This window comes from Lutibacter sp., from assembly GCF_016342705.1.
Lineage (GTDB): Bacteria > Bacteroidota > Bacteroidia > Flavobacteriales > Flavobacteriaceae > Lutibacter.
In genome coordinates this window covers 1-57,671 of record NZ_JAEINV010000002.1, presented here as the reverse complement: position 1 = coordinate 57,671, position 57,671 = coordinate 1, and the positions used below count along the sequence as shown (strand labels likewise).

Below are 57,671 nucleotides of genomic sequence, written 5' to 3'. Positions count from 1 at the left end.
ACTATTAAAGCTGAAAATGTTTCAGATGAAAATATTTATATACAATCGGCGAAGCTTAATGGGAAAGATTTTAATAGAACTACTATTACACATAAAGAATTAATGCAAGGTGGAACACTTCAGTTTGTTATGGGAAAGCAACCAAACAAAAAATGGGGAATTATTAATGATGAAAATTAACAAATGGATATAATTGATGTTTCAATAATTGCAGCTTATATTTTATTAACATTATTTGTCGGAATTTGGGTTTCAAAGAAAGCTTCAAGTAGCTTAGAATCTTATTTTTTAGGAGGAAATAACATTAAATGGTACTTCTTAGGATTAAGTAATGGCTCTGGAATGTTTGATGTTTCTGGAACAGCTTGGATGGTTGGAATCCTTTTTTTATATGGTGTAAAAAGCTTTATGTTTATGTGGCTTTGGCCAATATGGAATCAAATTTTTGTGATGATGTTTTTGGCTGTTTGGATACGAAGATCTAATATTATGACTGGTTCTGAATGGATTTTAACTCGATTTGGTGATAATAAAGCAGGTAGAGCTTCGCATATAATTGTGGCAGTTTTTGCAATTGTGGCTGCCATTGGGTTTATAGCATACTTTTTTGAAGGTGTTGGGAAATTTATGACCATAATACTTCCATGGGATTTAACGTTGCAATTGGGCAATACATTGTTGTTTACTTCAGAGCAATCCTATGCGTTGATAATAATATTTTTAACCACAATATATACTGTTAAAGGAGGAATGTTTTCAGTAGTTGCCACAGAAGTTTTGCAATACGGTATCATGGTAATTGCAGGTATTTTAGTTGCAGGCTATGCTTTTTTTACATTTAGTGATGTTGAAATTAATGCAGTAATTTCTAATGAATGGAGAAATGTATTTTTTGGATGGGAACTTGAACCTCATTGGAGTGAAAAATACGTTGCATTTAATAACTTAATTGATTCTGAAGGTTATAAAATGTTTGGAGCATTAATTGGAATGACTTTATTTAAAGGTTTTTTTGCAAGTATTGCAGGTCCTACTCCAAGCTACGATTTACAGCGTATTCTTTCCACAAAATCAGTAAAAGAGGCTGCTTATATGAGTGGATTTACTAATTTAATTTTATTTATTCCTAGATATTTATTAATTGCAGGGATAGTAGTTATTGCTTTAGTTACTTTAACTCCTGAAATGAGTGTAAATCCATTGTTAAATGGTGGTGATTTAGAGGTTTTATTACCAAAGGTGATTAATTTTCATGTACCTGTAGGAATAAAAGGGTTGTTATTGGCAGGTTTGTTAGCTGCATTCATGAGTACTTTTTCTGCTTTTGTAAATGCAGGTCCAGCATATATGGTGAATGATATTTATAAAAAATACTTTAAACCAAATGAAACAAATAAACATTATATAAAAGCAAGTCAAGTGGCGTCATTTATTGTTGTAGGAATGGGTGTTTTTATGGGTTTTTTTGCTGACTCTATCAATTCACTAACATTATGGATAACAAGTGCACTTTTTGGAGGGTATGTTGCTGCAAATTTTTTAAAATGGATTTGGTGGCGATTTAATGGTTGGGGATATTTTTGGGGAATGCTAGCTGGTTTAATTGTGGCTTCGTTACAATTTGTATTAGACCAAAATAAAGGTAATTTTTTAGAAGATTCTTTATTTTATGAATTATCTCATGTACATGCCATTTATTTGTTTCCAATTATATTTATTGTTTCGGTATTGGGTTCGTTTTTAGGAACATATTTTACTCAGCCAACAAATATGGAGGTGTTAAAATCTTTTTATAAAGATGTGCGTCCTTGGGGTTGGTGGAAACCTGTTTTAAATGAATTGAAAAAAGAGGATAGTACCATTGAAAAGAATTCTGAATTTTGGACGGATATGTTTAATTGTTTCATTGGAATTTTATGGCAATCAAGTATGATTGTTTTGCCAATATTTTTAATGATTAGAGACTATCCAAAAACATTAATTGCGTTGTTAGTATTTTTAATAACATCCATTATTCTTAAATTTACGTGGCTAGATAAGGTTAGAAAATTACCTAATTAAAAATATTTCAAAAAAAGAATTTTAAGTAATTAAATATAAAATATAGTGAATACAATTCCTTGGCAAGATAAACCAGCAGATGGTAATGAAGTAATTTGGAGATATTCTGAAAATCCAATTATAAAGCGAGATCAAATACCTAGTTCAAACAGTATTTTTAATAGTGCAGTTGTACCTTTTAAAGATGGGTTTGCAGGTGTTTTTAGATGTGATAACAAAGCTGTACAAATGAATATTTTTGCTGGATTTAGTAAAAATGGTATAGATTGGGATATCAATTATGAGCCCATTGAAATGAAAGCTGGAAATACCGAAATGATAGATTCTGATTATAAATATGACCCTCGTGTTGTTTTTATTGAAGATAGATATTGGATAACGTGGTGTAACGGATATAACGGGCCAACAATAGGTATTGGGTATACATTTGATTTTAAGGTATTTTTTCAATGTGAAAATGCCTTTTTGCCGTTTAATAGAAATGGTGTGTTATTTCCACAAAAAATAAATGGAAAATACGCCATGTTAAGTCGCCCAAGTGATAACGGACATACACCTTTTGGCGATATTTATATCAGTTACAGTCCAGACATGAAATATTGGGGAGAACATCGTTGCATAATGAAAGCTACACCTTTTGAAGACAGTGCTTGGCAGTGTACAAAAATTGGTGCAGGGCCAATTCCAATTTTAACAGATGAAGGTTGGTTAATGTTATATCATGGTGTTATAAATACTTGCAACGGATTTAGATATGCAATGGGAGCAGCTATTTTAGACGAAAATGAACCTGATAAAGTAAAATACAGAACTCAACCATATTTATTAGGTCCACAAGTTAATTATGAACAGGTTGGTGACGTGCCAAATGTAGTTTTTCCTTGTGCTGCTTTGCACGATATTAAAGAGGATAAATTAGCAGTATATTATGGAGCGGCTGATACCGTTGTTGCTTTGGCATTTGGAAAATTAAGTGAAGTAATTAAATACACAAAAGAAAATAGTTTATAAAAAACAACAGTAATGAAAATAGTTAATTTAATTATTGCCCTTTGTTTATTTTCAGCAGTAAGCTGCGCGCAATCAAATTCTGAAATACCCAAAAGTTATATAGCGTTTAAAACTTCTGAAACTATTACTATTGATGGAGAAGCAACAGAAATCTCTTGGAGTAAAACAGCATGGTCAGATAATTTTATTGATATTGAAGGTGTAAAAAAGCCCGTATACAATACGCAAATTAAAATGATGTGGGATGAAACCTACTTTTATATTTTAGCAAAATTAGAAGAGCCACATGTTTGGGCAGACATTAAAGAACACGATGCCATTGTTTTTTACAATAATGATTTTGAGGTTTTTATAGATCCAGATGGAGATACATTTAACTATTACGAATTAGAAATAAATGCATTAAATACGGTTTGGGATTTATTTATGACAAAACCTTACCGAGAAAAAAATGTGGTTTTAAATGATTGGAATTTAACAGGTTTAAAATCTGCAGTAAAAGTGGATGGGACTTTAAATAATTCAACAGATAAAGATAAAGGTTGGACTCTTGAATTAGCAATTCCTTGGAAAGCATTTAAAAAATCTTATTTCGAAAAAAATATTCCTGAGAATAAACATTGGAGAGTAAATTTTTCAAGAGTGAATTGGAATTTTCAATTAGAGGATGGAATGTACCAAAGAAAAAAAGATGTTAAAGGAGATTTCTTGCCTGAATATAATTGGGTTTGGTCGCCACAAGGTGTTATAAATATGCATGTTCCTGAAAAATGGGGATACGTGTACTTTTCTTCTAAAGAAATCGGTTCAAAAGATACCTTTACAATTCCACAAGATGATAACATAAAAGAACAATTGTACAATTTATACAAAGCACAAAATAATTACCACTTAAAGTATAAAAAATGGGCAACTTCAATAGATAGTTTAACTTCAAAAGCTATGATTATTAATCACAAAACGTTGCAGCCAGTAATTGAAAATCACACAACAGGTTATAATATTTCAGTTAAAAGTCCATTTACAAATACAATATTAATTATTAAAGAAAACGGTGAAATTATTTCAAATTAAATTTATTATGAAACTACACAAACTACTATTTTTCGCATTATTATTAAGTTTTTTTTCTTGTGAAACAACCGATAAAAATAAAGTTGAAAATTCAAATTCGGAAGAAGTTAAATCAGAAAAAACTTTTGAATTTGGCGTTTGGATTACAGCTAACAAAGAAAGAGCCAATGAAGATTATGCCAAAGAATTTGAAAAATACAAATCAGCTGGTATTGATGAGGTGTTAATAAATACAGGAACCGATCCAGAATTATTAAAAAGAATAACTCCAATCGCTACTGAGAAAGGTTTAAAAGTACACGCATGGATAATGGCTATGAATAGACCAGGAGATACTATTGCGCTAAAACACCCTGAATGGTACGCTGTTAGTAGAGAAGGAAAATCGAGTTTTGATACACGACCATATGTTGATTATTACCAATGGTTGTGCCCAACAAGAAAGGAATCTCGTAACCATATTTTAGGATTAGTTGAAGAGTTAGCTAAAGTAGATGGAATTGAAAGTGTGCATTTAGATTATATTCGTTTTTCGGACATTTTCTTGCCAATTGGATTGTTACCAAAATATAATTTGGTTCAAGATGAAGAATTGCCAGAATTTGATTTTTGCTATTGTGATGTTTGTGTAAGTGAATTTGAAAAAATACATCATAAAAACCCAAGAAATATAAAAAATACGGATATTGATATGGAATGGAAACAATTCCGTTTAAATGCAGTTAGAAATGTGGTAAATGATGCGTATGAAATTGTTCATAAATACAACAAAAATTTAACAGCAGCAGTTTTTCCTTATCCAGAAATGGCAGATCATATGGTGCGTCAACGTTGGGATAAATGGACAATTGATGAAGTGTATCCAATGATTTATCACGGTTTTTATAATGAAGAAGTAGATTGGATTGGTTTTGCTACAAAACAAGGAGTTGAAGATGTTAAAGATAAGGGGATTGGTGTAAATACAGGTATTTATATGCCAGACTTTAAATCTATAGATGAATTTAAACAAGCAATTTTATTAGCAAAAGAAAATGGCGCTAAAGGAATCACATTTTTTGATGGTCCCGCCATAGCTGATGAATATTTAAAAGCAATTAAAGAAGTTAAAGAAAGTTTGAAAGAGTAATTTATGAAGCAGTTTGGATTTATATGTGTCATTTTTTTAGGGTTATTTTATAGTTGTAAAAAAACTGAGATTAAACCTGAAAATTTAATTCAGTACGTAAACCCATTTATTGGAACAGATGGTCCGGGAAATACGTATCCTGGAGCAACTGTTCCTTTTGGAATGGTTCAATTAAGTCCAGATATTGGTTTGCCAGGTTGGGATAGAATTGCAGGTTATTATTACCAAGATTCTATTATTTCAGGATTTTCTCATATGCATTTAACGGGCACAGGTGCGGGAGATTTATATGATATTTTAGTGATGCCAACCAATAGTAAATTTTCAAAAAGAATTATAGAAAATAATTTCAAACCTTTTTCAAGTTTTTCTCACAAAAAGGAAACTGCTTCGCCAGGTTATTATTCAGTAGATTTATTAGATTATAATATTAAAGCTGAATTAACGGCTACTGAAAGAACAGGAATTCATAAATATACCTTTCCAAAAGATGATCAGACTCAGATTCATATAGATTTAGGGTATTCATTAAATTGGGACAGTCCAACCGAAACATATTTTAATGTTGTTGATAATACTACAATTGAGGGATACAGAAAATCTACTGGTTGGGCAAAAGACCAACGCGTATATTTTGTAATTAAAGTTTCTAAACAATTTGACTCGTATCAACTATTTAAAAATGATACGCTAACAACTTCACCAATTACCGCTAAAAACACCAAGATAATTTTAGAATATAAAACAAATGAAGGTGAACAAATTATTTTAAAAACAGGTATTTCTACAGCAAATATTGAAGGTGCTCGTACATCTTTAGAAATTGAAGCGCCCGATTTTAATTTTGAAGCAATAAAAGAGCAAGCAGAAGCTAAATGGGAAAAAGAACTTCATAAAATTGAAGTTTCGACTTCAAACGAAACAAATAAGCACATTTTTTATACGATGATGTATCAATCTATGTTGGCGCCAACCTTATTAAGTGACCATAATTCAAATTATAAAGGAGCGAATGATACTATAGTTAAAGCAAATGGTTTTAATAGATACGATACGTTTTCACTTTGGGATACTTATAGAGCAGCACATCCACTATATACTATTTTACATCCAAATAGAACTTCAGATATGATAAATTCTTTGTTAGCCCATTACAAAGAAACTGGTTTGTTGCCAGTTTGGTCTATGCAAGGAAATGAAACCAATATGATGATTGGTTACCATGCCGTACCAGTTATTGTGGATGCATATTTTAAAGGAATTAAAAATTTTGATATAGCATTAGCTTATGAAGCTTGTGTTTCAAGTGCAAAAGACACTTCCAGACAAATTGATGAATATATAAAATTGGGTTATGTGCCTGTTGATGAAAACCATGAAAATTGGTCGGTTTCTAAAACATTGGAATATGCTTATGACGATTGGTGTATTGCACAGTTTGCAAAAGCTTTGGGTAAAACGGAAGATTATAATGAGTTTTTAAAACGCTCTGAAAATTGGAGAAATGTATATGATTCACAGTCAACTTTTATGCGTCCAAAATTAAAAAATGGTGAGTTTGTAAAAGAATTCATGCCAAAAGAATACTCACCTTATTTTTGTGAAAGCAATGCGTGGCAGTACTTTTGGTCTGTTCAACATAATATTGAAGGGTTAACTGAAATACTTGGAGGAAAAGATTTGCTTGAAAAAAAATTAGACACCATGTTTTCGCTAAATCCGCTTCCAGAAGATAAATTACCAATTTTTAGTACTGGAATGATTGGTCAATATGCACATGGAAACGAACCAAGTCACCACGTGGCATATTTATACAATTACGTTGAAAAACCTTGGAAAACACAAGAATTGGTGCGTGAAATTTTAGAAACTCAATATAAAAACGCTCCAAACGGTCATTGTGGGAATGAAGATTGCGGACAAATGTCGTCTTGGTATGTATTTAGTGCCTTGGGTTTTTATCCTGTGAATCCTGCACAAGGGATTTATGCTTTTGGCTCACCAATAATAGATTTGGCAACACTAAATTTAGAAAACGGAAAAATATTTACCATTAAAACAGTAAACAATAGTTCAATAAATAAATACATTCAATCTATTGAACTAAACGGTAAAATAATTGATCGAAATTACATAACACATAAAGAAATAATTGCAGGAGGTAAATTGATTTTTACAATGGGGAATCTTCCAAATAAAACTGTAAAAAACACGATGGCTTCAAGTTCAAAAATGTACAATTAAAACCAAGTTTATGTCACAAAGAAGAGATTTTATAAAAAAAGCAGCTTTAGGAACCATTGGAATAAGTACCGTTTTAAGTTGTAAGGAGCTTTCTGTAAAAGACGAAGCTATTACTGCAAAAACAGTAATTAAAAATCAAAAAAAGCCGCTAATTATTTCTACTTGGAATCACGGTTTACCTGCAAATGAAGAAACTTGGAAACAATTAAAAAATGGAAAATCATCATTAGATGCTATTGAAGCTGGAATGAAAATTCCAGAAGCAAATCCAACTATTAGAAGTGTAGGTTATGGAGGTTTCCCAGACAGAGAGGGTAAAGTTACTTTAGATGCTTGTATTATGGATTACAACAGTAATTGCGGTTCGGTTTCCTTTTTACAAGGAATAAAACATCCAATTTCAGTAGCAAAAAAAGTCCTTCAAAATACACCACATGTTATGCTATCAGGGCAAGGAGCGCTTCAATTTGCGCTTTCTGAAGGTTTTGTTGAAGAAAATTTATTAACGCCAGAAGCTGAAAAAGACTGGAAAAAATGGTTAGAAGAATCTAAATATAAACCCGTAATAAATATTGAAAATCACGATACAATTTCAATGCTTGTGATTGATGAAGATGGTAATATTTCTGGTGGTTGCACCACAAGTGGTGCTGCTTGGAAAATGCATGGTAGAGTAGGAGATTCTCCAATAATTGGAGCAGGATTATTTTTAGATAATGAAGTAGGTGCTGCTGCAGCAACAGGTTTGGGTGAAGCTGTTATTAGAACAGCTGGAAGCGCTATGGTTGTTGAATTAATGCGACAAGGAAAAACGCCATTTGAAGCTTGCAAAGAAATTGTAGAACGTATTTACAACAAGCATAAAAACCATAAAGACATGGAATATTTACAAGTTGGATTTATAGCTGTAAATAAAAATGGTGAACATGCAGGATACAGTTTGCGTTCTGGATTTAATTACGCAGTTTATGATGAAGAAAAGGGAAGTAGAATGGAAGATGCACAATTTAAAATGTCTTGGGATAATTAATAAAAAAGAATTCAAACAAATTAAAAGAGTTAAAAATGAAATTATTTAATAAAGTTCTGCTGTTAGTGCTAATTTCTACAATAACTTCATGTTCAAAATCTAAAGTTTTTACAGAGAGTGATATTCATATAATTCCAAAACCTGCTGAATTAAATGTAAAAAAAGGGTTTTTTGAGTTTACAACAAACACTCAAATTGTTGTAACAAATGATTTTCAACAAAAAATTGCGAATCAATTTAGCGAAAAAATGAATTCAGCTGCTGGTTTTAACCTTCAAATAGTAGCGCAAGCGCCAAATGACAATTTTATTCATTTTTTTACTAATTCACAATTAACTAATGAAGCTTATGAGCTCTCTGTAACTAGTAATTCTATAACTATTTCAGCTAGTGGAAATGTTGGGTTTATGTATGGTTTAGAAACTTTAAAACAGTTATTACCAACAGCAATTGAAAGTTCTACAATAGTTATAAATCAACATTGGATAGTGCCAAATGTTGATGTGAAAGATCAACCACGTTTTAAATGGCGAGGGCTTCATTTAGATGTTGCTCGACATTTTTTTCAAAAGGATTATATCAAACAAACTATTGATCGTTTAGCAATGCATAAAATGAATGTTTTACACTTGCATTTGGTAGATGATCAAGGTTGGAGAATTGAAATTAAAAAATATCCAAAATTAACGGAAGTAGGTGCATTTCGATTGGACCAAGAAGATGCTCATTGGGATGGTAGAAGAGTAACTACAGCAGAAGATAAAGCTACCTTTGGTGGATTTTATACACAAGAAGACATTAAAGAAATTGTTGCTTATGCAACAGCAAAAGGTGTAGAAGTAGTTCCTGAAATAGAAATGCCAGCGCACGTTATGAGTGCAATAGCCTCCTATCCAGAACTGTCTTGTTTTGAAAATCCAATAGGTGTTCCATCCGGTGGAGTTTGGCCAATTACAGAAATTTACTGCGCTGGTAAAGAATCAACTTTCAATTTTTTGGAAGATGTATTATTGGAAGTAATGGAATTATTTCCATCAAAATATATTCATGTTGGTGGTGATGAGGCAACAAAAACAAATTGGGCAAAATGCCCACATTGTTTAAAAAGAATGAAAGATCATGGATTGACAGATGTAAATGAGCTACAAAGCTATTTTATGAAAAGAATAGAACGTTTTATAGTTTCACATGATAGAAAGTTAATTGGTTGGGATGAAATTATTGAAGGAGGTTTAGCTCCAGAAGCAACCGTTATGAGTTGGAGAGGATTTAAAGGTGGAATAGAAGCGGCAGAACAAGGTCATGACGTAGTAATGGCGCCAGGTGATTATTGCTATTTAAACCATTTTCAAGGTCCTCCAAATGAGGAACCTTTGGCTCAAGACGGCTTTGTGCCTTTGCATAAAGTCTATCAATTTGACCCAATAGTTAAAGGAATGACTAAAAAAGAAGCTGCACATGTTTTGGGTGGACAAGCTTGTTTGTGGTCGGAGTTCATTTCAACTACAGCACATTCTGAATATATGCTATTTCCAAGGTTAGCTGCTTTATCAGAAACGTTATGGAGTCCTAAAAAAGCACAAGATTGGAACGATTTTTCTGTAAGACTTGCATCACTTTTTGAACGTTATGATTATTTAGGAATTAATTATTCAAAAAGTGCTTTTCTGATAACAGAAGATGTTAAAATAAATATTGACACGAAAGAAACAGAAATACATTTAAAAAATGAATTTGAAAATTCTGATATTAGATATGTTTTAGGAGATGCACCAATTTCAGAATCGGCTATAAAGTATGAAAATCCTATAAAATTTACGGAAACTACTACTTTAAAAGCATCACTTTTTAAAGATGATAAACCTATTGGAAAAACTTTTGAAAAAACGATAACTTTTCATAAAGGTGTTGGTAAAAGTATCACTTTTAAAGAGCCGTATCACGATAATTATCAAGGAGAAGGTGAATTTGGTTTAATAAATACTTTGAGAGGAACCAAAAACTTTCATGATGGACACTGGCAGGCTTGGTTAGGAAATGATATGGAAGCAATTATAGATATGGGAAGTGAAACAGCAATTCAAAATGTAATTATTGGAACTATGGAAAATCAAGGCCCAGGCATTTATTTTCCTACGGATGTTACAGTTTATGTATCTAATGATGGAATAAATTATAAAGAAGTTGGAAAAGAAGAAAGAGCGTATGCTAAAAATCCAGCTTTTGATTTAAAAGATTTCAAAATTACCTTTCAGAAGGAAAGTGTTAGATATATAAAAATAGTAGCTACAAATTTAAAAACAACACCTTCAGGTGGAGATGTTTGGTTGTTTATTGATGAAATTTTAATTAATTAAAAACATGAAAAAATACCGTTTATTATTTATTTTAAGTCTTATTATTTTCTCTTGTAATAAGGAGGAAAATAAGAAAGAAAGAAACGTTGAAAATCAGAAAAGTTTAGTGGATTTTGTAAACCCATTAATGGGAACAGATTCTGAATATATTTTGTCAAATGGAAATACATATCCTGCAATTGCAACGCCTTGGGGAATGAATTTTTGGACCCCAATGACTTCAAAAATGGGGGATGGTTGGACATATAAATACGACGAATATAAAATTAGAGGAATAAAACAGACGCATCAACCAAGTCCGTGGATAAACGACTATGCGGCGTTTTCTTTAATGGCAACAACAGGTAATTTAAAATTTCAGGAAGATGAACGTGCTTCTTGGTTTTCTCACAAGGCAGAAACTGTAAAACCTTATCATTATTCGGTTTATTTAGCAGATTATGATGTTACTGCGGAAGTTTCCCCAACAGAAAGAGCTGCACATTTCAAATTCACATTTCCAGAATCAGAAGAATCATATATCATGCTCGATGCTTTTTTTAAAGGATCTATGGTGAAAATTATTCCTGGAGAACGTAAAATAATTGGGTATTGCAGAAATAACAGTGGAGGTGTTCCAGAAAATTTCCACAACTATTTTGTTGCTGAATTTGATAAAGATTTTCAAGTGAACCATACTTGGACTGATGGCTGGAAGTTATTGGAAAATGCAACAAACAGTGAAGGTGAACATGTGGGAGCTATAATTGGTTTTAAAACCAAAAAAGGTGAAGTAGTAAATGTAAAAGTAGCATCTTCATTTATAAGTCCAGAACAAGCGCAATTAAATTTAACTAGAGAGATTGGTGCTGATACTTTTGAGCAAACCAAAGAAAAAGCAAAACAAGCATGGGAAACAGAATTAGGTAGAATTCAAATTGAAGATGACAACATAGACAATATTAGAACTTTTTATTCTAGTTTATACAGAGTGCTGTTATTCCCAAGAAAATTTTATGAGTACAATTCAAAAAATGAAGTAGTGCATTACAGTCCGTATAACGGAGAAGTTTTACCGGGTTATATGTTTACGGATAATGGGTTTTGGGATACGTTTAGAGCCGTTTTTCCATTTTTTAATATGATGTATCCAGATTTGAATAGTGAAATTATGCAAGGTTTAGCAAATACCTATAAAGAATCAGGTTGGTTGCCAGAGTGGGCGAGTCCAGGTCATAGAGATTGTATGATTGGTTCAAACTCCGCTCCAATTATTTCTGATGCTTTTTTGAAGGGAGTAAAAGATATGGATGTAGAATTATTGTTAGAAGCAATGCTTAAGAATGCGACTGTTTCAGACGGAAGGCCTGTAAATTCAGTAGGTAGAGCGGGATTAGAATATTATAATACTTTAGGGTATGTGCCATATAATGTTGGAATTAATGAAAATGCGGCCAGAACATTAGAATATGCATATGCCGATTTTACCATTGCAAAAATGGCCGAAAAATTAGGTAAAACTGAAATTGCTGAAAAGTACTTTAAGCAATCAATGAATTATAAAAATTTATTTGATCCAGAAACTAATTGGATGCGTGGAAAAAATGAAGATGGAAGTTTTCAAACTCCATTCAATCCATTAAAATGGGGAGATGCTTTTACGGAAGGAAATAGTTTACATTACACTTGGTCAGTTTTTCATGATATTCAAGGATTGATTGATTTAATGGGTGGAAAAGAAAAATTTACCTCAAAATTAGATGAGGTTTTTGAAATGCCTCCAAAATTTGATGATTCATATTACGGACAAACAATTCATGAAATTCGAGAAATGCAAATTGCAAATATGGGGAATTATGCACACGGAAATCAACCAATTCAGCACATGATTTACTTATATAATTATGCAAATCAACCCTATAAAGCACAAGAAAAAGTAAGAAAAGTTTTAACCAACTTATACTCAGCAACACCTGATGGATATTGTGGAGATGAAGATAACGGACAAACATCTGCTTGGTATGTGTTTAGTTCGTTGGGTTTTTATCCAGTTACGCCGGGAGCTGATGAGTATGTTTTAGGAAGTCCATTGTTTAAAAAGGCAACGTTGCATTTACAAAATGGAAATACATTTGAAATTATTTCAAAAAATAATTCAGAAAGTAATTTTTATATAGAATCCGCCAATTTAAACAAGAAATCATATAACAATTCTTTTATAAAATTTGATGCTATTCAAAAAGGTGGGACTTTACAATTTAATATGAGTAATTCACCTAATAAAGAAAGGGGAAATATGCCAGAAAGTGTTCCTTATTCATTGAGTACTTCAAAAAAATAAGCTTACTAAATGAAAAATAGTGTTTTTTTTATTCTTTTCGTTTTTTGCATAATTTTTTCTATGCAATCACAAGAACCAGCAGATTATGTCAATCCATTTATAGGAACTTCTAATTACGGAGCAACATTTCCTGGACCAATTGCACCAAGAGGAATGGCAAGTATAAGCCCTTTTAATGTTGCTGGGCCACAAAATTTACCATTAGAAAAAGATAGCCGTTGGTTGTCAAATCCTTATGTGCACGAAAATACCTTTTTAACAGGATTTAGTCAGGTGAATTTAAGCGGTGTTGGTTGTCCAGAATTAGGTGTTTTATTGTTAATGCCAACAACAGGAAATGTAGAAACTGATCATTTAAAGTATGGCTCAACCTATTCTAATGAAATTGCAAAAGCAGGATATTACAGTGCCGAAATTGATAAATACAATGTGAAAGCCGAATTTACAACTTCAAAAAGAGTAGGAGTTAGTAAGTTTACGTTTCCAAAAGGACCATCTAATATTTTATTGAATTTAGGTTTGGGCTTAACCAATGAGCAAGGAGCTATGGTAAAAGTGGTTTCTTCAACTGAAATTGAAGGAATTCGTTCTGTGGGTTCATTTTGTTATAACAGTCCAGAGGCTGCATACCCAGTTTATTTTGTAGCTAAATTTTCCAAACCAGCTGATAATTTTGGTGTTTGGAAAAAACCTGCAACATATAGTGGAGTAGAAGCGAAATGGATGGGCTATAATGGTAAAACTAGACTGATGGATGCCTCAACAAAAATGGTTGTTGGTGATAGTATTGGAACCTATTTTAGCTATAACTTTAATAAAACAGAAACTGTTGAAGTTAAAATAGGAGTGAGTTATGTAAGTATTAAAAATGCACGTGAAAATTTAGAAAAAGAAACATCAAACAAAACATTTAACGATGTTTATAAGGAAACCTATAGCGAGTGGAATAAATTACTCTCAAGAATTAGAGTTGAAGGTGGCTCAACAAATGATAAAACTGTTTTTTACACAGCTTTATATCACACCTTAATTCATCCAAATACTTTGAACGATTTTAATGGAGAATTTCCTGAAATTAAAACTGGTAAAATTGGAAAAACTGAAGGAACGCGTTATACCGTTTTTTCGTTATGGGATACATATCGGAATTTACATCAATTAATGTCATTAGTATATCCGCAACAACAATCTGACATGGTGAATAGTATGATAGCTATGACTGACGAAAATGGATGGTTGCCAAAATGGGAATTAAACGCTACTGAAACATTTACGATGGTTGGTGATCCGGCAAGTATTGTAATTACAGATACTTATTTAAAAGGAATTCAAGATTTTGATGTGCAAAAAGCATACAAAGCTATGTTAAAAAGCGCTGATCAACTTGAAGGAAACCCATTAAGACCAGGGTTAAAAGATTATATAGAAAAAGGATATTTAACAACCAATGATGGAGGTTCAGTTTCTACAACACAAGAATACAATGCAGCCGATTATTCCATCGCATTATTAGCAAAAGAATTGGGTGAAACAGCTGATTATAAGCGTTTTAAAAATAGGGCAATTTCTTACAGAAAGTTATTCGATGCGAAATTAAACTTACTAAGACCAAGATTAAAGAATGGGAATTGGTATGAACCTTTTGACCCAAATAATGGTGCTAATTTTACTGAAAATGTTGGTTTTATTGAAGGAAATGCTTGGCAATATGCTTTTATGGTTCCACATGATATTTTAGGACTTAAAAAATTAATGGGCGGAAATAAAGGATTTACAAATCAATTGCAGAAGGTTTTTGATGACAATCAATTTGATATGGCAAATGAGCCAGATATTGCGTATCCGTTTTTATTTAATTATGTAAAAGGTGAAGAGTGGAGAAGCCAAAAATTAGTTGAAGAATTAGTGAAAAAACATTTCAAAAATACACCAGATGGCATTCCTGGTAATGACGATACAGGCACAATGTCCGCTTGGCTAGTGTATTCAATGATGGGAATTTATCCAATTTCACCAGGCGAGCCAATTTACACAATTACAAAACCCTTATTTGATAAAATTACTATTCAGTTAGATTCAAAATATTATAAAAAAAGGGAACTAATTATTGAGAAAGAATCTAATAAGAATGGTTATATACATCAAATTATATTAGATGGAAAAACACATAATAGTTATTTTATAAATCATAATGATTTGGTAAATGGAAACCATTTAAAAGTTTTTTTTAAATAAATTAATACAAAAAAAATGAAATTCAGTCCATTAATATTCTCCTTGTTTTTTTTAATATTTTTAAAAACAAAAGCTCAAGAAGAAATAACCTATCCTATATTTAAAAACCAGCCAATAAATTTTAATGGAGAATTAGCGTCAGATCCAGAAGCATTTAGCTTACAAAATGGGCGTATAATCTATAAAAAAGTCAAAGTTCCAAATTTTCCTAAAGGAACTGATGTAAAAATTAAATTAACCTTGCGTTCAAATGGAGATCGTTGGGATAAATCAGGATCTTGTTTTGTGGTTAAGGATTTAGATGAATTATCAATTATAAGTATTTCAAAAAATAAAACAGAATTCCCAAAACAATCATCAGTTTTTGAAAAATTTAAAGGGGTAAAATCAACTGCTTTTTATAAGCCAGTTGTTGAATTATTGCGTTTTATGACTCCGTTTGGAGTTGGGTTTTATAGTAACGAAAAAGGGAAGTATAGAAAACCAGTTTATATTCCGTCTTGGGAAAAACAAGTTGTTTGGGAGCAAGATATTTCTCAATTAAAAAGTTTAGTTAGTAATACTTTTTATATAGGTGTTTGGGTTGATTCTTGGACTGCAGAAGGCTATGAAGTTGATGTTGATTTAATATATTCTAACCGCCCTAGAAAAACTCTAAAAGTTCAGTCATTAGTTAATACAATTGCATATGTTGATGGACAAGCACTACCAGACTTTTTTGTAAAGGGTCCATTGGAACACGATTTTGAGTTTGATAAAAATGCTAAAAATGTAAAATTATATTTTACAACTACTGGCCATGGTGGACACGAAGGAGGAGATGAATTCATAAAAATTAGAAACAGTTTATTTGTTGATAATCAACTAGTTTTAGATACTATTCCTTGGCGAGATGATTGTGCTTCTTTCAGGAGATTTAATCCAACATCAGGAGTGTGGCTTAAAAAAGATTCTGCTTCCTATATAGATTTTGAGGCAAAAGCTTATAAAATAAAAGAGATTGAAGAACGTATAGCTTCTTCAGATTTATCTAGGTCAAACTGGTGTCCCGGTTCTTCTGTAAAACCTTTTGTTGTTGATTTAGGCGATTTAAAAGCAGGTGAACATACAATGCAAATTTTAATTCCAGCAACTGCAGCCTATGATGATAAACTAAATCATTGGTTGGTTTCTGCTTATATAACTTACTAAGAGTAATAATTAAACAACTATTTAAGATGAAACAACTACTAGTATTTTTAATTTGCATACTCAGCTTTGTTGAAATTTCAAATGCGCAAAATTCAAAATATCCTTATCAAAATTCTAAATTATCGGTTGAAGATAGAGTAACGGACTTATTAAGTAGAATGAGTTTGGAAGAAAAAGTACGTCAAATGGATATGTATAAAGGCGAATATTTTAAAGAAGTTGAAAACTTTTCATTGACTAAAACAACTGCAAAAATTGGAAATTTAGGAGTTGGAGCCATTCATGACATTTATCCTCGTTCAGCAAAAATGATTAATGATCTTCAAGCAAATGTTATTAAAAATAACAGATGGGGTATTCCTGCACTTATTATGGGTGAAATGTTACACGGATATTTAGATGATGGAAGCACTGCATTTCCAATGAATATTGGTTTAGGAGCAACTTGGGATACTGATTTAATGGAAAAAGTTGGAAAAGTAATTGGTAGTGAAGCTAGAGCGCATGGAGTTCATTTTGGATTAGGTCCTGTTCTTGGTGTTGGTAGAGAACCACGCTGGGGAAGAGTTGCAGAAACATTTAGTGAAGATGTTTATTTAGCAGGTGAAATTGGTTTAGCAATGATAAAAGGTTTGCAAGGTGATACTTTAGCTTCTGATAGATCTATAATAGCAGAACCAAAACATTTTGCAGTTCATAGTTATCCTCAGGCAGGAGGTAATTCATCTCCCGTAATTATAGGTGAACGCACAGCTCGTGAAGATTTTTTACCATCATTTAAAAAAGCATATATGAAAGGTGGAGCATTGGGAGCCATGTGTGCTTATTCTGAGTTAGATGGAATTCCTTGTGCTGCAAATGAATGGCTTTTAACTGATATATTAAGAAAGGAATGGGGTTTTAAAGGAATTGTTGTTTCAGACTTAGGAGCTATAAAATACATTCAAACAAATCATTATGTGTCAGATTCACCAAAAGAAAGTATTTTACAAGCCGTAACAGCAGGGGTTGATATGCAGTTTTATGATTTTTCAAATGAATTTTGGCAGCAAACTCTTGTGGAGTTGGTTAAAGAAGGGAAATTAAGCATGGAAAAAATAGATCGTGCTGCAGGAGGTGTTTTAAGGCTTAAATTTTTACTTGGTTTGTTTGAAAATCCGTTTACCAATAAAAATTTAATTAAAGAGCGATTTCACACAAAAGAAAATCAAGATATAGCTTTAGAAGCTGCTCAAAAATCTATTTGTTTATTAAAAAATCAAAAAAATATATTACCATTAAATAAAAATATAAAAACAGTTGCTGTAATTGGACCAAATGCAAATGTTTCAAGATTGGGAGGATATTCGGTTAGAAATAAAGTAGGCACAACTGTTTTTGAAGGAATTAAAAAGGTGGTAGGAGAAAATACAACAGTGCTTTATGAGGAAGGTGTTTCTTTAATTGTGAAAGGGCAAATAATTCCTTCAAAATTCTTACGTACACCCGATGAATTACAAAATGGATTAAAAGGAGAATATTATAACAATAGAGAACTACTAGGAAATCCAGTTTTAACACGCATTGATAAGCAGTTAGAATTTGATTGGCCTTGGTCGCCAGGAGATGGTGTAAATGATGATGAAATTTCTATTCGGTGGACTGGTTTTATTGCATCGGAAGAATCATTTGATGGTTGGTTAGGGCTAAGTTCAGATGACGGAATTAGAATGTGGGTAGATGATCAATTAGTTATTGATAATTGGGAAAAAGGATCGACCAATATTGTAACAACCCCAATGAATATTGAAGGCGGAAGAAAATATAGAATTCGCATAGAAATGTGGGAAGGCGGTTGGGGAGCGAGAGCACATTTACGATGGAATTTGGAAAAAGTTAATTTTCAACCAGCCATTGATATTGCGAAAAAAGCAGATATAGCAATAGTTGTTTTAGGAGAGTCTAATGAATTGGTGGAGGAGAATAGAGATGTTGCTACCTTAGATTTACACGGAATGCAGGAGGAGCTTATTAAAGAAATTCAAAAAACAGGAACTCCTGTAATTTGTGTTTTATTAAATGGAAGACCACTTTCAATAAATTGGATTAATGATAATATTCCTGTAATTGTTGAAGCTTGGTTTCCTGGAGAAGCTGGTGGAAAAGCTGTTGCAGATGTTTTATTCGGAAATTATAATCCAGCAGGAAGACTTCCTATTACTTTTCCAAAATCTGTAGGGCAATTGCCAATATACTACAACCAAAAACCTTCAGCAATACATAGATATGTGAATGAAAGTGAAAACCCATTATTTACTTTTGGATTTGGTTTAAGCTACACAAAATTTGAATATTCAAATCTTTCAATTAGTGCTGAAAAAATAAATATTAATGATGAAATTAGGGTAAGTATTGATGTTAAAAATATAGGGGATTATGATGGAGAAGAAGTAGTGCAATTATATATAAATGATGTTTATAGTAGCGTAACAACTCCAAAAAAAACGTTAAAAGGTTTTAAAAGGGTTTTTATTAAAAAAGGAGAAAAAAAACGTGTTGAATTTGTTTTAACTCCCGAAGAGTTAGCTATTTGGAATCGTAAAATGGAAAGGGTTGTTGAACCTGGAGAATTTGAAGTAATGATTGGTGGTAATTTTATAGAGGTACAAAAAATAAAGTTTGAGGTAATAAATTAATTCAACTTTTAAATGTTTTTTTTAATAACATTAAATAAATTATAAAAATGAAAAAGTTTTTTAGTGTTTTACTATTTTCTATAGTAATAATGAGTTGTAAAACTGAAAATAATTTAAAAATAAGCTCTCCTAATAAAAAAATAGAGGTGCTTGTTGAAATTAAAAGTGGCGCAGCACTATATTCTGTGAAATTTAAAGATTCAGTTTTAATCCAACCTTCAAATCTTGGCTTTGAGTTTAAAAACTCTAAACCAATGAGTGGAAATTTTTTAATAGATACTTATAAAATTACAGGTTCTAATAATACTTGGACACAAGTTTGGGGAGAAAATAAAACCGTAATTGATAATTACAATCAATTAGAGGTTACGCTTCAAGAAAGAGTGGAGCCTTTTAGAAAAATGAATGTATTTTTTAAAGTTTATGATGATGGGCTTGGATTTAGATACGAAATTCCTAAGCAAAAGAATATAGATAGTTTACTAATTTCAGAAGAATTAACCGAATTTAATTTTACCAAAAATTATACAAGTTGGTATACACCTGCAAATTTTGATTCTTATGAAATGTTGTTTAAAAACGCAATTTTAAATGAGGTTGAAAATGCAAACACCCCAATAACTTTTGAAAGTAATAATAATGTTTTTATAAGTATTCATGAGGCCAATTTAACAAATTATGCAGATATGACTTTATTGAAAAATAAAAATAAAGACTTTTCATTTAGAAGTAATTTAGTGCCTTGGCCAGATGGCGTAAAAGTTAAAACAGTAACACCAATGGTTTCACCTTGGAGAACAATTCAAATTACTGATAGTGCAGAGAAATTAGTTGAATCTAATTTAATGTTGAATTTAAATGAACCCAATATAATTGAAGATACTTCGTGGATACAACCAATGAAGTATGTTGGTATTTGGTGGGGAATGCATTTAGGAACCCAAACATGGACTTTAGGAGAAAGGCATGGGGCAACAACCACTGAAACTAAAAAATATATTGATTTTGCTGCAAATAACAATATAACGGGTGTTTTGGTTGAAGGTTGGAATACTGGTTGGGAAAATTGGGGTAAAAAAGGAGCGTTTGATTTTATAACTCCATATGAAGATTTTAATTTGAATGAAATTGCAGCCTATGCAACTTCAAAAAATATAGCTTTAATTGGTCATGTTGAAACAGGTGGTGATGCCGCGTTTTTTGAAGAAAATCTAGATAAAGTATTTTCTATGTATCATAAATTAGGAGTAAAAACTGTAAAAACAGGTTATGCTGGAGCTATTCAAACTAAAGGGCAGTTTCATCATGGGCAATATATGGTAAATCATTATAGAAAGGTTGTGGAAAAAGCCGCTAAATATCAAATTATGATCAATGCTCATGAACCTATTAAACCTACTGGAATTAGAAGAACGTATCCAAATATGATGACTCGGGAAGGCGCAAGAGGAATGGAATGGAACGCCTGGAGCTCTGGAAATCCGCCTGAACATTATACAATTTTACCTTTTACCAGAGGATTGGCCGGCCCATTAGATTATACACCTGGTACTTTTGATATTTTGTTTAAAAATGCCAAAAATAGAGTGAAATGGAATGATTTAGATGACGGAACCTCTAGAATAAATACAACTTTAGCAAAGCAATTGGCTTTATTTGTTGTTTTATACAGCCCATTGCAGATGGCTTCAGATTTAATTGAGAATTATGAAAATCAACCGGCTTTTAAATTTATTCAAGATTTAGGAGTAGATTGGGAAACTTCAAAAGTGTTGAATGGTAAAATTGGAGATTATATAACAATAGTTAGAAAAGATAAAGTTTCTGATAATTGGTTTTTAGGAAGTATTACAGATGAAAATGAACGAGAGTTAATTGTGAATTTATCATTTTTAGATAAAGATAAAACGTACAATGCAGAAATTTTTGCTGACGGTAAAGATGCCAATTGGAAAACAAATCCACAAGAAATTGAAATTTTTAAAAAGGAAGTAAATTCAAAAAGTACACTAACAATTAAATTAGCATCAGGAGGTGGACAAGCCATTAAATTTTCACCAAAAAAATAAACAGATGAAAAAAGTAGTTTTTTTAATCTTAATAGGTCTCTTTTTTTCTTGTAAATCTGAAAAAGAAATTTACAATATTATGACTTATAATATTAGATATGACAACCCTAATGATGGTGAAAATAATTGGTCTAAAAGAAAAGCGTTTTTAAGTAGTCAAATTAGTTTTTTTAAACCAGATGTTTTTGGTATTCAAGAAGGGTTAAGTCATCAGATTAACTATTTAGACAGCGTTTTTGTTGATTATAAATATATTGGAGTTGGTAGAGATGATGGAAAATTAAAAGGAGAATTTAGTGCTATTTTTTACAATTCTCAAAAATTTAAAGTAATTGAAAATAATACATTTTGGTTAAGTGAAACTCCCAATAAAATATCCGTAGGTTGGGATGCTTCTATGGAGCGAATTTGCACGTTTGGTTTGTTTCAAAATATAAAAACAACACAACAGTTTTATGTTTTTAATACACATTTTGACCATATTGGAACCGAAGCTAGACTTAAAAGCGCTGAGTTGATTCTTAAAAAAATTGAAGAACTCAATCAAAAAAAATTACCAGTAATATTAACAGGAGATTTTAATTTAACACCAGAAACAGCACCAATTCATAATATTTCAAAAATTTTAAATGATTCTAAAAAAGTAAGTCAATTAACGCCATTTGGACCAATTGGAACTTTTAATGGGTTTAAATTTAATGAACCTGTAAATGATAGAATTGATTATATTTTTACTAGTAAAAATAATATTTCTGTAGAAAAATATGCAGTGCTAAGCGATTCAAAAGCGTGTAAATATCCATCAGATCATTTACCAGTTTTTATTGAAATTACCATAAAAAGATAATATATTATGAAACGAAGAAAATTTATTGTAAATAGCTCTTTAGTAGCTGCAGGAACTCTGGTTTCTCCCCAAAATATTTTAGCTTTTGAGCAAGTGAAGTTTATAAGTAAAAGACCAATAAAATCTGAACGAAATTTCACTAGTATTGCCGTGGAAGACATTATTAAAAAGGTAATGGCGGTAATAAAAGATGATGAATTAGCTTGGATGTTTGAAAACTGTTTCCCAAACACATTAGACACTACTATAGATTTTGAAATTATTGATGGAAAGCCAGATACTTTTGTAATTACTGGAGATATTGATGCTATGTGGTTAAGAGATTCTACAGCACAAGTATGGCCTTACATGCCATTAATTTTAAAAGATGAAAAGCTTAAATTGTTAGTGAAAGGACTGATAAATAGACAGGTAAAATGTGTGTTATTGGATCCATATGCAAATGCTTTTTATAAGGATAAAACTAAAATATCTCATTGGAAGTCCGATAAAACTCAAATGTTGCCAGGAATTCACGAACGTAAATGGGAAATAGATTCGTTATGTTATGTTATTCGTTTAGCAAATGAATACTACCAAATTACAAATGATGCTTCAATTTTTGATGAAGATTGGGATACAGCAATGCGTTTAATTGTAAAAACTTTTAAAACGGAACAACGAAAAAATAATGAATCGGAATATGTGTTTAGTAGAGAAACTACTTCGGTCATTGATTCGCCTCCTTTTGAAGGTACAGGAAGACCAATAAAGCCAATTGGACTTATTTGCTCTATGTTTAGACCTTCTGATGATTCAACAATGTATCCATTTTTAATTCCTTCAAATATTTTTGCCGTAGCATCTTTACAGCAATTATCATTTATTTATAGCAATGTTTTAAACAAAAAAGAATTTGCACTTGTTTGTGAAGAAATGGCTTCAGAAGTTAATAAAGCTATTAAAAAATATGCAGTTTCAGAACATTTACAATTTGGTGAGATTTACGCTTATGAAATAGATGGTTTTGGAAATAAACTATTTATGGATGATGCAAATGTTCCATCATTAATGTCATTAGCCTATTTAGGAGCGCACAAATCTACAAGTGATTTATACCAAAACACTCGAAATTTTTTATTAAGTGATAATAATCCTTATTTTTTAAAAGGCAAATATGCTGAAGGACAAGCGAGTCCTCATACAGGTAAAAATAAAATTTGGCCAATGGGAATTATTTTGAGAGCAATGACTTCAACTAATGAAAATGAAATTTTAAATTGTATAAAAATGTTGAAAGAAACTCACGCTGGAACTGGATTTATGCATGAAAGTTTTAATAAAGATAATCCTGAAGATTATTCAAGAGATTGGTTTGCTTGGGCAAATACACTTTTTGGTGAGCTTATATTAAAAATTTATAATGAAAAAAGACATTTATTGTTATTAAAATATTAGCTACATTTTTTTTCAGCAATATTTCCAAAACTAATAATCTAATAGTATTAGTTTGTGAAAATTAAGGCTTTATTAAATCAATTTTTTCTTTTATTTCCAAGAAACAGAATGTTTTAGTATTTAGAATATTGTTAGTAAAACTGTTCTTTTTTCTTCATTAAGTTTATTTTTAAGTGATAAGCATTGTTTAGTGTTTTTTTATTTTCTAAATCGCAACCTATAACGTTATAGAAATGTTATTGGTCGAAATTATTAACCGTTGTTAATATTAAAATTTACTTTTAATCATTATTAACTCAAACTATATAATGAATGATACAAAAAGCACTAAAACTGTTTTTTTTAATTTGCGTACTAGGATTTAGTAGTATTCAAGCCCAAACAGTAAATGGGAAAATTACAGATGCATTAGACGGAACTCCTCTGCCTGGTGTAAATGTAATAATTAAAGGCACTGGCATAGGTGTCTCATCAGATTTTGATGGAAAGTTTAGTATTGATGTGAAAAAAGAAAATGCTGTATTGCAATTTTCTTTTATGGGTTATGCAACTCAAGAAGTTTCAGTAAAAGGAAGAAATGTAATTAATATTTCATTAGTTCAAAGTGCTGAATCACTTAATGAAGTTGTAGTAACAGCTTTAGGTATTAAAAAAGAAAAAAAATCTCTTGGATATTCTATGACAGAATTGAAAGGAGATGAAGTGTCTTTAGTAAAAGAAACAAATGCCATTAATGCTTTGCAAGGAAAAGTTGCGGGTGTAAATATTACAGGAAATGCAACTGGTGCTGCCGGTTCAAGTAGAGTAATTATACGTGGTAATACTTCTTTAACAGGAGATAATCAGCCATTGTACATTGTTGATGGTATTCCTATTGGAAACGATAATAATGGATCTGCAGGAATGTGGGGAGGAAATGATGGAGGTGACGGTATTTCTAGTGTTAACCCAGACGAGGTGGCATCAGTAAGTGTTTTAAAAGGTGGAGCTGCTGCTGCACTTTATGGTTCAAGAGCTGCAAATGGAGTAATTATTATTACAACAAAATCAGGGAAACAAAATAAACAAGGTTTAGGTGTTGAATTTAGCTCTTCATTAACTATTGATGCTGTGAATACAGATCTTCAAGATTTTCAAAAAGTTTATGGACAAGGTATTAATGGTGAAAAACCACAAACTGAATTTTTAGCATTTGATAATCCAACCTCTTCATGGGGAGCAAAATTAGATGGTTCAAATGTAGTAAACTGGGATGGAGTTTCAAGACCTTATTCTTATGCAGGAAATAACGTTGATAAATTCTACAGAACAGGAGCAACATACATTAACACTGTAGCATTTTCAAATGCAAATGACAACACGAACTACAGATTTTCTATGTCTGATTTGTCAAATGAAGATATAGTTCCAAATTCGGATATTAACAGAAAAACATTCTCTTTAAATTTAGGTTCTACATTAGCCAATAAATTAATATTAAATACGAATGTTAAGTATGTTAGAGAAAATGCGAATAACAGACCAAGATTATCAGATTCACCGGGGAACGCTAACTATTCAGTTGCAGTATTGCCTGCAAACGTTGATGTAACTTTTATGGATCCTGGAGCAAATGATGATGGTACAGAAAGAGCAACTTCCTCAAATGTTTACGCTACAAATCCATATTGGGCAGCTTATAATTTTAGAAATGAAGATCAAAAGAATAGAGTTATTGCATCTGCATCTTTAAGATATGATATTTTAGATTGGTTATATGTGACTGCTAGAACAGGTATTGATGATTATACAAGAAAATCAACTTCGGTAGAACCTTGGGGAACTGCATATAAAACTGAAGGAGGAATGAATGAAGAAGAAAAAAGATATACCCAAACCGATTCTGACATTATGCTTGGGGTTAATAAAAATATTTCTGAAAAATTCTCAACAAATTCTTTCATTGGAGCATCAAACAATGCTCAAATTAGAGAACAGTTAAAATTAAATGGAGATAAATTTATTGTGCCAGATTTAGAGACTGTAAAAAACACAAAGGATCAAAGTACTGAATACGCTTATAGCAAACAAAAAATGAGTTCTGTTTATGGTTCATTTGAGTTTGATTATAATAAAGTAGTTTACTTAACATTAACAGCTAGAAATGACTGGTTTTCAACGTTGTCGGCGCCAGGAAAAGAGAGTCCAAATAATGATTTGTACACTTCTGTAAATACAAGTATTATATTAAGTGAAGCATTTAAAATGCCAGAATGGGTAAATTTCGCAAAGTTTAGAGCTGGTTATTCAGAGTTAGCTGGTGGAGCGCCAAATCCTTATTCTTTAGGATTAACCTATGGAATATTTGGGCAAGGTCATTTAGGTCAACCTCTTGGTGGAATTTCAAATGGAAGTATTCCGAATGCAAACTTAGTTCCTTATAATGTTGATGAAATTGAAATTGGTTTGGATACTAGATTATTTGATGGTAAACTATCTGTTGATATAGCGTATTATGATAAAACTACAACCAAGGATATTGTTGAGGTAAGTGCTTCTCAAACTTCAGGATACGGTAGCTCAATTGCAAATTTAGGAGAGATTACAAATAGTGGTTTTGAATTACTTATTTCTGGTACTCCTGTTAAAAACGACAACTTTAGCTGGACATCAAGTTTCAATGTGGCATACAATAACGGAAAAGTTGTTGCTACAAACGATACAAATTCAGATATTAATTTAGGTGAGGCACGTAGCCAAAACGTACAAATTAGTCATATTGTTGGGCAACCATACGGTGTTATTTATGGTAAAGCTTTTGCTAGAGATGATAATGGGGTTATAATTTACGAAATTGATGCAGATGGAGTTCCAAGAGCTAAAGATGGAGGTAATAAACAACTTGGAGAAGGAGTTCCTCCTTATTCTATGGGTTTAAACAATGCGTTTACATATAAAAACTTTAACGCTTCATTCTTAATTGATGCAAAATTTGGTGGACAAATATTCTCTGGTTCTAATGCAGGTGCAGTAGCTAGAGGTCAACATTTAATGACTTTAGAAGGACGTGAAAATGGACTTTCAGTTAGTGGAATTGATAGCGCAACAGGATTGCCTTTTACTACCACTGTTGCTCCAAAAAATTTAGCTACCTATTGGGGTAGAATTTCAGGAATTGCTGAAGCTTTTGTTGAAGATGCAGATTATATTAAATTTAGACAAATTAGTGTTGGATACAATATTCCAAGTGAATTACTTGAGAAAACATTTTTAACTAGTGCTAATGTTTCAATTATAGGTAAAAATTTATTTTATATTCAAAGAAGTGTAGATAATATTGATCCAGAAGCAGCGTATAATAATGGAAACGCTCAAGGTTTAGAATATTACGGATTACCATCTACAAGAAGCTATGGTGTAAGTTTAAATGTTAAATTTTAGAAGTTAGAATTATGAAAAAAACAATTTATACAGTATTACTATTATTATTAGTTTTTACTTCTTGTGATAAAGATTTTGAAGAATTAAATATTGATCCAACAAAATCTTCTCAAATAGATGCAAAAAGTAAATTTACAGCTACGTTATTAAGAACCTCAGGAGAGCGTTACGAAGCTTGGAGAGCAAACTTAATCTACCAATCTACTATGATGCAACATATTGCAACTACTACAGGTTATTGGGTAGGCGATAAGTATTTTTGGAATCAAGGATATGCAGCGTCTTTATGGGATCGCTACTATACTGGTCCTGTAAAAGGAATTGAAGATATTTTAGTTCAATTAAGAGTTGAAGAGCAACCAGCTGAAATGATTGCGATAGCAAGAATTCAGAGAGTTGTAATTTACCAAAGATTGACTGATTTATATGGTGATGTTCCATATAGTGAAGCAGGAAAAGGTTATTTAGAAGGAATTTTAACACCTAAATATGATGCGCAAAGTGACATTTATGCAGATATGTTAAAAGAACTTGAAGAATCTGCTGCTGATTTAGGTTCTGGAACTTCAAAATGGGGGGATGCCGATTTAATTTTTAAAGGAGATCAAGGAAAATGGAAAAGATACGCTAACTCAATGATGTTGCGTTTAGGATTACGTTTAATTAAAGTAGATCCGGTGGCTGCAAAAAATTGGGCTACAAAAGCAATTTCTGGAGGTGTAATGACATCAAATAGTGATATAGCTTATATTCAGCACACTCCAGGACCTGAAGGGATCAATAAAAATGGTAATGGTGAAACATTTACTGCAGATGGAAGTCCACGTTTAAGTAAAACATTTGTGGATTTTCTTAACGGAGATCCAAGACTTCCAATTCTTGCTGCAAGAAGAAGTGATAAAAGTACTTTACCTGCTGATTTAAAAGGATTACCAAACGGTTTAGATGGTGATTTATTAAAAGCTTTAACTGGTGAAGAAAATACAAATGCTTATGCAGAGCCAAATAGAGCTATTATAACTGGAGAAGATGCACCAATGTTTTTTCAAACGTATGCTGAAGTGGAGTTTATGTTAGCAGAATGTGCAGAAAGATGGGGGTTAGCAGGTGGAAACACAGAAACTCATTATAATGCAGGTGTTACTGCGGCAATGAAATATCTTGAATTATACGGTTCAGCTGCTAGTATTTCTGATGATAAAATTCAGGCTTATTTAACTAATAATCCATTTAATTCAGCCAAAGCATTAGAAATGATTGGTAATCAATATTGGGCAGCTACATTCTTAAATGAATATGAAACTTTTTCAAACTGGAGAAGAACTGGTTTCCCAAATTTAGTACCAGTAAATTATCCTGGAAATGAAACTAACGGAACTATTCCTAGAAGATTAACATACACCACAAGTGAACAAGTTGTAAATGCTGCAAATTATAATGCTGCAATTGCTGCACAAGGACCAGATATTCTTACTACAAGAGTTTGGTGGGATAAACAATAATATTATTTGAATTTCAACTAAAAAGGGAGTGGTGCGTGCCCTCCCTTTTTTATACAAATCAATTATGAAAAATTCCATAAAATATAGTTTATTAAAAAATATAAGTAGTGTACTTGTATTTTTCTTTTTTAACGCAACCGCTCAAAATTTAAAACAATTTTCATTGGTTTCATCTAAAGTTTCGGGTATTAATTTCAATAATGAAATTAAGGATACAAAAGATGACAACATTTTAAAATATGCAAATTTTTATGGAGGTGCTGGTGTTGGAGTAGGCGATTTTAATAATGATGGTTTAATGGATATTTATTTTGTTGGAAACCAAGTTGGAGATAAATTATATATAAATAAGGGGGATTTTAAATTTAAGGAAATAACAAATTCGGCAGGAATTATAAACAATGGAAGCTGGTCTACAGGTGTTACCATTGCAGATGTTAACAATGATGGTTTTGTTGATATTTATATATCTAATGAACTTTATGATAATAAAATAGAGTTACGAAAAAATAAACTTTATATAAATCAAGGAAATGAAACTTTTATAGAAATGGCAAAAGCCTACGGCGTTGATAATTCTGAAAGAACAAGGCACGCTACCTTTTTTGATTATGATAAAGATGGCTTTTTAGATTTATATATTTTAAATCAACCCCCAAATCCAGGGAGTTATTCGGAATATGCCGGCGCTGAACTTCTTTTACCAAAATATTCTTCAGTTTTATATAAAAATATTGAAGGGAAAAAGTTTGTTGATGTTACTGAAAAAGCAGGATTGTTAAAAGCTGGTTTTCCAAACGCAGTTTCAACAAGTGACTTTAATAATGATGGTTGGGTAGATTTGTATGTGTCAAATGATTTTTACGCACCAGATGTTATTTATATGAACAATAAAAATGGGACGTTTACAAACATAACAAATACAGCATTAAATCACATGTCATATTACAGTATGGGAGTTGATGTTGCAGATATTAATAATGATGGTTTTTTAGATGTTTTTGTTTTAGATATGGTGGCTGAAGATAATTTTAGGCTAAAATCTAATATGAGTGGAATGAATATTGAAACCTTCTGGAATATTGTAAATAAAGGTGGAAACCATCAATATATGTTTAATAATTTTCATTTAAATAATGGAAACAATACTTTTAGTGAAATTGCTCAGTTAGCAAATATTGCCGCCACTGATTGGAGTTGGTCCAATTTAATTGCAGATTTTGATAATGATGGTGAAAAAGATATTTATATAACTAATGGATTATTACGAGATATTAGAAATACAGATGCTTCTAAAGAGGTTGGTAAATTTGTAACAGAAACAGCAAATAATTATGTAAAAAATAATCCAACAATTGGCAATGTTTCTATTTGGGATATTTTAGACTTGGATAAAACCTTGGCCTTATTACCATCAGAAAAATTATCTAATTACATGTTTAAAAATAACCGAAATTTTAATTTTGAAAATTTAGCTGAAAACTGGGGATTAGACAAAAAATCTTTTTCAAATGGTGCCGCTTATGCAGATTTTGATAATGATGGAGATTTAGATTTAGTGGTTAACAATATAAATGATGACGCCTTTTTATATAAAAATAATGCTACTAATAATTTTCTGAGAATTGAATTAAAAAGCAAAGAAAACAAAAACGTTTTTGGGACAAGAATTAATATAAAAGTAAACGGAAAATCACAAATAATAGAAACAACAAACGTTCGTGGTGTTTATTCTACCAGCGAACCTTCTGTTCATTTTGGATTGGGTTTAAGTGATGTAGTAGAAGAAATTGTTATTCATTGGCCAAATAATAAAAGTACTTCACTTACAAACGTTCAGGCAAATCAAAAGATTACTTTATATCTTGAAGATGCGGTAAAAGAACCTATTCAAGAAACTCAAAAGGAAACCATATTTACAAGTTTGTCAGATTCAAAAAATATAAATATTACTCATACAGAAAATAATTTCGATGATTTTGAGAAGCAAATTTTGTTACCACATAAAATGTCTCAATTTGGACCTGCTTTGGCTGTTTCAGATGTAAATAATGATGGGTTAGAAGATGTTTTTATTGGAGGCGCAGTTGGTTTTTCAGGAAAATTATTTATCCAAAATAAGGATGAAAGCTTTACAAATATTGAGGTTAAAGCTTTTGAGGATGATAAATTGAAAGAAGATGTTGATGCCTTGTTTTTTGATGTAGATAATGATAAAGATATGGATCTTTACGTTGTTAGTGGAGGAAATGAATATACAAATGGAGATGAAAATTACAAAGATAGATTGTACTTAAATGATGGAAAAGGAAATTTTGTTTTAGTAAAAAATTCAGAAAGTGAAAATATAAGTGGTAGTATAGTAATTGCCGCAGATATTGATGCTGATGGAGATTTGGATGTTTTTGTAGGAGGTAGACATATTCCACATAATTATCCATTACCTGCTAATAGTCAGTTATTTGAAAATATTAATGGTAAGTTGGTGAGTGTAACTCAAGAGAAAGCAAGTGATCTTACTGAATTAGGTATGGTAACGGATGCTATTTGGACTGATTATGATTCAGATAAAGATTTAGATTTAATTGTTGTTGGAGAATGGATGGAAATAACGGTTTTTAAAAATGAAAATGGGATTTTTAAAAGAGAAAAAATTGAAAGTTTAGAAAACACAACAGGTTGGTGGTTTAGCATTGAACAAGGTGATTTTGATAACGATGGAGATATTGATTATATAGCTGGAAATTTAGGATTAAATTATAAATACAAAGCAACAGAGGAAGCGCCATTTGATGTGTATTATGATGATTTTGATGGTAATGGAAGCAATGATATTGTTTTAGGATATTATAATTTTGGTAAACATTATCCCTTAAGAGGCTTTTCCTGTTCTTCACAACAAATACCAAAACTAAAAGAAGAAATAAAAAAGTACGATATTTTTGCTTCTTTAGAAATTGACCAAATTTACAAAGAGAGTAAATTAAAAAAAGCACTGCATTACAAAGCAAAAACATTTGCGTCCTCCTTTATTGAAAACCTTGGAAATGGCCAGTTTAAAATTCACAAATTGCCAATTGAAGCACAGTTTTCAAGTATAAATGATATTATTATTAGAGATTTTAATTCAGACGAAAAGTTAGATTTATTAATAGTCGGAAATTTGTTTGTTTCAGAAATAGAAACATCTAGGAATGATTCAGGAACAGGCTTGTTACTATTAGGAGATGGAGCAAATAATTTTGAACCAATCCATCATGTTCAATCAGGATTTTTTTCAAACAAGGATGCTAAAAAAATGAAAGTATTAAAAACTAAAGATAAAAACTTTATACTAGTTGCTAATAATAATGATTATCTTCAACTCTTTAAATTTTAAAAAGTATTAAGTGTAATTAATTAAAATGAAACAATGAAGAGAAGTTGAACAAAACTACTTAAAATTGGAAAATCAATTTTAAAATTATAAAAATGAAAGAAAAAATTGTAATAGGCTGCGATATAGGAGGCAGTCATATTAGTTGTGGAATAATTAATGTAGAAAATGGAACTATTTTAGAAAATTCCTTAATAAGTGTAAAAGTTTCAAATTCAGAATCTAAGGAAATACTTTTAAGTGTTTGGACTCAAGCAATTTTAAATTGTAAAAAAAACGTACCAGATAATTCTGAATTTTTAGGAATTGGAATTGCTATTCCCGGTCCTTTTGATTATGAAAAAGGGATTGGTTTATATGATAATTCTAATCAAAAATTTGTAGACCTAAAAAATGTAAATGTAAAAGAAGCATTATCAGAAAGTTTAGCATTAGAACCATCTAAAATTAGATTTGTAAATGATGCTACTGCTTTTTCATTAGGAAGTTATTGGTATGGAAGCGGAAAGGAAAGTAAGCAAATGGTAGCAATAACATTAGGCACAGGGTTTGGGTCATCATTTATAAGTAATGGCCTGGCTATTGAAGAAGGAATAACAGTTCCTGAAAATGGTTATTTGTGGGATGAGCCTTTTAAAAATGGAATTGCTGATGATTATTTTTCAACGCGTTGGTTTGTAAATAGTTTTAATGAAATTTCTGAAGAAAAAGTAACCGGTGTTAAGCGAATAGCTGAATTAGTTAAAGAAGGTGATGAAAAAGCAATTACATTATTCAATGAATTTGGTATCAACCTAGCAGACTGTTTAGCGGAGCATTTAAAAAATTTTAATGCAGATGTTGTTGTGATGGGTGGAAATATTGCAGAAGCGTTTGAATTATTTAAACCAAGTTTATATAAAAAATTAAAAGAAAGAGGATTAGAAATCCCATTTAAAGTATCAATCTTAAAAGAAAGTGCGGCAATGTTAGGGTCAGCCACTTTATTCAAATAAAAAAAGAACCAAATTATGAGTAATAAAAAAGTAAGTACACTTCCTATCTTTTTAGCCTTTTTATGTATGGGTTTCGGGGATGTGGTAGGGCCAATGGTAAGTTTAGCAAAAGAAACGTTTGAACTAACTAATTTTTTAGCAACCTTATTACCTTTTAGTGGGTTTTTAATGTTTGGAATATTATCTATTCCCATGGGAATTTACCAAGATAGAAAAGGAAAAAAGAAAGTGTTGTTAATTGGATTGATTATAGCGTTAATTGGATTACTACTTCCAATAGTTTCAGGAATGTATGGTCCAATAGTATCTTCAACATCCGCAGAACTGCATTCAAAGTTTTATGTGATTTTGGGTTCTATTTTGTTATTAGGAGCAGGAGCTACTGTTTTGCAAGTTTCAGGAAATCCAATAATGAGAGATGTTTCAGCACCAGGTCGTTATTCAAGTAATTTATCATTAGGACAATCAATTAAGGCAATTGGATCCTCACTTGGGTTTCTATTGCCGCCGTTTGCTGCAATGGCGGGGATGGATTGGACCTTATTATTTCCAATTTATGCAGTGTTGATTTTAATTACCTTTGGTTGGACTAGCACTTTAAAAGTTGAAGAAATTAAACATGAAGATGAAAAACCAGCCTCTTTAGTGAGTTGCTTATCATTATTAAAAAACAAATATGTTTTAATGATGGTGCTTTCCATATTTGTGTATGTAGGAGCTGAGGTTTCTATGAGCTCAGGAATACCAATATTATTAAAAGAAGAGTTCGGCATTGAAGGTTTTAGTTTATGGTTAAGTTGGGCATTGTTCTTTTTACCAATATTAATTGGACGTTTTTTAGGAGCAGCTATTCTAACCAAAATAAAGCCAGTTAAGTTTTTATTTACAACGGTAATACTGTCAATTGTAGGAGTTTTATTGTTATTGTTTGGAAATACAGTAATTGCTTATACAGGAATTATATTGGTTGGACTAGGTTTTGCCAATATTTTCCCATTAGTATTTTCAATAACAGTAGATAAATTACCCGAACGAGCTAATGAATTAAGTGGCTTAATGGTTACAGCTATTGTGGGAGGAGCATTTATTCCTCCAATTATGGGTTATGTTGCAGATTCAATAAGTGTGTTATGGGGCTTTTTAGTTCCGTTGGCTTGTTTAATATATATTTTATTTTCAACAGTAATAGCTTCTAAAAAAACAACTGTAATTTAAAAGATAATTATAATACAAATATGAATTCCTAAAGGAATAAATAGTTAATTAAAATAGAAAAAACCTTTCATTTTTGAAAGGTTTTTTTCTTTGCAATTTCCCTAAATTAACAATTGACTATATTCTTTTTCTTGTCAACAAATGTAAAAATTGAATACAACTATTAAGAAAAATAAACACCCTTTTACTAGGGGAATTTTCCCCTTTTATAGTGTTTTTAGTAATTCATTCACTGCTGCCTTAAGCTGAGAATCGCTTCCTTTTGCTTTTTCATCAGGATAATTATCTATAACAACATCTGGCATTGCAGGTGTAAAATCCATATTTTTTTCTGAAGATTTAACAAACCAACCTCTAAATGGAACTCTTACATAAGATCCATCAATTAAAGTTTGGCCACCTGTAGAAATTACTGCGCCAAAAGTTGGAATTCCAACTAATTTTCCAATACCTAATTCTTTATACGCATGTGAAAATATTTCAGCATTTGAATAACTTGCCTGATTGCATATAGCTACAGAAGGTTTTGTCCAAGCAGCTAAAGGCAATCTTTCACTATAAGGATAGTAGTTTTTAAAATCTTTATGATCTTTACTTAAATCATTTGAAGCACCTCTTGGTATTGTGTAAGCGTGCTGTTTTACATTTAAAACGGCCATTAAATAATCTGTTGTCCAACCACCACCGTTGTATCTAACATCAATTACAATACCTTCTTTTCCTATACCTGCAGCAGTTAATTCTCTTTCAAATCTTTCAAAGCTTTCCCAATTCATTCCTTGAATATGAATGTATCCTAATCTTCCATTAGAATAAATATCAGTTAGGCGTTTACATTCTTTTACCCAAGCATTGTAATTATCTTCTCTTCCACTTGATTTTGGTCTAATTACAACTTCTTTTTCTTTTCCATTTGAAATAACACCTAAAATTATTTTTTCGTTGTTAGAGGCAACTAAGTGCTTGTAAATATTTTCAGAAACAGAGACTGGTTCGCCATTAACTGATAAAACAATATCTCCCAAAACAAGTTTACTACTTTCTCTATCAGCCGCAGAGTTTGGAACAACTTTAGTTATTTTTAATTGTCCGTTTGATGTTGGTTCAAATTCAACGCCTAAAATACCAGTTGTTTCTTTTTGAAGCTCTTTACGTTCTTCACCTCGATACATTCCCATATGGCTGGCATTAATTTGACCTAACATAATGTTGAAAATATATTTAAAATCTTCTCTGGTTGAAGCTTTTAAAGCCAATGGTTTGTAAGTGTTTTTTAATGCTATCCAATTTTGACCGTGATGGTTTGGATCATAAAAACGATCTTGAATGGTGTTCCAAGCTTCTTCAAAAATTTGATTAGCTTCTTCCGTATAATCAATATTCATTTTTGCAGAAAATGGTAAGCTTTCTTTTTTGGAACCAGATAGTTTAATTCTGTTTGCTTTTCCTTTGCTTAAATAATAAATAAAATCTTCTTTAGCCGTTAAAGAAATGTTTCTTGGACTGGAATTTCCAGTAGTTATTTCTTTGTTTTCTTTGCCATCCCAATTAATTTGAAACAAATCTGAAGTTACTTTAGGGTTTCCTCTTCCGCTATTACCTGTTGTGTAGTAAAAAGTTTTTCCATCTTTAGAAACGGCATTTAAATATTCTCCACCATTATAGGATGTAACTTGTTGCTGACGTTCGTGAATATCTTCAAAATCTATAATAACATCAACTACTTTTTTTTCTGATTTTTCATCTGATTTTTCATCTTTGTCTTCTTTTTTATCTTTCTTTTCTTCAGAAGTTTCGTCCCAATCTTGTTTCGTTTTTTCCCAATCTTTTTTCTGTAACCACACAAACCAAATATCGTGATCGCCATTATTTCTGTTGGAAGAAAATACTATTTTAGAACCATCATCACTCCAAATGGCATTTGAATCTGACTTTGGATGCATGGAGATATTTACAGGTTTTTTACTGTTATCTGCTTTGTGAATATAAATTTCTTCATTAAAATATAAATCACTCAAACTATACGTCACCCATTTAGAATCTGGCGACCAAGCAATGCCAGAAGGCGTGTCCCAACCATTTACCAGTGTTATTTCATTGCTTATTTTAGCCTCTTCAGAAATGTTAGCAATCATTAATTTTCCATAACCATTATTATAAGCAATTTGCTTCTTATTTGGTGCTAGTTTAATATTTGCATCACTTTCTTTACTGTTTGTAATTTGTGTAATTTTATGTTTTAAAGAAGTAAAAATATTTTTATTGGTTGCATCATTAGATGAAATGCTATAAATATTATTTGTTCCATTTCTATCAGAAACAAATAACAATGTATTATCGTTTAACCAAGTAACGTCTTCATCTTTATAGGCAGAATTTGAAACATTAATAGCCCTACTTTTATCAGGATCATTTTCAATAATAAAAATTTCACCACGAATAACTACCGCACTTAATTTACCATTTGGCGAAACTGCAATTTCCGAAGCATCTGAAGTTAAGGTTTTTCTTTCAATAGGATCAAACCTATAATCACTGTTTATTGTGATATTTATTGGAGTAACCTTTTTGGTGTTTACATTAACGGTTGAAACGTTGTCGCCAGAAACCATCACTAAATCGTTGCCGTTTTTACTTAAGCTAAAGGAATAGATTCCCATATCTTTTAAGAAAGTAATTTGTGAAATATCACCCGTTTTTTGACCATTTTCATCAATACTTACTTTATGAACATTGTATTTTCCGCTCAGTGCAGATTGAAAATACAGTGTGTTGTTATTTGCCCATTGTGGAGCTAAATCTTGTCCTTCAAAAGTTGTAATTTGATGGTATTTATCATTTTTTATATCATAAACCCAAACATCTCTATTTGCAGGTCCTTTATATGCTTCCCGTTCAATTCTGCAAGAACCTCTGGTAAAAGCTATGAATTTTTTGTTTGGAGATAACGTAGCGTCAAAGCCAACGGCATTTAGCAATCTAAAAGGTGTTCCTCCATTTGCACTCACATACTGAACCTCTGGTTCGCGTTCTAATTGAACAAACTCTCTGGCTGTTGTAAAATAAATAGTTCCATCAGAAGTAAAATCTGTTACCTGGTCATTTGAGGAATGATAAGTTATTCTTTTCGGAATTCCACCGTTAACAGAAATAGTAAAAACATCATCATTTCCAAAACGATCACTTTGGAAAGCAATTGTTTTTCCATCAGTACTCCAAATAGGATTGGTATCATATGCTTCGTGAATTGTAAGTCTTTTAAAGTTTTCCCCATTTAAATCAACAGTCCAAATATCACCTTGAAAAGTGAAAGCCATTATTTTTCCATCAGAACTTAATGATGGCGTATGAATAAGCGGATTGTTTTGTGCAAAAATTATTGAAGTTGTTAAAGCACACAGCAGTATGAGTATTTTATTTTTCATAAAGATTGATTATTTGGTGTATAATCAAATTTACACTTTTGAAATATAGTAGTTTGGTTGAATTAAATAAATTTAACAAAAATTTAAGGTTTATCCCAACCAACCCTCTCTATCTAAACTTCTGTATTGAATGGCTTCTGAAATATGTGTTGATGAAATGTTTTCAACACCCTCTAAATCTGCAATGGTTCTTGAAACTTTTAAAATTCTATCATAAGCACGCGCAGATAAATTTAAACGTTCCATAGCGTTTTTTAGTAAAGTTTTACTTTCGTCACTTAAAACACAAAATTTGCGAATTTGCTTAACACTCATTTGAGCATTGTAATGAACATTTATTAATTCTTTGAAACGTTCTGACTGAATTTCTCTTGCCTTTGTAACGCGTTCTCGTATAAGTTTACTAGGTTCTCCTAATCGCTCTTCTGAAAGCTTTTCAAAAGGAACCGGATTAACTTCAATGTGAATATCAATTCGGTCTAATAACGGTCCAGAAATTTTACTTAAATAGCGTTGCATTTCAGCAGGTGAAGAGGTTACTGGAGCATCAGGATCGTTAAAATAGCCACTAGGACTTGGGTTCATACTTGCCACTAACATAAAACTACTTGGGTAGGTTACCGTAAATCTAGCGCGGGAAATAGTGACTTCTCTATCTTCTAACGGTTGACGCATTACCTCTAAAACTGTTCTTTTAAATTCTGGTAATTCATCTAAAAATAGCACGCCATTATGCGATAATGAAATTTCACCAGGTTGTGGATATTGGCCACCACCAACTAAAGCAACATCCGAAATTGTATGATGAGGTGATCTAAATGGGCGTTGACTCATTAATCCTGAATCTTTTACTTTACCAACAACTGAATGAATTTTTGTAGTTTCCAATGCTTCTTGCAAAGTCATTGGAGGTAAAATAGATGACAATCTTTTGCTAAGCATTGTTTTTCCACTTCCTGGAGGACCCACTAAAATGATATTATGTCCACCAGCTGCGGCAATTTCCATAGATCTTTTAACAGATTCTTGCCCTTTTACATCTGCAAAATCAAACTCTGGGTTATCTAAATTTTTGTAGAATTCAGCTCTAGTATCAATGATAGTTTGTTCTAATTCAGCATCTTTGTCAAAAAAGTTAATAACTTCTGTTATGTTTTCAATTCCATAAACTTTTAACCCATTAACTATGGCAGCTTCTTTAGCATTTTGTTTTGGTAAAATAAAGCCTGTAAATCCTTCTTCCAAAGCTTTTATGGCAATAGGTAAGGCGCCTTTTATTGGTTGTAAACTTCCATCTAAAGAAAGTTCTCCCATAATAATATAGTTGCCAACTTCTTCAGATTTTATTTGGTTTGATGCTGCTAAAATACCAATAGCCAACGTTAAATCGTAAGCAGAACCTTCTTTTCTTAGGTCTGCAGGTGCCATATTTATGGTTATTTTTTTGCCGGGTAATTTGTAGCCATTATTATTTAATGCAGCTGAAATTCTGTAACTACTTTCCTTAATTGCATTGTCAGGCAAACCAACTAAATGATATCCAATTCCTTTATCAATATTTACTTCAACAATAATAGTTGTGGCCTCCACACCGAAAACGGCGCTACCAAAAATTTTAACCAACATAGCAATTTGTTTTTTTTAATTTTAAAACTTTATAAACAATTTTTTTGTTGAATCTCGTTCAACCAATTTTGTTTTAATTATTTCAGTTTTAATATCGTCAAATTCAATTTTTTCTTCAATTTTTTCTATTAATCTAGCCGCAGCAGTTTCTCCAGTGGTATGCGCAAATCTATTTACGCTTGTTAATGGAGGAGTGCTGTAACGCGATATCATCCCGTTTGTGAAACCTATTATAGAAACTTCTTCTGGGATTTTCATTTTTTTAGCATCTAATGCTTGAATAGTAATAGCTCCCGAAATTTCATCAACGGTAAAAATACCATCTACATTGTTAGTGTCTAGCATTTTAATGATTCGTTCTTTTAAATTTGTTTCATCATGTTGACGAATAATTAAATTTTCATTTATCGGGAAATCATATTTTTTAAGCGCTTTTCTATAGCCTTTAGCACTAAATTCACTAACGTTTAAGCCTTCTGAAACTGAAACTAAAGCAATGTTTTTACATCCTGATTTCATTAAAAAGCGAGTTGCTTTATAAGCGCTTTTTACGGTGTCAGTAACTACTTTGTCACAATTTATTTCGGCATGAGTTCTGTCATATAAAACAATAGGTGTTCCTTCTTCCAAAATATCATGAAAATGATCATATTTTTGAAGTTTTAAGGTTTCTTCAGACATACAGGCTATAAAACCATCAATGGTTCCATTAGATAACATTTGCATGGTATCTACCTCTTTTTTGTAGGATTCGTTGGTAATACAAGTTATAATATTGTACCCTTTTTCTGTAGTAACTTTTTCAATTCCACGCAAAACTCTGGCAAAATAGTAGGTAAGAATATTTGGAATAATTATACCAATAGTTTTGGTTTTTTTGTTTTGTAAACTTAAAGCCAATGTGTTTGGTTTATACTTATGCAACTTTGCATATTCTTGTATTTTTTTCTTGGTTTCATCACTAATTTCATAGCTATCATTTAAAGCTTTTGAAACAGTAGAAATTGAAACGTGCAGCGCTTGTGCAATTTGTTTTATGGTTATTCTCTTACTCATTATTTTGGTAAAATAGTTAGTTTAGTTGATGTTGAAATAATTTCTTCTTTATTCATTTTCATTTTTCGGAATTCTCCTTTGTTAAACATTTCAACTTGATCTTTAAAATGTTTACTAAATGGATTTCCAGATTGACCTGTTGGCAGAATACTTAAACTGTTTTCAATATCCGAAAAATCTATAATTCTTCTTGTTGAAGGTCCTGCCATAACTTTGTATAGCCCAGTGTCATCATATTCAAAAATTCTATTGTCAATAACTTCTCTAGCACCATTCATAGGAAAAGGTCCTACATTAAAATATTTTTTTAAGTAAGATATTGTCCCAATTGGGTGCGGATGCTCTAAGGTATGAACTTTTCCCCAATTCCAACCTATAATATTACTGCCAAGTTGTTTTTCTAATGAATTTATTGCTTGGGTAAAAGATTTTGTTAAAATTTCTTTTCTTGTTTCTTTTTTGTTCTTAGTATTTACGTCATCCCACCAAATTGAATGTTCTTTTTTTATTTGGGCGGCAATCATTCTTCTCATTACGTGTGTTGCATTAAGTTGGTGGAATAATTTTTCACCCAATTCATCTTCAAAAGTGTTTTTTAAATATAGGTAAATCCATTTATTATAAATTGTGGGAGCAACATTTTCTATGGTGTTAGATCCGTCCCAAAGCTGCAAAATATCAATGGCGCTTTGTTCATTTTTTGTAAATGAATTACAATCCATGATGGTTGTAAACTGCTTAATGATTTCTGAAGAAACGGCGGATGTATTATCATTAATCATTTCACTCATTGTTTCTTTTGTCCAATTATTTTTAGGCGCTAGTAATTGAACAATTCTTTTAGCTCTATCTTCTGGTAAATAATAACCAGGATATAAAATATCAGCAATACTATCTGGTTGATTGTTAGCGGAGTATACGTAATTCCAAGAAGGGTTTTCCGCCATTGGGTTCTGGTCAAAATCTAAATATGATTGAATATCATCTTCGCCAGAAGCGCCATTTAAAATAAGTTTTCTATTGGCATTAGATTTTAATTTATAGAGCTTTCCAGCTGCCCACCAAGCAATATTTCCTTCGGCATCACCATACATAATATTTAATCCTGGAGCGTGTATCATGGAAACACCTTTCTTAACATCTGCCATTTTTTTTGCTCGGGAAATGGTATACAAAGCTTCCAGCGCATCATTGTCAAATTTTGTATAAATCCAAGACATTGCTATAGGTTCTGTTTGTGTAACTGTCTCAATAGTATTGTTCATTAATGGCCCGTGATTGGTAGATTTTACTTCAACAACTACGTCATTTTCATCTTTAACTTTTATAGTTTTAGAGGTTGTTTTATAATTTAAATAGCCTTCAGAAGTTTTATATTGATTGCTATTTGTAGGATTGTTTTCTTCTTGATAAAAGTCAATGTCATCGTTTTCAAACATTGTTAAACCGTACGCGTAGTTTCTGTTATGACCCAAAAGAGGAAAGGCAATACCTGCAATATGATAGCCATACATTTCATAATTTGGAGTGGAAATATGTGCTTCGTACCAAACGGAAGGTTGTGAAAAACCAATATGAGGATCGTTGGCAAAAATCACTTTTCCATTTGCAGTTTTATTGGGCGAAACCACCCAGCTATTACTACCAATAAATGGTGGGATTGGAGTTTTTTGCAAAACTTCTGTAGCTTGAGCTATCATATTTTCTAAACTTGCTAAACTTGATTTAGAATTTTTTATAAACGTTGAATTTGGAGTACTATCTATATTTAATTCTTTCAAATAATTTTCACCTAATTTTTGTTGAATTACAGATAATAATGGATCGGTTTTTTGAGCCATTGCAAAACTAAAAGACATATATCCAAGTATATTGTACATGTCATTTAGTGTATATTTTTGTTTTTTAATACCAATTAAAGTGAACTCTATTGGTGTTGGGCCATTTTCAATAAACTGATTAACACCATTTAAATAGGCTGTACTTAGTTTGTATGTTGGGCTGTTTTTATCTAATTTTTCAATAGTTCTTTTTGAAACTTCATCAATACCTAGTTTTGCAAAAAACAGATCGTTTTTAAGCATGTCTTTGCCAAAAATCTCCGAAAGTCTGGCCGGAGCAATGCGCCTCATCAACTCCATTTGAAACAATCTATCTTGGGCATGAACGTACCCTAAGGCAGTTAAAGCATCTTCTTGGCTTTGTGCATAAATATGGGGAATTCCAAAATCATCAAAATATACAGTGGTTTCATTATCAATATTTTGCAATTTTATTTCGCCTGCATAGTTTGGTTTTAGGCTATTGAAATAAATCCAAATTGCAGCAAAAATTAGTAGTGAAATTACTACAATTGATATGAAAACCTTTTTAAGAATTCGCATTTAATATGTATGATTTTTTAGTTAGTTCAAATATAATATTTTTTATGTTACGAAACATAATAGTAAAAAATATTTGTCTAAAAGTAATAATTACTTTACATTTAATGCTTTCTTAAAAGTTTATAATAATATTATAATTATTTAGAAGTACGTTTTTAGAGTATTAAAAGCAAAATGAATAATTAGAAATGAAGAATAATATAAAGGTAGAACGCGCAATACATAATATTACACAAGCAAAATTAGCTGAAATGATAAGTGTTAGCCGTCAAACGGTAAATGCAATGGAGTTAAATAAATACGTTCCTTCAACAGTTTTAGCGTTAAAAATTTCTAAAATATTTAATAAAAGTGTAAATGAAATTTTCTTTTTAGATAAAGGAGATTAATCTAAAAAATAAATGTTATTTTTAAAACGGTATATTTAATATATAAAATCAAATATACTTTTAAAATATTTCATGAAACAGTCCCTAATAATTTATTTTTTTATTTTCAGTATTGTAATGGTTTCTCAAGAAACTAAGTTAAAAACGGAAATAGGTAACGTAAAACTCAAAGTAAAGAATTCCAAAAAAGGGGAACGTTTAAAATGGTTAGATAGTTTAACAAAACTTACCGAGTACAATTCAAATTTTAAGTATGATTCTATAGTCAGAGAAACTATTTCTTATGCTTTGCAGTTAGATTCAATTAATTTGTCAACTGTTCAAACAGCCAATCTCATCTATTATTATAACAACATTGTTAGAACTCCAGAAGAAGGGTTAGGCTTGTTTAAAAGTTTTATTGATAAAAAAGCAAAAATTAAAAATGAGAATGCATTAGCTCAGTTATACTTAAATGGTGCAGATAGTTATTATTTTTTAAATGAGTTTAATGTTGCAATAACTAATTATGGGTTGGCCAGAAAATATGCCGAACAATCTAAAAATGAAAGATTATTGGCCTTGGTGAACTTATATATGGGCTACGCATATACAGATATTGGTAATTTTTCTGATGCGTCTCTTAAATTACAAGATGCTGAATTACTTTTTCAAAAGTTAAAAGATACATTTAATATTATCAGTGCTAAAAATTCATTATCTATTTTATTCAGTCAAAATGCTTTTTATGAAGTTGCAGAACAAGAAAGAAATGAGGCTATTGTTTTAGCAAAAAAAATAAACGGTTATAGGAACCTGACAGCATTATATACCAACTCTGCAGAAGATTTTAGGAAAATTGGTAAAACCAAAGAGTGTATTTCCAGTCTTTTATTAGCTATTGAAGCTAACGAAAAATCCAACACAGATGCATATTTACGTCCAATTTTAGTGTGTAAATTAATTGTTGCATATACCGAAGATGGAAATCTTAAAGAAATTGAAAAATACCTATTGGAAATTGAAAAAAATAAATCGTTATATACAAGCAAAGACTATAATGAAGATTATTTAGAAGTTTTAAAAAATATTGCTTTTGCAAAAGGTGATTATCAAAAAGCATTAAAACTTGCAGAAGAGCATTTAGTAAAAAAAATAAGCAAAAAAAAACCGGAAGAGATTTATATTGCAGAGTTTTTTTTATCAAAAGTTTATAAAAAACTGGGAAAGACAACAGAAGCTTATTTTCATTTAAATAATTACTATGCATTAAAAGACTCCATATCAAGTGTTCAAAAAATAAATACATTAAGTTATTATCAAACTGTTTTTGAAGCCAAAAAAAGAGACTTTAAAATTGAAAATCAAGAGAAGGATATTACATTGTTGAATGAAATAAGCAAAGTGAAAACTCAAATAATGATTTTTGGTGGTGCTGGGCTTATTTCCATTTTTATATTTATTATATTATTTAGATCTAGAAACAATGCCAGAAGAGAACAAAAACTTCAGGAGTCCTTTTCGCAAAATTTAATAGCCGCACAAGAAAATGAACGTACTAGAGTAGCCAGAGAACTTCATGATAGTGTTGGACAAAAATTAATGTTATTAACCAAAAAATCTAAGATGGTTAAAAACAGTGAGCTAGTTTCACTTTCTGAAAATACATTGGAAGAATTAAGGACCATTTCCCGTGGTTTGCATCCGCCAGTAATTGAAGGTTTGGGAATTACAAATGCAATTATTTCTATGATTAATGAGGTAGATAGCCATACTAATATCTTTTTCACCAATGAAATTGAAAATATAGACAATCTGTTAACTACTGAAAACACGCTTCATTTATATAGAATTATGCAGGAAGTTTTAAGTAATATTGTAAAACATGCAAATGCAAAAGCGGCTTATATCACTATTGAAAAAAGAGAAAAAGAAATAGTGCTTATAATGAAAGATAATGGAAAAGGATTTGATTTAGAGCGAAGTAATATTATTAGTTTAGGAATGAAAACACTGAAGGAGCGTTCAAAAATAATAAAATCGAAATTAGAAATTAGTACCCAACTTAAGAAAGGAACTATCATTCAATTAGTAATTCCCATTTAAATGAAAAAAGAGAAAAATATTTCTATATTAATAGCGGATGATCATCCCATGATTTTAAAAGGCTTTTATGAAGAATTAGAATCAAATGGTTATAAAGTTATTGGGCAAGCCCAAAATGGAATTGAAGCTTTAAACCTCATATTAAAATTGGAGCCAACATTGGCAATTTTAGATATTGATATGCCTTTTTTAACAGGGCTAGAAGTAATAAAATCGGCTAAAGAAAAAAATGTGGCTACAAAATTTATCATACATTCTTTTCATAAAGAAGCCGATTATGTAATGCAAGCAAAAGCGCTTCATATTAATGGCTATTTGCTAAAAGAAGATTCCTTTACTGAAATAAAAAAGTGCATAAAAGCAGTACTTGAAAATAAAATTTATTTTAGTACTTCTTTTGAAAAAGGTTTTGTACAACATAAAAGTAAAAAGCTACAGCAGTTAAAATCATTAACGCCTTCAGAAGTAACTATTTTAAAACAAATTGCAGAACAAATTCCAACAAATTCAATTGCAGATGGATTAGGTGTTTCGGTGAGAACTGTTGAAAAACACCGTAGTAATATTATCAATAAATTAAATTTAAAAAGTGAGTTAAATTCATTATCTTCTTGGGCTATTTTAAATAAAAAAACAATTTTAACGTTGTAAATATTTTACAAAATAAAATAAAATTCGTGAAGGATAATGGAGAATTTTACAGCTATTTCTATGTGAAATATTTATAAATATTTTTCTTTAATAACCTTTAAATGATGCATTTGATGGCCAGCAATAATAAATGCTAAAGCTCTAACTGACATGTCACTACCATCAATAGATCCTGTAAATTCAAACATTTCATCTGTAAAGCTTTTCAAAAGTTGAATAGTTGAGTTTCTAACAAAAGAAAACTCAGTTAATAAATCTTCAATACTTCTATTGTTTCCATTGGAGTTTGCAACATACCAATCTTCATTAAAACCAGGTAAGTCTGTTGCGTCATTTCTGGAAAAACGTAATGCTCTATAGCTTAAAACTCGTTCGGCATCAATTATATGCTGAACAAGTTCTTTAATTGTCCATTTCCCTTCCTGATAGCTGTACATTAGTTTTTCTTCAGGTAAATGTTTAATTGTTATTAATAAATCTTCTGAAGATTTATGTAAAGTTTCAAACAAGTCTGCTGTTCCTAAAGCCTTAATATAATTTTTATAAAAAGGCGCATATTCATTTTCGTTTACTTGTAATGTTGTCATAATTTAAGCTGAATTTCTACTTGCATTAATGTTTCCAAACAAAGATCTTGTTACCATTTTTTCAAATATTTTTACTAATTCAGGATCTGCATTTTCATCTTTTGAAAGTTGTTGGATGTTAATTAATGCATATTGTTGAATTGTAATTAATGGCAATACAATATTCTCACGGATTTCAATGGAAGCTTTTCCAACTTTGTTGCTTTGCATTAATTCAGTATAATCGGCTAATTTTAAAATTAAGCGTTTTGATGTTTCATATTCTTCATGAATAATTTTCCAAAATTCTCCAAACTCTTCATCTTTCTCCATATATTGAGTTAGTTCAAAAAAGGATTTTGAAAGCGACATCATACTATTTCCTATTAAAGTTTTAAAGAAATCACAATTATTATAAAAGTGCTTTAACTTATCAAACTCACCAGTATCTTCGTATTTTTTTAAAGCAGTTCCAACACCATAAAAACCAGGGACATTTTGTTTTAACTGACTCCAAGAACCTACAAAAGGAATTGCTCTTAAATCAGAAAAATTTAGCTCATCACCGCTTGAACGTTTAGATGGGCGACTACCAATATTTGTTTTTGCGTAATATTTAAGCGTACTCATTCTTTCTAAATAAGGTAAAAATTTTGGATGATTTTTAAAATCTGAATATGCTTTGTAACTGGTTGTTGCCAAATTATCCATAATTTCAATATCATTTTTTGTCATGATATGATTTGGGTTTGTAAACAATTCATTTGCTACTCCAGCACTTAATAACTGTTCAATATTATATTGAGCTGCATCTTGTGTTCCAAAATTTGAGCTAATAGTTTGTCCTTGAACCGTTAATTGAATTTCTTCATTTTCAATAGTTGGACCTAAAGAAGCATAGAATTGATGTGTTTTTCCTCCACCACGTGCAGGAGGTCCACCACGTCCATCAAAAAAGATAACTTTTATCCCGTAATTTCTAGATATTTTAGTTAAATTTTCCTTAGCTCTAAAAATTGCCCAGTTAGCCATTAAATAACCACCATCTTTTGTTCCATCAGAAAAACCAAGCATAATGGTTTGTTTGTTTCCTCTTTCAGCTAAATGTTTCATATAAGCCTCGTTAGAATACAATTTATTCATGACACCTTCTGCATTTGTTAAATCGTTAATGGTTTCAAAGAGCGGAATAATATCTGCCGTAATATGGTGTTTAAAACCACATAAATTAAACATGGCAAAAGTTTCCATAACGTTCACAGCTTGTTGGTTATTGCTAATAATATATCTATTAGCTCCACGTTCTCCGTTACTTTCTTGTATAGATTTAACTGCGCGAATAGAACTCAAAGTTTTAGTAACCATTTCATTTTCAAAAATTGAAATATCTACAGAATCTTCTACTTTAGATAGGATTTCAATTTGCTCATCTTCAGTTAGTTCTAAATAGTTTTTAGGAAATACTGTATTCCCACTATTTATTAAAGTTGTTACTATTTCTGAAAAAACATTGTGATGTACTCTACTATCTTGTCTAATGTCTAACGTTGCAAAATGGAAACCAAATAAGTGAACTTTATTTATAAAATCATTGATTTCTTCTAAATAAAGCGATTCATGTTTGGTTATTAATGTATGTTTAATTTGCTCTAATTTCCCAATAAATTCTTCTAGAGAATACATGGTATTTAGGTCTGGATTTACACTATTATCAAATAACAATTTTTCTAAATCAGTAATTGCCTGTTCAACACCATTAAATGTCAAACGTTTCTTTAAGATACGTATATCTCTATAATAATTTTTAAGTATGGTTTGTTTTAAACGCTTTGCAACGTTTAAAGTAATTTCTGTAGTAACAAACGGATTTCCATCTCTATCTCCACCTGGCCAAAAGCCTAAGTTAATAATGTCGTTATCCATTTTTTGTCCGTCAAAAATATTACTTTGAATATAGTTGTACGTATCTGAAACAGAGTGATAAAATACATTTTCTAGATACCAAATTAAACTAACAGCCTCATCATAAGGAGAAGGTTTTACGTGTTTAAAAAACGGTGTTTTTCCTAACTGAGCTAATAATTTATTAATTAGTAATAAATCATTTTGTTCAATAGCTTCTGCTAAATCTGTAATAATTCCTAATACTGCGCCTGGATAAAATTGTGTTGGATGTGCAGTTAAAACTATTCTAACTTTAAAGTCTTCTAAATGTTTTCTAAGTGCTTCTTTTTTATTTTCTTGTGTGGCAGTTTCTTTGGTGTTTCGCATGGTTCCAACTCCATCCATGTTATTTACAATTGGAAAGGCAGCATCTTCAATAGCATCAAATAAAACTACCTGACGTTCAATGTATTGTATGAAACGAAATAATAAATTTATTTTTTCTTCTTGCGATGGATTTTGCTGATAGGCTTCAAAAAATTCTTCAACAATTTCAATAGGATTCTTTTTTTGAGCAAAACCATTTTCACAAATGTCATGAAACAGCGGTAATAAAACACCTGTTTTTGAAATAGTATCAAACGGAAGTGTCATGAAAATACTATTATAAATTTGGTATTTAGATAATACGTTTTCGTTGAATCTAGTTAGTTTTGGCTGTTTATGCATAAAATATAGTATTAATTTTGGGTGAAAAATACAAAAGGTTCATTGAATTTGTATTTTAATTATTTAAATTTAACGAAATCGTTTTTTTTTTTGATACGTTTAAAATTGGTTTTTTGAGCGAATGTTATATAAATCGGATACTTTAAAAAAGCTCCTTTGTAATTGTGCAGTTTGATACACTTTAGTATACGTTTCGTAAATATACATTGAAGGGGAATTAATGTTATAAAAAGATATGTTAAAGTTGCCTTCTTCCAAATTTTTAACAGCTAAAAACATAAATTTATACGAGGTTAAATTAAGCTTTTTATGAATGTTAAAAGTGCTAATTAAATCAGTAAATTCAGCATTATTGGTGTAAATACTTACAGGAATCGTTTTTTTTATTTCTTGTGAAAAAATAACAGAAGTAAAAAAAACAAGTATTAAAAGTAAGTTGTTTTTAGCCAGATTCATCAATTTTATTTTTTTATAAAAGTACAATTAATTCTTAATTTTAAGAACATTAGCCGTTTTTTTAGTGATTTTAAAACGGTCATCTAATCGCTTTCCAATTAACCAAACAATATCATTGTTAGAACATAGTAACCAAGTATTTTCCTTATCATTCAAAGAATATTTTTCGTCTTTAAAATATTTACTCAGTTTCTTTTTGCCATTTAAACCAATTGGGTAAAAATAATCTCCTTGTTCCCATTTTCTGATAGTTAACGGAAATTGAATTTTATCTAAATCTAAAGATATTTCATTTTCTTTTTCAAAAATAATGGTTTCAAATGCTTTATGATCCATATTAGTTGATGAAATAGGAATAGAAACTGTTTCAAAAGTAAGATGGATTGGCGTATTTATTTCTTTAGTGGTTACGTGAATTTCTTCGGGTGTGATTGCACTTAAATTATTGATTGTAGTTAAAACTAAAACATCTCTGTTTTTTAATAGTTGATGTGTTTTACTCAGTACTTTTTTACCGGTTTGTGCATCTAATAAATCTGCAATATCATTCCATTCTGTAAATCCGTAATTGTGTAAAAGTTCAAATAAATATATTTTAGGATTGCCTAGGTTTTTTAAAATTTCTATATTAAAATGTATTTCATTGTTTTTTTTTGAAATTACTTTTTTTTCAATATTTTTAATACAATCCTTAATAATTTGCTGACTTCCTTTTAAATTTTCTAACGTGTTATAAAAGGTTTCTAGTAAATTTGGATTTAATTCTTTTAAAACTGGAACTATTTTATGACGAATTTTATTTCTAAAATATTTAATAGAGGAGTTAGAACCATCTTCTCGCCAAATTAATTTCTTTTTAGTAGCATACACCAAAACCTCTTGTCTAATAAAAGGAAGCATTGGTCTAACAATTCTCCCATTAACTTCCGGAATTCCAGTTAAGCCATCTAACCCAGTTCCACGCGTTAAATTAATTAAAAATGTTTCAATTACATCGTCTTTATGATGTGCGGTAATTATATAATCTAAATTGTTTTCTGCTAAAATTTTCTCAAACCAAGTATATCTTAATTCGCGCGCTGCCATTTGGGTTGATAATCCTTTTTCTTTGGCGAATTCTTCTGTATTAAATTTAATGGTATACGTTGGTAAATTATATTTTTCACCTAATTCTTTTACAAACTCTTCATCTTTATTGCTTTCTTTTCCGCGTAGCGAAAAATTGCAATGCGCTAATGATATAGAATAGTGTAATTTACGTAATAAATGTGTTAAAACTACACTATCAATTCCTCCAGAAATTGCTATTAAAAGTTTTTTATCTTTTAAAAATGGTAGGTTGGTGTCAATATGGTTTCTTAATTCAGATTTCATAGCTTGTTAGAAATATTTTGTTTGATGCTGTTTTAAGTTCATATTTTATAGTGTAAATATACTTATTTAGCGTTTAATAACACTTGTTTCATAGCTTTTGCTTTTAGCAAACATTCTTCATATTCTTTTTCAGGCACCGATTTTGAAGTAATTGCACCGCCAACGGAATAAGAAACATATTTTTTTGAAGCATTGTACAATATACTTCTTATAATTACATTAAAATCAAAATCGCCATTCGGAGTAAAATAACCTACAGCGCCAGAGTAAATACCACGTTTTGTTTCTTCTACTGCTTCAATAATTTTCATTGCTGAAATTTTTGGAGCTCCTGTCATACTTCCCATCGGAAAAGTATCTTTAATAATATCTACTGGATGAACGGTGTTTTTTACTTTGCAAGTTACTGTTGAAATTAATTGATGCACTTGTTCAAAAGTATATACTTTGCATAATTCTTCAACCTTTACAGATCCTTTTATGGCAGCGCGGGATAAATCGTTTCTTACCAAATCCACAATCATTATATTTTCTGCACGTTCTTTTGGATTTTGTTCCAATTGATTGATTAGTTTTTCGTCCTCAATTTTAGTGGAAGCTCTTTTTTCAGTGCCTTTTATGGGTTGAGAAATCACTGTTTCTCCATCTTTTTTAAGATAGCGTTCAGGTGAAGCAGATAATAAAAATTGATTATTTAATTTTAAAAATGTAGCAAAAGGAGGTTTTGAAATTTCGTTTAAATTCTGATAAATTTCCAACGGATTTATAGTTGAATTCTCACTATAAAATTCTTGACAAAAGTTGGCTTCGTAAATATCTCCTCGGTGAATATGATTTAAAATAGTATTTAATTTATTAAAATATTCATCTTTATGGATGCGAAGTTTAATTTTTATTTGATTGTTGATTGTTGGTTGTTGGATGTTGGATGTTTGGTTGTTAATTTTTTCAAAATCTGAATGAATTTCATCATCGAAATTTGAAATGTATTTTACTTCAACAGTATTTCCTTTAATAAAAAACAATTTTTTAGGTTGAAAAAAGAACAAATCTGGAAAATCCAACCCATCAAAATTGGTTGATGATAGATTTTCAACGTCATTTTTTAAATCGTAACTTAAATAGCCAAAAATGAAATCTTTAGTGTTGGTTTGGTAATTTTTTAATTGTTGGAATGCATTTTTATAAGTGCTTTTAATCTGTGAAAACGAATCAACAGCTAAAACGGCATCAAAATTGGAATGTTTTTGTTGATAATTATTACTATCTAACCAAACGGCAACGTTAAATTGCTGCGCCCAAAGCAAAAGTTGCGATTTAAATTCAGCAATATTTTGTATTGTTATTATTTGACTGGTTCTTTGCATTGTTGCAAAAATAGACTTTTACAAAGTATTATTTATATCCGTCATTCTGAACTTGTTTCAGAATGACGAAACTTTTAAACCATTTAACTTTTCAACTTTAAACTAAAATCAACTATGTATAGCTCTATCATTTACAGCCAAACAAGCTTCTTTAAATGCTTCTGTAAAAGTTGGATGCGCGTGAGAAGAACGTGCAACATCTTCAGATGATGCTCTAAATTCCATTGCAATTACAGCTTCAGCAATCATATCTGCGGCTCTTGCACCAATCATATGTACTCCTAAAATTTCATCTGTTTCAGCATCTGCTAATACCTTTATTTGTCCGTCTAAGTCCATACTTGCTCTGGCTCTACCTAAAGCTCTCATTGCAAAAGTTCCAGATTTATAATTTACACCAACTTCTTTTAATTGTTCTTCAGTTTTACCAACTGCAGCAACTTCTGGCCAAGTATATACAACACCAGGAATTAAATTATAATCTATATGTGGTTTTTGCCCTGCAATTAATTCGGCAACAAGCATTCCTTCTTCTTCAGCTTTATGTGCTAACATAGCGCCTTTTACAACATCGCCAATGGCATAAATATTAGAAACATTAGTTTGTAAATGTTCATTGGTTTCAATTTGACCTCTTTCTGAAACTTTAATACCAACTTTTTCTAGGCCTAATCCTTCAGTAAACGGTTTTCTTCCAACTGAAATTAAGGTGTAATCTCCTTTAAATTCAACCGGATTTCCTTTTTTATCGTCAGCAATTACAATAATTTCTTTTCCCTTATTTTCAACAGAAGTTACTTTATGGCTTGTATATATTTTTAATCCTTGTTTTTTTAATGATTTTTGCAATTCTTTTGATAACATTGCATCCATTCCAGGAGTAATGTTTGGCATATATTCAATGACCGAAACATCAGATCCTAATCTGCTATAAACGGAGCCTAATTCCAGTCCAATTACACCACCACCAATTACAATTAAGTGTTTAGGTATTTCAGTTAAGCTTAAAGCCTCAGTTGAAGTAATCACTCTTTTTTTATCAATCGTAATAAACGGTAAAGAAGCTGGTTTTGAGCCGGTTGCTATAATTATTTTAGATGCTTCAATGGTTTCAGAAGTTCCATCTGCTTTTGAAATTAATATATGTGTTGTATCGGAAAAACTTCCAACACCTTGAAACATATCAATCTTATTTTTATCCATTAAATAATTAATTCCTCCAGAAGTTTGAGCAACTACTTCGTTTTTTCGAGCAATCATTTGTTGAAAATTTACACTTAAGCCAGAAACTGTAATTCCGTGCGTTTCAAAATGTTTTGTGGCATCGTAATAATGATGTGAAGAATCTAATAGTGCTTTTGAAGGAATACATCCAACATTTAAACAAGTTCCGCCAAGCGTATTATATTTTTCAATGATGGCAGTTTTCAATCCTAATTGTGCACATCTAATGGCGGCAACATATCCTCCTGGTCCAGAGCCAATAATAGCTACATCGTATTTGTTCATTGTAATCATCTTAATAATTGAATTACAAAAATAGCCTTTTTATTTGATTTCAATAATTTTGAAAAATACTTTATGAGATTTATTTTTCAATTTAATAATGATAATTATCATAAAATTATATTCTTTTAATTTATTTAAATTACCGTTTGTTCAAAAAAACATTCCGTTTGTTAAATTCTCATGAAAAAACAACTGATATATAGTGAGTTATCTGCTTTTTAATGTATATTTGCTTTAGAAATATGTATCCCCACAAATTTCATTTTTATTTTGACCCTTTATGTAAATTAATCAATTTTTTATTGAATTTATTTACAACGAAATTTTCAAAGTTGTTTAATAACAATTATTGGATGTTTTAATGGATCCAAACTTTTGAGTTGGAAATGTTTACTGAAATTTTTATTCGCCTGAATAAGATTTAAAAAATAAAAAAATATGAAAAATAAAATTACTTTGAGATATTTTAATTTAATTAACGTTAGTTTATTTGCTTTTATGTGGTTGAATGTTGTTAATGCACAAGAGGCTAAAGTGTTCGAATTATTTGAAAATGATTTTCAAATGAATGAAGTACAATCTAAGGTTCAATCAAAAAGTGCGGCATTAAAATCAAATGCAAATTCAAAGGAGGCAACAAATATTAGTCTGCAAGATTTCTTGGAATTGAATAATAATTTAAAGCCAACGGTGTATATTGATAATAATTCAGTTAAAAATATAACTGGAGTTGGTAATCCTTTAAAAGTAAAATTTAACAATACTCAACCTTTTCATAAATTAAACGAAGAAAGTTCTTTGTTTAGCTCTGTTGAGCTTATTACAATTAATCTTAAAACTTCAAGTGATTTAAAAAATGAATTTGATTTATCAAAAGTAAATCAATTTCAAAAATTGAAGTATGTATTTATAAAGTGTTATTTCGATTGTTCTGTAGATCAAATTAAACAATTTGTATTGAATCTAGAACCAGAAGTAATTGTTTATTTTACGAAGGTAAATCCTTCTTAATTTAAATTGACTAATTTAAAAAGACTAAGAAATGGAAAAAAACTACTCTAATAAATTTATCGTATCTATAAATTCATTAACTAAAATATTCATCTTGTTGCTATTTTTCGCAATGAGTTTTAATAGTTATGGGCAAGTTATAAAAACTTTTACGCCTAGAACTTCAAGTTTATCCACACCTCCTAATCAAACGCAATATACGGTTAAAGGAGATTTTACTATGTTGGGAAATACCAATTTAACATTGGTTACCTATGGTGATAATACTAGTAATTCTGAAGACATGAAGTATGTGGATGTGGATTCTGATGCTAACACATGGAATTCATCATCATCTACATTAGCATTATCTACTGAAAATGGATCGGTGCCGAGTTGTTCTAATATTATTTATGCAGGGTTATATTGGACAGGTAGAGCAGGATCCTCAAACACATTTAATGTTACTAAAAATATTCCTATAGGAGGAACTACAACTACTACAGTTACGGATACAAATCAACGTTTTTATGAAAATCAAAGTATTCCAAATACAAATTATAAACTTGTTATATCAAGATCTGGAAATAATAATAATAGAATCATAACCTATACTTTTCAGCCAATTGTAGTTACATCTGGGAATAATACGGTAGCTTTTATTTATAGACACAATAGTGGGTCTCAAACTTTACATGTTTCTGTTAATGGAGGAGCAGAATCTCCTATCTCAACAAGTTCTATTACTAGTGATGATGCGTATTTAGCTTCACCATATATAATTTTTACAGATTCAAGTTATACGTTAAAGGTTAACAGGTTAAAAAGAGACGGAAAAAATTCAGATACAGGAAGTCCTACTAGCGCTTATGTAGATGTAGCTTATAAAGTTACAGTCCCAAATACAACATCAGTAACTAAATCTTTTGATAAAACAAAAGTAAAAATTAAAGGGCCAACTGCTTCAGGTTATACCCAAATTACTGCAAATAGTGTAAGTGGTTCATCAGAAATAAATTTTCCAAGTACAGATTATGGAAGCATGTATGCTGGCTATGCTGATATTACGGATTATGTAAAGCAAAATGGTATTGGTCAATACTATGTGGCAGATATTGCTTTGTTAGAAGGTGATGGAGGAAATACTGGTTATTATGGAGGTTGGGGAATGGTAGTTGTTTATGAAAATTCTAAAATGGATTGGCGTGATATTACTGTCTTTGATGGGTATGCCTATGTTTGTGGTAGCTGTACAGCCAATTATGAAATTCCAATTACTGGAATAAATACGAAACAATTTGGAGATGTTAAGCTTAAGGTTGGGGTAATGTCGGGTGAAGGTGATAGAGGAATTCCTGGAGATTATTTTCAAATTCAAAAGCAAATAGATAATAGTTATTTAACATTAAATAATTCTGATGGTGTTGGAGATAATTATTTTAATTCGTCAATAAGTACAGGTGGAAATGCTCGTAATCCTAATTTATTAAATAATACGGGTTTAGATATAAGTATTTTTAATATTCCAAATACCGATAAATCTGTAATTAAAAATAGTCAAAACACTACAAAATTTAGATATGGAACAACACAAGATACTTACATTATTTTTAATGTAGCATTTGCTGTTGATGCATATATTCCTGAACCTGAAGGTATAATTAATGTTAGCGCGATTAATGGAGTTGCAAACCCTGCTAATTTAACTGTTTTGCCTGGTGGTGAGATAGAATATAAGCTTGAATTAAAAAATGTTGGAACGGAAGCTATTTCAAATACAAAAGTTTCAATTCCAATTCCTTTTACTTCAAATTTCGTGCCTGGTAGTATTTCATTTACACAAGCATCTGGATTTAATCCTATTTCAAACCCTATTTATGTTCCAGCTCCGTTAGGAGGAGCAACAGGATCTATAGTTTGGGATATTGGGACATTGCCAGTCCCTACTAATATTAATAACATTTTAGGAACTCTAACTTTTAAATTAAAGGCAACAACAGATTGTTCTTTATTGGTAAATTCAAGTTGTGGAACAATTGTCCCTCTTAATGGAACAATTGAAGGTCAGGGAGTTACTTCAGGTATACAATTTGATGAAGCAATTTTTCAAGGACATGTTGTGTCTGGTGTATGTGAAGGTGAGAAAATACCAACACCATTAATTGTTAATATTGATGCTGCTGCATTTGTAAATGCTAATTGTGGCGGTCAAACTCCAATCAGAGATTTTTACGTTTGTAATGGTTCTGTAACATCAATAAATATTTCAGAAGTTTCAGGTGAATTTCCTGTTGGAACTCGTTTTTATAATGAGTATCCAGTTACAAATTCATCGATAGAGTATACTTCCTCTAACCCGTTTCCTTTAAGTACTGCAACTTATTTTGCAATACCTCCAGGAACTTCAATTTGTTATTATGAATTTAGGATAGGGATATCAGCAACACCAGATGTTCCTTTGGCTACAGTAACAACCCAGCCAACTTGTTCTGTTACTACAGGAAGTTTTACAATTACTAATTATAACGCAAATTATACTTATACAATCACTCCTTCAACAAATGTTGTGCAAAATGGAGCTGTTGTTATTGCTCCTTCAGGAACTTATACAGTTACAGCAAAATTAAATAATTGCACATCGGGTAATTCACAAAATATAGTTATTAATGCTGTACCATTACCACCAACGGCAGATGCAGGGTCCGATGTAACGATTAACTGTACGACACCAAGTACGACATTAACAGCTACAGGCGGGGTAAGTTATTCTTGGAGTCCAGCAATAGGATTAAGCGCAACGAATGTTGCCAATCCAACAGCTGAACCAACAGCAACAACAACGTATACAGTAACTGTAACAGGATCGAATGGATGTACTGATACCGATGAGGTAACGGTCACTGTAGACAAAACAGCACCAACGGCAGATGCAGGGTCCGATGTAACGATTAACTGTACGACACCAAGTACGACATTAACAGCTACAGGCGGG

The 57,671-nt window shown here is 30.9% G+C and carries 35 protein-coding genes (1 of these 35 running past the window's edge); 25 read left to right on the top strand and 10 right to left on the bottom strand.

Annotation, left to right across the window (positions count from 1 at the left end):
* The 20 genes from JEY78_RS02245 to JEY78_RS02150 form a co-directional block, all read left to right on the top strand.
* Window positions 1-180: the 3' end of a GH92 family glycosyl hydrolase gene (locus JEY78_RS02245; protein WP_291846443.1), read on the top strand. 2,085 nt of this gene lie to the left of the window's left edge; the window shows 180 of its 2,265 coding nt (coding positions 2,086-2,265); its start codon lies off the left edge, out of view; the stop codon is at window positions 178-180.
* A 3-nt stretch (window positions 181-183) separates the two neighbouring features.
* Window positions 184-2,061, top strand: a complete 1,878-nt coding sequence (locus tag JEY78_RS02240) for a sodium:solute symporter family protein (RefSeq protein WP_291846442.1) — start codon at window positions 184-186, stop codon at window positions 2,059-2,061.
* A 45-nt stretch (window positions 2,062-2,106) separates the two neighbouring features.
* Window positions 2,107-3,072, top strand: coding sequence for a glycoside hydrolase family 130 protein (locus tag JEY78_RS02235; RefSeq protein ID WP_291846441.1), 966 nt, complete (start codon window positions 2,107-2,109; stop codon window positions 3,070-3,072).
* Window positions 3,073-3,084: 12 nt separating this feature from the next.
* On the top strand, window positions 3,085-4,146 hold the full coding sequence (locus JEY78_RS02230) for a carbohydrate-binding family 9-like protein (RefSeq protein ID WP_291846440.1): 1,062 nt from the start codon (window positions 3,085-3,087) through the stop codon (window positions 4,144-4,146).
* A gap of 7 nt (window positions 4,147-4,153) precedes the next feature.
* Window positions 4,154-5,275, top strand: a complete 1,122-nt coding sequence (locus JEY78_RS02225) for a putative glycoside hydrolase (protein WP_291846438.1) — start codon at window positions 4,154-4,156, stop codon at window positions 5,273-5,275.
* A 3-nt stretch (window positions 5,276-5,278) separates the two neighbouring features.
* Window positions 5,279-7,519, top strand: coding sequence for a GH92 family glycosyl hydrolase (locus tag JEY78_RS02220; protein ID WP_291846437.1), 2,241 nt, complete (start codon window positions 5,279-5,281; stop codon window positions 7,517-7,519).
* Between the two features lie 10 nt (window positions 7,520-7,529).
* Window positions 7,530-8,549 carry a N(4)-(beta-N-acetylglucosaminyl)-L-asparaginase gene (locus JEY78_RS02215; protein ID WP_291846436.1) on the top strand — a complete coding sequence of 340 codons (1,020 nt, stop codon included), beginning with the start codon at window positions 7,530-7,532 and terminating at the stop codon, window positions 8,547-8,549.
* A 35-nt stretch (window positions 8,550-8,584) separates the two neighbouring features.
* Window positions 8,585-10,906: a family 20 glycosylhydrolase gene (locus tag JEY78_RS02210; RefSeq protein WP_291846435.1), complete on the top strand. Its 2,322-nt coding sequence runs from the start codon at window positions 8,585-8,587 to the stop codon at window positions 10,904-10,906.
* A gap of 4 nt (window positions 10,907-10,910) precedes the next feature.
* Window positions 10,911-13,226 (top strand): GH92 family glycosyl hydrolase, encoded by a 2,316-nt coding sequence (locus JEY78_RS02205; RefSeq protein ID WP_291846434.1) that lies wholly within the window; start codon window positions 10,911-10,913, stop codon window positions 13,224-13,226.
* Between the two features lie 9 nt (window positions 13,227-13,235).
* Window positions 13,236-15,461 carry a GH92 family glycosyl hydrolase gene (locus JEY78_RS02200; protein WP_291846433.1) on the top strand — a complete coding sequence of 742 codons (2,226 nt, stop codon included), beginning with the start codon at window positions 13,236-13,238 and terminating at the stop codon, window positions 15,459-15,461.
* 15 nt (window positions 15,462-15,476) lie between these two features.
* Complete coding sequence (locus JEY78_RS02195; RefSeq protein WP_291846432.1) at window positions 15,477-16,652, top strand: PNGase F N-terminal domain-containing protein; 1,176 nt, start codon at window positions 15,477-15,479, stop codon at window positions 16,650-16,652.
* 26 nt (window positions 16,653-16,678) lie between these two features.
* Window positions 16,679-19,327, top strand: a complete 2,649-nt coding sequence (locus JEY78_RS02190; protein ID WP_291846431.1) for a glycoside hydrolase family 3 protein — start codon at window positions 16,679-16,681, stop codon at window positions 19,325-19,327.
* A gap of 47 nt (window positions 19,328-19,374) precedes the next feature.
* Window positions 19,375-21,396, top strand: coding sequence for a glycoside hydrolase family 97 protein (locus JEY78_RS02185; protein ID WP_291846430.1), 2,022 nt, complete (start codon window positions 19,375-19,377; stop codon window positions 21,394-21,396).
* 4 nt (window positions 21,397-21,400) lie between these two features.
* Window positions 21,401-22,243 carry an endonuclease/exonuclease/phosphatase family protein gene (locus tag JEY78_RS02180; RefSeq protein WP_291846429.1) on the top strand — a complete coding sequence of 281 codons (843 nt, stop codon included), beginning with the start codon at window positions 21,401-21,403 and terminating at the stop codon, window positions 22,241-22,243.
* Window positions 22,244-22,249: 6 nt separating this feature from the next.
* The gene (locus JEY78_RS02175; protein WP_291846428.1) at window positions 22,250-23,680 is read left to right on the top strand and encodes a glycoside hydrolase family 125 protein; all 1,431 of its coding nucleotides are present in this window, start codon (window positions 22,250-22,252) and stop codon (window positions 23,678-23,680) included.
* Window positions 23,681-23,992: 312 nt separating this feature from the next.
* A complete protein-coding gene (locus tag JEY78_RS02170) occupies window positions 23,993-27,100 on the top strand; it encodes a SusC/RagA family TonB-linked outer membrane protein (protein ID WP_291846427.1) in 3,108 nt (1,035 codons plus the stop codon).
* Window positions 27,101-27,111: 11 nt separating this feature from the next.
* Window positions 27,112-28,602, top strand: a complete 1,491-nt coding sequence (locus JEY78_RS02165) for a SusD/RagB family nutrient-binding outer membrane lipoprotein (RefSeq protein WP_291846426.1) — start codon at window positions 27,112-27,114, stop codon at window positions 28,600-28,602.
* Between the two features lie 64 nt (window positions 28,603-28,666).
* Window positions 28,667-31,981, top strand: coding sequence for a VCBS repeat-containing protein (locus JEY78_RS02160; RefSeq protein ID WP_291846424.1), 3,315 nt, complete (start codon window positions 28,667-28,669; stop codon window positions 31,979-31,981).
* Window positions 31,982-32,073: 92 nt separating this feature from the next.
* Entirely contained in the window at window positions 32,074-32,973 is a 900-nt protein-coding gene (locus JEY78_RS02155; protein ID WP_291846423.1) for an ROK family protein, read from the top strand.
* A gap of 15 nt (window positions 32,974-32,988) precedes the next feature.
* A complete protein-coding gene (locus JEY78_RS02150; RefSeq protein WP_291846422.1) occupies window positions 32,989-34,188 on the top strand; it encodes a sugar MFS transporter in 1,200 nt (399 codons plus the stop codon).
* 206 nt (window positions 34,189-34,394) lie between these two features.
* Here JEY78_RS02150 and JEY78_RS02145 read toward each other — a convergent pair whose 3' ends face one another.
* The 4 genes from JEY78_RS02145 to JEY78_RS02130 all read right to left on the bottom strand — a co-directional run bounded on the left by JEY78_RS02145 (window position 34,395) and on the right by JEY78_RS02130 (window position 42,679).
* Window positions 34,395-37,613 carry a S41 family peptidase gene (locus tag JEY78_RS02145; protein WP_291846421.1) on the bottom strand — a complete coding sequence of 1,073 codons (3,219 nt, stop codon included), beginning with the start codon at window positions 37,611-37,613 and terminating at the stop codon, window positions 34,395-34,397.
* A gap of 90 nt (window positions 37,614-37,703) precedes the next feature.
* Entirely contained in the window at window positions 37,704-39,239 is a 1,536-nt protein-coding gene (locus tag JEY78_RS02140; protein WP_291846420.1) for a YifB family Mg chelatase-like AAA ATPase, read from the bottom strand.
* A 21-nt stretch (window positions 39,240-39,260) separates the two neighbouring features.
* Window positions 39,261-40,295 (bottom strand): LacI family DNA-binding transcriptional regulator, encoded by a 1,035-nt coding sequence (locus tag JEY78_RS02135; RefSeq protein WP_291846418.1) that lies wholly within the window; start codon window positions 40,293-40,295, stop codon window positions 39,261-39,263.
* On the bottom strand, window positions 40,295-42,679 hold the full coding sequence (locus JEY78_RS02130) for a penicillin acylase family protein (RefSeq protein WP_291846417.1): 2,385 nt from the start codon (window positions 42,677-42,679) through the stop codon (window positions 40,295-40,297). The genes JEY78_RS02135 and JEY78_RS02130 overlap by 1 nt, the downstream gene beginning before the upstream one ends.
* Before the next feature lie 188 nt (window positions 42,680-42,867).
* Between JEY78_RS02130 and JEY78_RS02125 the strand changes: the two genes are divergently transcribed.
* The 3 genes from JEY78_RS02125 to JEY78_RS02115 all read left to right on the top strand — a co-directional run bounded on the left by JEY78_RS02125 (window position 42,868) and on the right by JEY78_RS02115 (window position 45,804).
* Window positions 42,868-43,068: a helix-turn-helix transcriptional regulator gene (locus JEY78_RS02125; RefSeq protein ID WP_291846415.1), complete on the top strand. Its 201-nt coding sequence runs from the start codon at window positions 42,868-42,870 to the stop codon at window positions 43,066-43,068.
* 72 nt (window positions 43,069-43,140) lie between these two features.
* A complete protein-coding gene (locus tag JEY78_RS02120) occupies window positions 43,141-45,153 on the top strand; it encodes a sensor histidine kinase (RefSeq protein WP_291846414.1) in 2,013 nt (670 codons plus the stop codon).
* On the top strand, window positions 45,154-45,804 hold the full coding sequence (locus tag JEY78_RS02115; protein WP_291846413.1) for a response regulator transcription factor: 651 nt from the start codon (window positions 45,154-45,156) through the stop codon (window positions 45,802-45,804).
* Between the two features lie 71 nt (window positions 45,805-45,875).
* Here the strand turns inward: JEY78_RS02115 and JEY78_RS02110 are convergent, their stop codons facing one another.
* From JEY78_RS02110 to lpdA, 6 genes are all read right to left on the bottom strand, one after another.
* Complete coding sequence (locus tag JEY78_RS02110; protein ID WP_291846412.1) at window positions 45,876-46,391, bottom strand: DinB family protein; 516 nt, start codon at window positions 46,389-46,391, stop codon at window positions 45,876-45,878.
* Between the two features lie 3 nt (window positions 46,392-46,394).
* Window positions 46,395-48,983 carry a phosphoenolpyruvate carboxylase gene (locus JEY78_RS02105; protein ID WP_291846410.1) on the bottom strand — a complete coding sequence of 863 codons (2,589 nt, stop codon included), beginning with the start codon at window positions 48,981-48,983 and terminating at the stop codon, window positions 46,395-46,397.
* A 99-nt stretch (window positions 48,984-49,082) separates the two neighbouring features.
* On the bottom strand, window positions 49,083-49,439 hold the full coding sequence (locus JEY78_RS02100; RefSeq protein ID WP_291846408.1) for a hypothetical protein: 357 nt from the start codon (window positions 49,437-49,439) through the stop codon (window positions 49,083-49,085).
* 27 nt (window positions 49,440-49,466) lie between these two features.
* Window positions 49,467-50,813 (bottom strand): tRNA lysidine(34) synthetase TilS, encoded by a 1,347-nt coding sequence (gene tilS / locus JEY78_RS02095; RefSeq protein ID WP_291846406.1) that lies wholly within the window; start codon window positions 50,811-50,813, stop codon window positions 49,467-49,469.
* A gap of 62 nt (window positions 50,814-50,875) precedes the next feature.
* Window positions 50,876-52,180: an aminodeoxychorismate synthase component I gene (gene pabB / locus JEY78_RS02090; protein ID WP_291846404.1), complete on the bottom strand. Its 1,305-nt coding sequence runs from the start codon at window positions 52,178-52,180 to the stop codon at window positions 50,876-50,878.
* A gap of 108 nt (window positions 52,181-52,288) precedes the next feature.
* Window positions 52,289-53,689, bottom strand: a complete 1,401-nt coding sequence (lpdA, locus tag JEY78_RS02085) for a dihydrolipoyl dehydrogenase (protein ID WP_291846403.1) — start codon at window positions 53,687-53,689, stop codon at window positions 52,289-52,291.
* A 438-nt stretch (window positions 53,690-54,127) separates the two neighbouring features.
* Between lpdA and JEY78_RS02080 the strand changes: the two genes are divergently transcribed.
* Both JEY78_RS02080 and JEY78_RS02075 read left to right on the top strand, forming a co-directional pair.
* Complete coding sequence (locus JEY78_RS02080; protein ID WP_291846402.1) at window positions 54,128-54,700, top strand: hypothetical protein; 573 nt, start codon at window positions 54,128-54,130, stop codon at window positions 54,698-54,700.
* Between the two features lie 31 nt (window positions 54,701-54,731).
* On the top strand, window positions 54,732-57,671 hold a 2,940-nt coding region (locus JEY78_RS02075; protein ID WP_291846401.1), incomplete at its 3' end, for a hypothetical protein.

What these genes read in the sequence shown, in the direction of transcription:
- JEY78_RS02145 (WP_291846421.1), bottom strand. Translation starts at nt 37,613, where the DNA reads ATGAAAAATAAAATACTCATACTGCTGTGTGCTTTAACAACTTCAATA.
- JEY78_RS02130 (WP_291846417.1), bottom strand. Translation starts at nt 42,679, where the DNA reads ATGCGAATTCTTAAAAAGGTTTTCATATCAATTGTAGTAATTTCACTA.
- JEY78_RS02160 (WP_291846424.1), top strand. Translation starts at nt 28,667, where the DNA reads ATGAAAAATTCCATAAAATATAGTTTATTAAAAAATATAAGTAGTGTA.
- JEY78_RS02135 (WP_291846418.1), bottom strand. Translation starts at nt 40,295, where the DNA reads ATGAGTAAGAGAATAACCATAAAACAAATTGCACAAGCGCTGCACGTT.
- JEY78_RS02080 (WP_291846402.1), top strand. Translation starts at nt 54,128, where the DNA reads ATGAAAAATAAAATTACTTTGAGATATTTTAATTTAATTAACGTTAGT.
- JEY78_RS02110 (WP_291846412.1), bottom strand. Translation starts at nt 46,391, where the DNA reads ATGACAACATTACAAGTAAACGAAAATGAATATGCGCCTTTTTATAAA.
- JEY78_RS02140 (WP_291846420.1), bottom strand. Translation starts at nt 39,239, where the DNA reads ATGTTGGTTAAAATTTTTGGTAGCGCCGTTTTCGGTGTGGAGGCCACA.
- JEY78_RS02200 (WP_291846433.1), top strand. Translation starts at nt 13,236, where the DNA reads ATGAAAAATAGTGTTTTTTTTATTCTTTTCGTTTTTTGCATAATTTTT.
- JEY78_RS02185 (WP_291846430.1), top strand. Translation starts at nt 19,375, where the DNA reads ATGAAAAAGTTTTTTAGTGTTTTACTATTTTCTATAGTAATAATGAGT.
- JEY78_RS02150 (WP_291846422.1), top strand. Translation starts at nt 32,989, where the DNA reads ATGAGTAATAAAAAAGTAAGTACACTTCCTATCTTTTTAGCCTTTTTA.
- JEY78_RS02155 (WP_291846423.1), top strand. Translation starts at nt 32,074, where the DNA reads ATGAAAGAAAAAATTGTAATAGGCTGCGATATAGGAGGCAGTCATATT.
- JEY78_RS02205 (WP_291846434.1), top strand. Translation starts at nt 10,911, where the DNA reads ATGAAAAAATACCGTTTATTATTTATTTTAAGTCTTATTATTTTCTCT.
- JEY78_RS02220 (WP_291846437.1), top strand. Translation starts at nt 5,279, where the DNA reads ATGAAGCAGTTTGGATTTATATGTGTCATTTTTTTAGGGTTATTTTAT.
- JEY78_RS02190 (WP_291846431.1), top strand. Translation starts at nt 16,679, where the DNA reads ATGAAACAACTACTAGTATTTTTAATTTGCATACTCAGCTTTGTTGAA.
- JEY78_RS02215 (WP_291846436.1), top strand. Translation starts at nt 7,530, where the DNA reads ATGTCACAAAGAAGAGATTTTATAAAAAAAGCAGCTTTAGGAACCATT.
- JEY78_RS02230 (WP_291846440.1), top strand. Translation starts at nt 3,085, where the DNA reads ATGAAAATAGTTAATTTAATTATTGCCCTTTGTTTATTTTCAGCAGTA.
- JEY78_RS02240 (WP_291846442.1), top strand. Translation starts at nt 184, where the DNA reads ATGGATATAATTGATGTTTCAATAATTGCAGCTTATATTTTATTAACA.
- JEY78_RS02120 (WP_291846414.1), top strand. Translation starts at nt 43,141, where the DNA reads ATGAAACAGTCCCTAATAATTTATTTTTTTATTTTCAGTATTGTAATG.
- JEY78_RS02180 (WP_291846429.1), top strand. Translation starts at nt 21,401, where the DNA reads ATGAAAAAAGTAGTTTTTTTAATCTTAATAGGTCTCTTTTTTTCTTGT.
- pabB (WP_291846404.1), bottom strand. Translation starts at nt 52,180, where the DNA reads ATGCAAAGAACCAGTCAAATAATAACAATACAAAATATTGCTGAATTT.
- lpdA (WP_291846403.1), bottom strand. Translation starts at nt 53,689, where the DNA reads ATGAACAAATACGATGTAGCTATTATTGGCTCTGGACCAGGAGGATAT.
- JEY78_RS02125 (WP_291846415.1), top strand. Translation starts at nt 42,868, where the DNA reads ATGAAGAATAATATAAAGGTAGAACGCGCAATACATAATATTACACAA.
- JEY78_RS02195 (WP_291846432.1), top strand. Translation starts at nt 15,477, where the DNA reads ATGAAATTCAGTCCATTAATATTCTCCTTGTTTTTTTTAATATTTTTA.
- JEY78_RS02165 (WP_291846426.1), top strand. Translation starts at nt 27,112, where the DNA reads ATGAAAAAAACAATTTATACAGTATTACTATTATTATTAGTTTTTACT.
- JEY78_RS02115 (WP_291846413.1), top strand. Translation starts at nt 45,154, where the DNA reads ATGAAAAAAGAGAAAAATATTTCTATATTAATAGCGGATGATCATCCC.
- JEY78_RS02105 (WP_291846410.1), bottom strand. Translation starts at nt 48,983, where the DNA reads ATGCATAAACAGCCAAAACTAACTAGATTCAACGAAAACGTATTATCT.
- JEY78_RS02175 (WP_291846428.1), top strand. Translation starts at nt 22,250, where the DNA reads ATGAAACGAAGAAAATTTATTGTAAATAGCTCTTTAGTAGCTGCAGGA.
- JEY78_RS02210 (WP_291846435.1), top strand. Translation starts at nt 8,585, where the DNA reads ATGAAATTATTTAATAAAGTTCTGCTGTTAGTGCTAATTTCTACAATA.
- JEY78_RS02100 (WP_291846408.1), bottom strand. Translation starts at nt 49,439, where the DNA reads ATGAATCTGGCTAAAAACAACTTACTTTTAATACTTGTTTTTTTTACT.
- JEY78_RS02225 (WP_291846438.1), top strand. Translation starts at nt 4,154, where the DNA reads ATGAAACTACACAAACTACTATTTTTCGCATTATTATTAAGTTTTTTT.
- tilS (WP_291846406.1), bottom strand. Translation starts at nt 50,813, where the DNA reads ATGAAATCTGAATTAAGAAACCATATTGACACCAACCTACCATTTTTA.
- JEY78_RS02170 (WP_291846427.1), top strand. Translation starts at nt 23,993, where the DNA reads ATGATACAAAAAGCACTAAAACTGTTTTTTTTAATTTGCGTACTAGGA.